We start from the raw sequence: 49,658 nt of genomic DNA on the forward strand, positions 1-49,658 counted from the left end.
ATATCCATTTTTTCGAATGTTCTTGGAGGTTTCTTGTCTCCGTTTCGTTTTATTCTATATCTCGTTCTTAAACGTGTAATGCCATAATCATCACTGATGTTTCCTCCAAAGACTAAGTAATCAAACATCACAGTATCTTGATACTGTTTCATATTAATACTTGGGAATTTATCAGGAATCACATTTAAGTAATAAGAAATACTGTCTCTGTTACTACCATAAATATTTTTTAAGCTAACACTGTAAGCGGTTGACATAGTAGCTTCATGAACGTATTTAAATACGTTCTTCTTAATACCATCTGCTTCTACAGTTTTATCTGATTCTTTAAAATAGATGGCAATAGAATCAGCTGTTTTAGTATCAAACAGCCAAGTGATCTTAGATCCTTCGGGAAGTAATAAATTACCAGTATTGGAAAGCGTCTCATTATTCTTACCCGTGTATCTAGGGTAATCGACCTGAACACTAAACTGAGATAAAGAAGGTCGTGTTAAAGTGGTAATATGATGTTCAGTTGAAAAATATCCAGCAGCCTTGAATCTGAACTTTACATCATGTTGAATTTTTTTGAAAGTGTGAGAAAACGTTTTATCAAGTGGATTGTATTGTAATTTGATAATAGAGCCTTTGTTTGTTTCCAAATAAACATCAGCTGGAATTACATCACCACTTAATTTAAGGTTTAGTTCGAAATCATCACCCTGAAAAGTTTTTAGATCACTATTTAATAATTCAAATCTAAAAGGAGCAACAGGTAAAAACTCTTTATCAAACTGTACAATCTTAGGTGTAGTATCCGTAATGATTTGAGGTTTGATAAGTAATATCCCAAAGAAAATGATCACAGCAGGTAATAGATACCAATATGAATATTTTAAATTCTCTTTGTAAGAAATTGCATGTGTAAAATTGATAGGATCAAACTGACGATTTCTTTTTTGTAAAGTAGCTTGGATTAAGCTATTGTCCTTTTCTTTTGCTTGAAGTTGTATAGAGTTGATCAGCTTATCTGATATTTCAGGAAAAAATGTTCCGATATTTTTCGCTGCTTCTTCGTCTGTTATTTGTTTTTTGAAACCTTTTAATTGAGCGATAGGTTGAATCACCCAAATGTAAAAAGTATAAGCAAAGGTTAAGATATACGTAAAGAAGAGAATAGCTCTCGCAGTTGTACCAAAATTATTGATATACTCTAATATGTTTATTAATAAAAAAAGACCTAAAACTGCAGCCATAGTAAGAATTATGCCTTTTAAAGCAGCGTTCTTATATAGTTTTTGTTTATAGGCTCTGATTTTATGATCAAACATGTAACAGGTTTTTTATAAATGGGTATGATGAAAAATCTATTGATAAAGTTTGAAATCAATAAGAATGGATTCTTCTAATTTACGATAAATGTATCAAACTTTCTTTTAGAAAATAAGACTGACCCTAAAGATAAGAATCAGTCTTATTTTCTATCTATTAATATAATCAATATTAATTACTTTTCTCAAAATAAACCGTACTGAAATCACGATATTGCATCGGATTATTAGGGAAATCTCTAATATGTCTTTGAATTAAGCGATATCCTTCATCGTACCATAGTACAATAAACGGAGCATCTTCCATTAATATCTTTTCAGCTTTTTTGAAATGACTCAATGTCGTTGCCTCATCATTGGATAACAATGCCTTTTCGTACTCCACATCAAATCTTGGGTTTTTATAACGTATTAAGTTTGGCCAAGATTTATCTTCTGGATTTTTAGGAAGGTTCTTACTGTAGTAGGCCCAAAGGTAGTTCTCTGGAGATGGGTAGTCAGCAATCCAAGCTAAACGAAGGAAGTCATAACGACCCATGATACTTTTTTCAGCGATTTGAGCAAATGGTGAAATTTTTAACTCTACTTCAATATTTAATTTATCTTTCAATTGTTTTTTCACCTCCAAAGCTACATTGCTGTATTGTTCCCCTTCTGTATTTAAATCAAGGGTAACTTGTGGGAAACCTTTACCTTCTGGGTAACCTGCTTTAGCAAGATAGTATTTTGCAGAATCGATGTTGTGCTTATACCCTTTAATGTCTTCGATATTATAATTTTCAAAAACAGGAGGAGTAATACCAAAGTAACCTTCCATATATCCTTCTCCGTTCAAGATCAATTCTAATATTCTCTGACGGTCAACCGCGAAACTAAATGCTTTACGAACATTGATGTCTTTAAATACTTTGCCCATGTTGTTCATGGCTAAGAATTGTGTCGACATTTCTGGAGTACGTTGCAAGTGATATTTAAAGTTTTGGTTAGACTCATCGGATTCTGCCAAAATATTAATAATATCTTCAGTTGGTACTCTGTACATCATATCAAGTTCTCCTTTTTTGAATTTTAAGAACTCAATCTTTTTATCTTTTACAAAAGAAACATCAATTGCTTTTAAGAAAGGAAGTTGATTACCGTGCTCATCCTTACCGTGATAATTGTCGTTTCTTGATAAGATAATTGAAATATCTTCATCAACACTAGCAATTTGATAAGGTCCTGTACCTACACATTTTGTTCTCATATCCTCTCCATAAGTCTCATAAGCTTCTTTAGGGAAAATGAATGAACCTGGACGAGCCAAGTTATATAAGAACATCGAGTTTGGTTTCACTAAAGTAATTTCGAAAGTAAGTTCGTCAATCACTTTAAAACCCGATACACCTGCAAGGCCTTCAGGAGAATTGGAAAAATTAGGATCAAGTTTAGTTGACTGATAATATTTCTCTGCTCCCTCTACAATCTTAGTAAATAAATGTGCGTATTGGTTATTTTTATTGTAGGTGGTAATCAGGTTAAAGCTATAAAATACATCTTGTGCTGTAAACTTTCTTCCTTTACCTCCCTCAAAACATTTATCATCGTGGAAATATACATTGTCCTTAAGCTTGAAAGTGTACACTAACTGATCATCAGACTTAGCATAGCTTTTTACAAGGCTAGGAACAACTTGTAATGATTTTTGATCGAATTTGAATAGACCCTCATAGATTTGAGAAGCTACTCTGTACGAATAGATATCAATAATGCTTAAAGGGAATAGGTTTTTAATGTATTCAGCCTCGTTGACTTTAAATACACCACCGTAGAATTTTCCTCCTTTCGCAGGAGTAAGTACCATTTGCGCATTATCTCTTTCATTGTTGCTATTTCCACAACCTGTGAACAAGTAGAGGAATAAAAAAGAGAGTGTAACAGCGGTAAGCTTTCTCATTTGCAATGAATTTTCTTTATTATTTTGTGCCTAATCGTGTTTGGCTAATTTTCAAAAAAAGTTACCCAATAAGTTTGCGTGAGCAATAAAAGTTCTGAAAAAATGATTGATTAACCTAAAGTTTAATCAAAAAATTTTATTGTAGTACAATTTCTACTGGACAATGATCTGAATGCACTGCCTCATTATGAAGTTGAGAAGAAATTAATGTATTTTCCATCTCTTTTTGTACCATAAAATAATCAATACGCCAACCTAAGTTTTTCTTTCTTGCTCCAGCTCTATAAGTCCACCAACTATATTTTCCTGGGGATTCATCAAATTTTCTGAAGGCATCTATAAATCCTCCTTCATTAATAAATTTCGATACCCATTCTCTTTCAGCAGGTTGGAAACCTGAAGTGTTTTTATTTCTTTCAGGATTATGAATATCAATAGCTTTGTGACAGATGTTGAAATCTCCGCAAACCACTAAATTCTTGTAGTTTTCTTTCAGTTTAGCGATGTATTCAAAATAATCATCTAGAAATTGATATTTGAACTTTTGCCTTTCCTCACCAGAGGTTCCCGAAGGAAAATATGTATTGATTAAAGTGAAATTTTCGAACTCACACAGTATTGTTCGACCTTCACAATCATATGTATCAATTTCCATACCTATTTTAGTGGAAATTGCCTCTACTTTTGATAAAATAGCGACACCGCTATAACCTTTCTTTTCAGCAGAATGCCAATAATGATATTTGAAACCTAAATCTTCAAATTCACTTAAATCGACTTGATCGGGTTGTGCTTTAGTTTCTTGAATACAAATGATATCTGGATTGCAAGAATTCACCCATCCCACTAAGTCCTTTTTTATTGCGGCTCTAATGCCGTTCACGTTGTATGATATTATCTTCATCTTAATCTAATAGATCAGTTTCTTCTTTGAAATATTGAAGGATATGCAGCTTCATCATTTTCTCTTGAGCTGCTAAATCCATACTTGGAATTTTCTTTTCTAATTTCCAGTGTGGCCAACCTTCTTTATCCAATCCTTCTAAACTATAAAATCCACTAAAGCTTAAAACTTTGCATGTGGCAATATGTATAAGGTCTTGTTTTTCTTCTTTTGAATAGGGTTTAGGACCTTTACCTAACTCTTGGACACCAATCATAAACAGAATACTGTTTAAGTCAGATGGTGCTTTACCTATTACTTGTGTTAGAACAATTTTTAAACGATTCCAATCATTTTCCAATTGTTCAAATTCTTCGTCCATCATTGTCAATAATAATAGATTAATGTTAACTTGATATCAAATTAAATACACGATTCATACTATCCCAAACAAATGACTATTCTTAAAGAAAAAATTTTCAATCTCTTTTATGCTGTTTTCCCAAAACAATGCTTACACTGTAACGAAGTTCTTGCATATGGAGAGGAGTATCTCTGCTTTAACTGCTACTGTAAAATCCCAATACATTTGGGATCATGGAATCATCCGGAGGAAAATATCATTACAAATCAACTTATTTCATTTATTGATTCCCTAAAGTATGCCGTCTCCTTTTTTTATTATGAAAGTGATGGAATACCAAAGTCATTAATTCACTCTTTAAAGTATAAGAATCAATCTAAAATAGGAGAATGGGTGGTCAATCATTTCCATTATCTGTTATCAAAAGAATTATTTGATGAAATAGATTGTATCGTTCCTGTGCCCTTACATCCAAAGAAAAAGAGAGAAAGAGGATATAACCAAGTAAGTACACTGTGTGATGCGTTATCAAATAAGAAACAGATAAAGGTAGATGAACAAATCATTCAGAGAGTAGTGTACACAAAGAGTCAAACTAAAAATACACAACAAGGAAGAATGGAAAACATGAAAGAGGTGTTTAAGGTTTATCAATCTGAAAATATTAAAAATAAAAATATTCTTATTGTTGATGATGTTTTAACCACTGGAGCAACGTTAATCGCTGTGGCAGAGGAAATAGAGAAGTATCAGCCAACTTCAATTAGTATTTTAACCCTGGCTGTTGTTGTGTGATTGATCCTTATTAACTTCTTATTTTTGAAGATTATTTGGTTTACAAAAATAAAACGTCTACTTTTGCACAGCATTTAGAAAAACAGTGCGGGGTGGAGCAGTTGGTAGCTCGTCGGGCTCATAACCCGAAGGTCATCAGTTCGAGTCTGGTCCCCGCTACCAAGTTAGGCTAACCTGATATATTAGGTTAGCCTTTTTCTTTGACTTACTTAAGATATATTATATTTTAATAGAAATTTCTGTAAATCAGATTTTTAGGAGTATCTTAACAAAGTTAACTGATGGGAACCTTAATAGTAAGGTTAACGTCAAACTAAATGTAAAATGTTCTTTAGAAATTCAAGGTAAATTAGAAATCCATGCTCAATAGAAGATTGTTACGCATTAAAACAATGCAAAGTATCTATGCTTTTAAGCAAAATAAATTGTCGAACAAAGAGTTGACTCTTGATTTGGTGAAAAACGAATTTAGAGATGAGTTCTTAGAATTAGGTCAAGAAGAGAAAGCTAGAATCGACGAGGAGCAGGCTAAGGTCATCGAATACCTTAACACTGTGATGGATGAGGATCAAGAAGATATGTCCACCGAAGGATTGGATGTAAAACTTTTAAAGATCGCTTCTAATGCCAAGAATCATTACAATAATCTTATTGCTTCAGATAAAAGACAGTTCCAAATCTCTATGGTAGAGGAAACAGAGGAATTGTTTACAAAATACCTTAAGCTACTTTCTTATCTGATTGATATTTCTGAATTATCAAATAAAGAGCTGCAAAGAAAATTAGAAAGCAATGCTCGTCAGATAGAATTTGATCAAAAATTTACAGATTGGTTTTACCACAACTCTGCTTTTACAGTTTTAAGAGAAGATAATACTTTAAACGATTTATTATCAGAACATAAACTAAGAAGAGGTGAGGATGATGAAAGAGTTTTAGAATGGTTACGTATCCTTAAAAGAGATGGTGAACTTCAAGATGCTATTGAAGAAATTGCTAAACAAGGGGACGATTTTGAAACGCAAAAGGAGATTTTACGTGTAATAGTAAGAGACTTCTTATTTAAAAATGAGATCATCGAATCTCAGTTTGAAGGAGAGGACTTAAACTGGTCGGAGAATAAACGAATTCTTCGTAGTATGGTTTTGAAAACTGTGAAGAACATCTCTACTGACTCAGGTACTGAAATTTTATCAATTTCTAAAAACTGGGACGAGGATAAAGAATTTTTCGAAGACCTTTACAAGTATACTTTAGAACAAGAAGAATCATTTAAGGAGATCATTGCTAAGAAATCCAAAAAATGGGCTATCGACAGAATCGCTAAAGTAGATAGTATTTTAATCAACATGGCGTTGGCAGAAATGCTAAACTTTAGAAACATACCTGTAAAAGTAACTATTAATGAATTTATTGAAATTTCTAAGCAATATAGTACGCCAAAAAGTTGGCAGTTTATTAATGGTATGTTAGATTCAATATCTGAAGAGCTTGAAGCAGAAGGAAAAATCAAAAAATCCGGCAAAGGCTTACTAGATAACAAATAATAAAACACATACATACATGGCAAAAAATAGTGGAAATACATTGCTTGGCTTCGTAGCTGGAGCTGCTGCTGGTGCTTTACTAGGCGTTTTATTTGCTCCTGATAAAGGAAAAAATACAAGAGAGCGTTTAACGTTTAAATTAGATAAATACCGCGAGGAATTAGAAGACCTTGTAGAAGATCTAATGGAAGAAAGAAAAGTAGCCGTTACTGCAGCAAAATCAGAAGGTCAAAAGGTAATTGACGACGCTATCAAGCATGCAGAAGAGTTAATGGGTGAAGTGGATGCTCTTAAAGAGAGAATCGCTACTCCAGAAGAATTAGAAGAAGAGGATAAAGATTAATTCTTTTCTTTAATAATACGTCAAGGGCAAAGAAGATTACTTCTTTGCCTTTTTCTTTTTTTGATATCGAATAATATTTATAGATTTACCATATATATGTATTTACATATCAAAATATAAACATTTAAGTCACCTAACTTTATCCATTATTAAAACTTAAGTGACTTTTTTCGTCATTTTACAACATATTTTTTATTATGAAAATATTAAAAACCTTATCGGTATTTATCATCTCAGCAGTATTATTTATCTCTTGTGGTGAGAAAAAAGAATCAAAGACTCAAACAGCAGAAAAAGGTTCTACTGCTCAAGCTTCTAACGAAAATGTAGGTCCTAAAGCTAAGTTCGCTTTTGAAGAAACAGAATTTGATTTTGGTGATATTAATGAAGGTGATGTAGTTACTCACGTTTTCAAATACAAAAACGTAGGAGACGCTCCATTACAAATTACAAACGTTCAGGTATCTTGTGGATGTACTGCTCCTAACTGGGATAAAGCACCATTAGCTCCAGGTGAGTCGTCTGAATTACAAGTAACGTTTAACTCAAGAGGTAAAAGAGGAAAACAAATCAAAAAGATTACTATCCTTGCCAATGTTGAGGATGGAATGGATGCTGTAGTGATTAAAACGAAAGTAGCCCCTAAAGATCAACCTCAAGCAATGTAATCTTAGGATGAAAATATTTAGGTGTTAATTCACAAAAAAAAACCTCTGTTAGGCCATAACCTAGCAGAGGTTTTATATTTTTGTACCTCAATTAATTAAAAAAGAAATGAGTATTTTAAATAACATCTTACTTCAAGTAGGTGGTGATGGAGCAGGAGTAATGAATATCGTATTTCTAGTAGGTATGATTGCCGTATTTTACTTCTTTATGTTAAGACCACAACAAAAGAAGCAAAAGGAACAACAGAAATTTTCTGATGCCCTTAAAAAGAATAAAAATGTGGTAACTGTTAGCGGAATGCACGGAAAAATTGTTGAAGTGAAAGCGAATGCAGTTGTCTTGGAAATTGATAGAGGAGTGAAAGTAACTTTCGAAAAATCTTCAATTTCAGCAGAGAACACTAACATTGTTTATGGTCAAAAAGAGAAAAAAGACTAGACTTTCTCTTAAATACCAATAGAAGACCGTTGAGTTATGATATTATTCTCAACGGTTTTTTTATTTTTGAAAAAGAATTCTAAAAAACGAAAATGCCGAATAGAAATTATCATATACCAAATTTCAAATTACTCATTAAATGGTTGAGAGAACAGTTCGATAAAAAAGCGAAGGACAGTTCTTTTGCCAAGGATATGAAAAAATGGGATTGGAGTGCTATGATCGTTTGTTTCTTAACGGCGTTTATTTTTTGGGTATTTCACTCGCTTAACGAGGACCATACTTCTACAATAGAAATTCCTGTAAACGTAAAAATTCAGGATGATAATGTGGTGGCTTTACAAGAACCACCAGACCATGTAAGTGTGAATGCCACAGGGAATGGCTGGACTTTATTAAGTAAATCGTTAGGTGTAGGTAACTCCAAGTTGAATATTAACCTGGAAGAACCTGTTGAAGTGAAGTATTTAGCAGGAAAAATTCTATTAAAAGAACTTTCTCAAGTTTTAAAGGGTTTAAAAGTTAACTACATAGTAGAAGATACTTTGGCTTTTAATTATGATACACTAACCAACAGAAAAGTAGCTGTTGAGATCGATACTAGTTCTTTTGTATTCCAAAATGGCTACAGAAGAGTTGGTCCAATTAAGGTATATCCTGATAGTGTTATTTTTAGAGGACCAAGTACAGAACTAAAACGTTTTCCAGATCATTTGATATTAAGATCTGAGGATACTGAACCTATTGCAGAAAACCTAAATGAATATATACCTGTTCGTGTTCCTGTTGAAAATGAAAACACCTTAGTATTTTCGCCTAATGATGAAGTAAAAGTATCCTTTGATGTGTATTATTTTATTTCGTCTACGGAGAAAACAAAATTATTTAGAGTTAACTTTCCAGGTGGAAAAAATTCCGATGACACATTTTTATTAGAACCCGAAGATGTGTATATTAGTTACGTTATCAGAGAGGATCTGATTAACAGTGTGGATACTATACCTGTAATTATTGATTACAAGGATATAGATTGGACTGACTCTACTGTTACACCAAAGGTGTTCATCGACAACGATTATTACGAAAACATCATACTATCACCAAATAAGTTGAAAGTACTCAAAAACAAAAATTAAAATTAATTATGCAAGTAGGCATCACAGGAGGAATTGGTGCTGGAAAAAGTTACATCTGTAGACTTTTTAAAGTCTTAGGCGTCCCTATTTATAATGCCGATAATTCCGCTAAAATGCTAATGGTGGAAGATTCTGAAATTATTGATCTTATTAAATCTAATTTTGGTGAAAAATCATACTTCCCCAACGGTATGTTAAATAGAAAATATCTGGCATCAGAAATTTTTTCAGACCAAGGTAAATTAAACCTCATGAATGAAATTGTACATCCAAGAGTTAAAAGTCATTATAATGATTGGGTGGAGATACAATTGAAGAAAAACAATTATATTATTAAAGAAGCTGCTTTAATGTTTACCAACGATCATTACAAAGAATTGGATAAAGTTATTGTAGTTAAAGCACCTTATGAGGATAGGATAAAGCGAGTTTTGGAAAGAGATAAAAGGCCAAAGCAACAGATTGAAGAAATTATTAAGAAGCAAAAACAAGAAGAAGAACTTTCCGTATTGGGGGATTATGAGATTACTAATGACGATTCGAAATTAATTATTCCTCAGGTCATTGAGCTTCACAGACAGTTTTGTGAAATGAATTCTCTAGTATCTAAAAGTTAATTAAACATCAATTTCTGTGAATAGGTAAAAAATAAAACCTATTCACAGTTAACTTCTACCTTTTTTTTAATAATTAGACTTTTTTTTAACCGAATTGATTAGTTTTGCGGGATAATCAAACAAACAAAGATTATCACTCATATGAAAAAGGTTGAATCAGCTTTAATTTCGGTTTTTTACAAAGACAATCTAGCGCCAATTGTAAAACTCCTTCAAGAGAATGGCGTAACTATCTATTCTACAGGTGGAACGCAGAGTTTTATAGAAGAACTAGGAGCCGAAGTAACGGCTGTTGAAGACTTGACGTCTTATCCTTCAATCCTTGGAGGTAGAGTAAAGACGCTTCATCCCAAAATTTTTGGTGGCATCCTTAACAGAGGAGACAACGAGCAAGATCAAGCGCAAATTGCAGAGTACGGTATCCCTAATATCGACTTGGTAATTGTTGACTTGTATCCTTTCGAAGAAACTGTTGCATCTGGTGCTGAACACCAAGCAATCGTTGAAAAAGTGGATATTGGAGGTATCTCTTTAATCCGTGCTGCTGCTAAAAATTACAAAGATACATTGATTGTGTCTTCAAGAGAGCAATACGACGAAGTAGCTTCTATTCTAAAAGAAAAGAATGGATCTACAGATCTTAAAGATCGTATGCGTTTTGCTGCAAAAGCATTTGATATTTCTTCTCATTATGATTCTAAAATCTTCGACTACTTCAACAGTGTAGTGGCTGAGGAAGAAGAAGAAATTCCTGCTTTCAAAGTATCTGAGCGTTCTTCTAAACCAATGCGTTATGGAGAAAACCCTCATCAAAATGGTAAATTCTACGGCGATCTTTCAGAAATGTTTGATCAATTACACGGTAAGGATGTTTCTTACAACAACCTTGTAGATGTAGATGCAGCTGTGAATCTAATCGATGAGTTCCCTGCAGCAGAAGGTGCAGCTTTCGCTATTCTTAAGCATACCAATGCTTGTGGTGTAGCTTTAGGTTCGGACATCAAAGATGCTTACGTTAAAGCATTAGCTTGTGATCCTGTTTCAGCATTTGGTGGCGTATTGATCGCTAACCAACCTATTACATTAGGTGCAGCTGAGGAAATCCACAAGTTATTCTGTGAGGTAGTTATCGCTCCAGGATTCGATGCAGATGCTTTAGAAGTATTAAAAGGTAAGAAAAACAGAATCTTGTTGAACAGAAAAGAGTTATCAACAGGAACTGTTCAATACAAATCTTTATTAAACGGGGTTCTTGTTCAAGATAAAGACTTGAAAACAGAAACTGCAGAAGATTTGAAAGTAGCTACAGAAAAAGCTCCATCAGATTCTCAAATCAACGCTTTATTGTTTGCGAACAAAATTTGCAAGCATACGAAATCTAACGCTATCGTTTTAGCGAAAGACGGACAATTGTTTGCAAGTGGTGTGGGGCAAACTTCAAGAGTGGATGCTTTAAACCAAGCAATTGCAAAAGCGAAGAGTTTTGGTTTTGATTTATCAGAAGCTGTAATGGCATCAGACGCTTTCTTCCCATTCCCTGACTGTGTGGAATTGGCACAAAAAGAAGGTATCGAAGCTGTCATCCAGCCAGGCGGATCGATCAAAGATCAAGAGTCGGTAGATTTTTGTAACTTAAATGGTGTGGCTATGGTAATGACAGGTGTACGTCATTTCAAACACTAGAATATAGATATTTTATATATTTGAAGCCGGTACCTTTGGGTATCGGCTTTTTTATTACTACTAACTCAAACTTTCCATAACTAATGATTATTTTAGAAAGAACCAATTCTGAAAATCCAGATTTTATATCTTTGGTAAAACTCCTTGATAAATTTCTAGCGATTACGGATGGTGAAGACCATGCTTTTTATGATCAATTCAATAAAATTGATAAGATCAAATATGTCGTAGTAGGTTATGAAGATCAAAAAGCGGTTAGTTGTGGTGCCATTAAAGCTTATAATGATAATACCATGGAAGTGAAGCGGATGTTTACACTATCAGAGGCAAGAGGAAAAGGCATTGCTACTAAAGTATTAAAAGAACTAGAACAATGGACGACTGAATTGGGTTATCAAAGATGTATTCTTGAAACAGGTATCAGACAGCATGAGGCAATTCGTTTGTATCAAAAAAACGAATACAAATTGATTCCTAACTATGGCCAATATGAAGGAGTAGAAGAAAGTAAATGTTTTGAGAAATTGATGATAACAGAAACAACATCACTTTAATTAAATCAACCAAAAATAAACACGAAATACTATGTGGAAAGAAGAAAACAATACTTTAAAGAGAACTTTCACTTTCAAAGACTTTTCGGAGGCTTTTGCTTTTATGACTAGAGTAGCATTTTTAGCAGAACAGCATCAGCATCACCCAAATTGGTCCAATGTATGGAATACAGTTGAGATTGCACTAACAACTCACGATGCTGGAAATGTGGTCACAGAAAAAGATAAGAAATTGGCGGAAGCGATAGATGCTCTACTATCGTAAATTAAATAAGCCCTCAATTTGAGCATAATCCATTAATACGACAGTCTTCTTGCCGTCAGGAGTATAATTTGGTGATGAACAAGAGAACAATTGTTCGATCATCGATTTCATTTCTGGAATTTCAAGAATCTGTCCACTTTTAATGGATGCTCTTTTTGCTAATGAACGTGCAATATTTTCATTGGCAGAAATTCTCAATTCTTCTTTATTGAATTTAAGTTGTTCAATAAGTTCCTCGATGATTTCCTGTTCGTCGTTATCCTGAATTAAAGTAGGTACACCCTTGATAAGCACTGTTTGATTATCGCCTAACTCAAAACCAAAACCTAAAGCAGAGATTTCTGCAATATATTCAGTAAAAATGGCAAAGTCAGATAGGTTTAAAACTACCTTTTTAGGGAAGAGTAATTGTTGAGAAACTCCAGTACTGTTTTCCATCTGGTTCAAGAATTTCTCATAAAGAATTCTCTCATGAGCCGCTTCTTGATCCATCAACATCAATCCAGATTTCACTTGATACATAATGTATTTGTGATGAATCTGAATAGGAATGATATTATCAGAAGGAAAGGAATCGTCTTTTGGAGTATTGGCAGCCGTTTCTGTTAGATCATTTGCTCTTGAACTAAAAGTAATGGTCGACTCACTTTCATCATTTTCAATAGAAGAAAAATCGTTTGATGATGGAGAATTGTCCATAGGTGCCCAAGAAGAGAAATCAGATGGGGCATCATCTTGAGCAGGATTATTCCAAGAGTTTATTCTTGAAGATACTTTAACGACATCATCTGAATTGTTCTCATTGTTTTCAAAAGGAACATTAATTGAAAAATCATCTAAACTACTTTCGTTAGATGAGGCATTCGTAAACTTACCATTTGAGGAAACATTCGGAATATCAGGAATATTTGAAGTTAACTGATCTTCAGAAGGAGGTGTCATTGATGATGGGATAGAGTTCGTCGCTCTGTCTTTGGCAAAGTTGACATCTATTCCAAAGTCAATCGAAGGAGTAATACCATAGCTTGCTAATGCTTGTTTTACAGCAGCACTAACAATTGCATAGGTTGTTCTTTCGTCGGTGAATTTTACCTCTGTTTTAGTAGGATGAACATTCACATCTACATCGGCAGGGTCGCATTCGATATATAAAAGATAAAAAGGATAGGTGTTGTCTGGAAGAATACCATCATAAGCAGTCATAATTGCATGATTCAAGGCAGAATGCTTGATGTATCGACCATTGACAAAAAAGAATTGCTCACCTCTTGTCTTTTTAGCACTTTCAGGTTTACCAATATATCCTTTTACCTTAATTACATCAAGGTCTTCCTGACAAGGATATAGTTGTTCTTGGTAAGAACGTCCAAACATTTGAACAATTCTCTTCGCCAAGTTTCCAGCTCTAAGATTGTACAATTCCTTATCGTCAGAAATCATGGTCATCGATATTTCAGGATTGGCTAGTGCCACTCTTTGAAATTCATCGATGATGTGCTTTAATTCTACAGGATTTGATTTTAGGAATTTTCTTCTAGCAGGAACGTTAAAGAAAAGGTTTTTAACAGAGAAGGTTGTTCCATTTTTTGTTTGGATAGGTTCTTGATTTTTGATCTCTGAACCTTCAATCTCTACAAGTGTACCTAATTCGTCTTCTTCTCTTTTTGTTTTTACGCTTACTTGAGCCACGGCTGCTATAGAAGCAAGTGCTTCACCTCTAAATCCAAATGTACTGATATTGAATAAATCATCAGATTGTTTGATTTTAGAAGTAGCATGACGTTCAAAACTCATTCGAACATCTGTTTCAGACATTCCGCATCCGTTGTCGATCACTTGAACCAAAGTTTTACCTGCATCTTTCACCTTAAGCACAATAGATTTACTTCCAGCGTCAATGGCATTTTCGACCAACTCTTTTACAACAGAGGCAGGTCGTTGCACCACTTCGCCGGCAGCGATTTGATTGGCTAATGATTCAGGTAATAAACGGATGACGTCTTGCATATAATCTATTTAAGAAAAACGATTTCTAGTTACAAAAATAAAGTCTTTTCGGAGGAAAAAAAATGCTTCGATTACTAATGAAGTGTAATCGAAGCATCTTTTATAAGTTTAACACCTCAGACAGGTAAAAAAAGCTTTTATCCTATCGAATTGTGCTCCAAAAAACTATTTCATAAGTTTCTTGTACTTCAATCTTTTTGGTGTGATATCGCCGACTTCTTCTCTTCTTTTTGCTTCATATTCTGAGAAGTTACCTTCAAAGTATCTTACAGTTGAATCACCTTCGAATACTAACAAGTGAGTAGCTAAGCGATCAAGGAACCAACGGTCGTGAGAAATAATTACTGCACAACCAGCAAAGTTTTCTAATGCTTCCTCTAAAGCCCTCATTGTATTTACGTCCAAGTCGTTGGTAGGCTCATCGAGAAGAAGAAGGTTAGATCCCGCTTTTAATGTCATAGCTAACTGAACACGGTTTCTCATACCACCAGAAAGATCGCCTACTTTTTTCGACTGATCGTTACCAGCAAAGTTGAATTTTGAAACGTATGATCTAGAGTTGACTTGTTTTCCGCCAATTTCCATCAATTCATTTCCTTCAGAAATGGTTTCCCAAACAGTTTTATTTGGATCCATCAAAGCGTGTTCCTGATCGATATAACCGATTTCTACAGTATCACCTACATCGAAAGTACCGTTTTGAGGTTGTAACTGTCCGGTAATCAATTTGAAAAGAGTCGTTTTACCAGCACCGTTAGGTCCAACAATACCAACTATACCTGCAGGAGGTAAAGTAAAGTTTAAGTTTTCGTATAAAACTTTATCACCAAAAGACATCGTTACATCTTTTGCTTCAATTACTTTATTACCTAAACGAGGTCCTGCTGGAATATAGATTTCCAACTCTTGTTCTTTCTCCTTCGCTTCTTCGTTTAGTAAGTTTTCGTATGAGTTCAAACGAGCTTTTTGTTTAGCATGTCTACCTTTTGGCGACATTCTAATCCAATCCAACTCTCGTTCTAATGTTTTCTGACGTTTTGTTTCTTTCTTATCCTCTTGCGCTAAACGTTTTTGTTTTTGGTCTAACCAAGATGAGTAATTACCTTTCCAAGGAATACCTTCTCCACGGTCCAACTCAAGAATCCAACCTGCAACATTATCCAAGAAATAACGGTCGTGGGTAACGGCAATTACAGTACCTGCATATTGTTGTAAATGTTGTTCTAACCAGAATACTGATTCCGCATCCAAGTGGTTGGTCGGTTCGTCAAGAAGAAGAACGTCTGGTGCTTGTAATAATAATCTACACAATGCTACTCTACGTTTCTCACCACCTGATAAAACACCTACTTTTTGGTCTTCAGGAGGACAACGAAGCGCGTCCATTGCTCTGTCTAATTTACTATCTAATTCCCAAGCATCAAGGTGATCCAATCTTTCTTGAACTTCTCCCTGACGCTCGATTAATTTATTCATTGCATCCGGATCTTCTAAGATCTCAGGTTCAGCAAATTTTAAATTGATTTCTTCAAATTCTTGTAATAGATCAACAGTCTCTTGTGCTCCTTCCTGAACAATTTCTTTGACTGTTTTTTCAGGGTCTAATTGTGGTTCTTGTTCCAGATAACCAATGCTATAACCGTCAGAAAAAACAACCTCACCACGATATTCTTTATCTACCCCTGCAATAATCTTTAGAAGGGAAGATTTACCAGAACCGTTTAAACCTAAAACACCAATTTTAGCTCCATAAAAGAAGGATAAGTAAATGTTTTTAAGTACTTGTTTATTTGGAGGGTACACTTTTGAGACGCCCGCCATCGAGAAGATAATGGTTTCGTTGTTGTTGCTCATATATAATTTAAAATGATATTTTGAACTTTAATTATGCTAATTACGTAAAACTAAATGAATGAAATGTTTAAATACTAATAAATTACATGTATTTAATCAATAAAAATTTGCAAAACAGAAAGTATCATAGCATTTTGCATTCGAATTCATAACTTTATTGAATAAAGACTAATAGACTATATCATTAGTGAAAATTGTTAACGTTCATTTAGTTGTTTACTAAGACAAAGTATTAATCATTAAAATATTAGAATCTATAGATTTTATTGTTGTACCAAATTATATAAGTATTAATAATCATTAACATAATATTAGGTTTGTAAGAGACTATCAGAACTATTGATCATTCATTTGTGTAAACGTTGATCATTTACTATTTAATACGGCAAGTCGTTGATGGCCCTATTATTTAAGATAATCCTTCACCAATTTAGTTTAATAATTAATCAACAGCTTTTATTATCATTTAATCAAACAAGCGAAATAGCGATGTCAGATTCCCAAATTATCGAGCACAAGGACATTACAGAGTACGGCTATGTACAAGATGGTAAAGTATTTTTAAGAGGATATTACCACTTCCAAGACAGAGAAATCGGTGTAGTAAGAGAAAGCGACGAAGAAAGTTTACAATACTTCGTTGACCGATTTAAGATGGTGACTGAAAAAGTTTTAGCGGTTCAAGAAGCTGTAAAAACAGCAGAGAACAAAGGTTCTTTCTTGATGAAACTTATTCACATGAGAACCTACCTAGCCTCATTCAATGGTCTTGGCGATTTCACAGAACTTTATGAAATTATCAATGTACTAGAAGATGAAATCAATGAGTACATTGCAGTCAACAGAGACAAAAACCTAGAAATTAAGAATGCTCTTTTAAAAGAAGCTGAAGAATGGAAAGGTAGTACAGATTGGAAAAACGCTTCTCTACGTTTCAAAGACATTAAAATGAACTGGATTAAGACTGGTTCTGCTCACAAAGAAATGGAAGAGCAATTGTCTGAGAAATTCAATGCTGCTATGGATGAGTTCTACCAAAATAGAACACAATTCTATGCTCACCAAAACGAATTACATGAACAAAGTATCGATCAATACGAAGCTTTATTAATTAAAGTAAGACGTATCAACCGTAATGGTGGTGGTCAAGAATTCGTAGATGACGTTAAGAAAATACAGGAAGATTGGAGAAACGTACCAATGGTGCCTAAAAAGAAAATGGGCTTCTTAGGTAGTGACTTCAAACGTGAAACTGCTAAGTTCTTTGGTACATTAAACGGTGACCAAGGAGGTTACGGACAACATCGCGGTGGCGGCGGATACGGTCAGCAACGTGGTGGATACGGTCAACAACGCGGTGGTGGCGGATACGGCCAACAACGTGGTGGATACGGTCAACAACGCGGTGGTGGCGGATACGGTCAGCAACGTGGTGGTGGCGGTGGTTACCAACAACGCGGCGGTGGCGGCGGTTACCAACAACGTGGCGGTGGCGGCGGTTACCAACAACGTGGTGGTGGCGGAGGCTACCAGCAACGTGGTGGATACGGTCAACAAGATCGCGGTGGCTACGGAGGTGGTCAACAACGTGGTGGTTACGGTCAACAAGATCGCGGTGGCTACGGAGGTGGTCAACAACGTGGTGGTTACGGTCAGCAAGATCGCGGTGGATACGGAGGTGGACATCAAGATCGCGGCGATCGTGGTGGATACCAACAACGTGGTAATTACCAACAACGCGAAAGCTACGGACAAGACCGTCCAGCTTATAGCACAAGAGACATGGCTCCACAAAAGACTCCAGGTCAGTCTAAAAAAGACTTACTAGATACTGCTGAGAAGTATTTATCAGACGGAGCACCATTCAATATTGCTAACATTAAGCAATTACAAAATGGATGGAAATCTTTAGGTAAAGAGCCTTCTCAAGAAGATAAAGAGATGAACTTAAGATTCCGTATCGTTTGTAACGAAATCTTCGAATCTCACTTCTTAGAGCGTACAGCTAAAAATGAAGAGCCAGATTTGTATAGCTTATCTGACTTCGAACAATTGAAAATCAAATTGGATATTCTAAGAGAATCAATCCGTAAGGATGAGCAAGATCTATTTGAGTTCAATGCGAAGTATTCTTCAATTCTTTCTTCAGCTGCAGCTGAGCAAAATTCTGAGAATTATGCCCTGTACCAAGAGAGAAACAACTATGTGAACAAGTTAAAGACAAAACAACGTATCCTTAAAAAATTAGAGGATAAATTGTTAGCTATGTAGTCTTTATAAAGCATATAAAAAGGTACTTTGAAATATTCAAAGTACCTTTTTTTTATTTTAATGAACTATATTATCTTTACAATCAGTTATTTAAATAAATAGACCTAATTTCTTTATCAAATTACATCGTGGAATTTATGGCATGATATTTTACTATTATTTTTTATACTTCACGATACCACTATCGAAATGAAAAACATAAATAGATTCAGAATTCTTTTTATAAGCCTTATTTTATCTTCTGCACTATCAGCACAAGCTCAGTTGGCGGACACCCTTAGTAATCCACACTCAATGATGGACATTCAGAATTATGAGATGATGTGGAAGAAATCACTTTGGTATAGAGTGAACTTGGGAACAAAAATTAATAATGGCTTTTTCGCAAGAAATCACGAAGTAACTCGTGTTATTATTGATGCGGTTAAGAACGATAGAATTGTTCCTTATTCTAGCGATTCTTTAGAAAATAGAATATCGAAAGAAGAGTTTCTTCAGCGTTTAATTATTCCTCAAACGGTTAACAGTGATGATGAGTACGAGGATGATGATGCTGCTTGGGGAGATGTAAATGGCATTACTATCAATAAAGATAATGGTCAAAAACCGGGTGATGAGTATGATCCGACAAGATTATGGGTGGTTGAATTAAAAGTGGACAGAATCTTTGATAAGCGTCGATCAAAAATGTACAATGATTTGGTGGCGGTCAACTTAATCATTCCTGCACAAGAGAATCCAAAGGGAATTGATATTGTATTGGGTTCGTTCTCGTTTAGAGAATTAAATGATAATGTTTTTCATACAAAAGCAGAAGATGGGAGCTTAGTAAAAGACCCTGATGCTATATGGTATAATGGAGTAAACCCAGCACAACATAGAAATTTAGGTGAAGCTTTCGCTTTAGAGTTATGGGACGGTCGTTTAATCAAATTCGAAAACCCTCAAGATAATTCGATTATCATGATGTATGGTAACGACATGAAGTCTTTATATCAATCACAAGAAGCAGTATATAAGTTAATGGAGTACGAAGCTTTATTGTGGGAGTATTAATAATATATCATTTTATTATGTTATGATATTTTGAATGAAATTTAAGAATAGGTCATGCCAAAAGGTATGACCTTTTTTTGTAATTTGTATTCTGAATTTAATTACCTGAACTAATTCTAATATTTTTATTAGGATATAGGTAAGTACATAAACCAACTAACATGAAAAAACTTAACTTTTTGATTTACTTATCTCTTTTGATAGGTATTTTTTCTTGTAATACAAATTCAAGCTCAAGCAATGGTGACGGCATAGCATATAAAAACTTTACCGAGAGCATTTCAACAAAGCAAAATATCACTTTTACATTTACCAAAAGTATCCTTGAAGATAAAACAGGTGAATGGCTAACTCAAGACCTCAATTATTTTACTATTACTCCAGAAGTAAAAGGACAATACAAGTGGACGGCTAAAAACACATTAGTTTTTTCACCTGAATTAGGGTTTGAACCAAGTACAAAATACAGTTTAAAGCTATCAGAAGAGGCATTAGCTAAAGAAGGAATTAATTTAAAGAATACAGAATTATCTTATTCTTTTGCAACAGAGGACCTAAAAGTGGTTGAGTCTTTAGGGGCATGGTCAAAGATCTCAGGTGGCAAACCAACTCCTACATTAATATTAAAATTCAATTATTTTCTTGATGGGAAGAGCCTTGCTGAAAAAATAACAGTGAAGGATAAAGACAAAAAGAAAATAAACACAGAATTAATCACTTCAGGTGAAACGAATGAGTTTACTTTTAAACTAACGAATGTTTCTCCTGCTTCTAAAAACCAGGCTCTTTCCATTGAAATTGGGAAAGGGGTGAATATCACTAAGAATAATAAAACCGATTATTCAATTCAAGCTAATGGATTTATTCCTCAGGTAAATGAATTGAAAATTAATTCTGTTTCTGCTCATGTAGAAGACGATGACTTAAGTATTATCATCAAATCGAATCAAGAACTTGAGATAAAAAACATTAAATCTCAGATTAGGATTACACCAAAAGTTAGCTATGAGGTAGAAAAACTAAATGATGGAATTAAACTAAAAGGTAATTTCAAATTGGGTTATGATTATACTGTTGAATTATATACTGGTATCAAAGGTATTTTTAATACTCCGTTAAAAGATAAAGTAAGAGAAACGGTTATTTTCGGAAACATCGATCCTTTAATCTCATTTGTAGATAAAAAGTCGGTGTATCTTTCTCCAAAAAGTGATAAGTCGGTAGATCTTAAAATTGTAAACGTACCGAAAGTAGACGTAGACGTCTATAAAGTATACAAAAACAACCTCTTTACTTATTTCGACGATAACAGTCTATACACTGAAAGTTCTTACTCTTATTATGGACCTAATTTTAGAAGGTTAGGTGATAAAATTTTCTCAAACCATGATGTGGAGGTAAGTAGCATGAAATCGAATGGTTATGTAAAAACACTATCTCTAGATTTCTTAGATGAAAGCAAGTTCAGCGGAGTGTATGTTGTAGAAGTTAGAAGTTCTAAAGAAAGATATCTTCTAGCACGTAAGATGATTTCAATATCAGATATTGGTTTGATAGCGAAAGAAGGAAAAAATTCAATGTTGGTATTGGCAAATTCAATTGCAGATGCTTCTCCAATGCCAAATACAGAAATCACACTAGTATCACAAAATAACCAAGAAGTTTATACGCTTACTACCGATAAGGATGGTGTTGCAAAGTTTACAGATTTAGATCAACATGCTAAGGGATTTGATATCAACATGATTTTTGCCAAGCAAGGCAATGATTTTAACTACATGAACTTCCAACAATCGAGAATTTCAACTTCTCGTTATGAAGTGGGTGGTAGACATTCTAATTCTTCAAATTTAATGGCATTTATATATGGTGATAGAAATCTGTACCGCCCTGGAGAAACGATTTATTATAAAACTATTGTAAGAACCGAAGATTGGGAAGTAGTACAACAACCAATTTTAGTCAATATATATCTACCTGATGGAAATCTATTAAAGACAGAAAGAGCACAGCTGAATAACGACGGTTCTTTTGAAGGAAATGTAAAATTGATGGATGCTTCCGTTACGGGTAATTATAGCATTGAGGTGACTACAGGAAACAACATCATCTTAGCTTCTAAGAGAATAAGTGTCGAGGAGTTTATGCCGGATAGAATCAAGGTAAATGCAGAATTGGATAAAGACACTTATGAAGTTTCTGAAAATATTAAAGCTTCCTCACAAGTATTGAATATGTTTGGTCCTCCTGCTGCAAATAGAAACTATGAGGTCGACCTTTCATTATCAAGATTGAATATGGTAGCAAAGGACTATACAGAATATAAATTCAATATTGATGGTAAGGTATCCTTAAATCTTGATAATCACCTGAGAAATGGATCAACAGATGAGCAGGGTAATTTAGAAGAATCTTTCCTTCTTCCGAAGTATTTAAAAAATAGCGGATTACTTACGGCTAAAGTATATACCACTGTTTTTGATGAAACTGGAAGACCGGTAAGACGATTGAATACTGCTAAAATTTCTACTCAACCCTATTATTTGGGTATTAAGTATGGTGATCATTATATCAAAACGAGAGCGAATAATGAAATATCTTTAATCGCTATTGATAAGAATCAGAAAAAGGTAAACAATGCAGAGGTTAAGGTAGAGTTGTACCGTTACGAGTGGCACTCTGCAATGGAAAGATCATACAATAACCGTTACCGTTATGTCTCTAGATATAAAGAGATTTTGGTAGATTCCAAGAAAATGAAATTAGGCAGTAATTCAGTTTATTCTTTCTTCCCTAAACACTCTGGAAAATATCAAGTGAGAGTATCACTTCCTGGGGCGAGTACATATACTAGTATGGATTACTATGCTTATGGATGGGGTGATGTATCAAGTACTGCGTTCGAAGTGGATAAGGAAGGAAGAGTGTTGATCGAACCTGAATATGATACTTATATCGTTGGAGATAAAGCGAAAGTTTTATTCAAAACGCCTTTCCAAGGAAAATTACTTGTCACTATCGAAAAAGATAATGTGATATCGCATCAAGTAATTGATACGAACAATAAGATGGCTTCTTTAGAGATTCCAATCAAAGATGAGCATCTACCAAATATCTTTATCACAGCTACTTTAATTAAGGGAGCTAAGGACAATGAACTTCCGTTAACAGTAGCACATGGTTTTACTTCAATTAAAGTAAAAGATGCAGATAGAGATCTTCAATTAAAGATCACTGCACCTGAGGTGAGTCGTTCTAGAACTTCTCAAACTATAGAAATACAAACTTCAAACAAAGAAGAAGATGTAGAAGTAACAGTAGCTGTGGTTGATGAAGGTATTCTTCAGATTAAGAATTATAAGACTCCAGATCCTTTTGGGTACTTCTATCAAAATAGAGCCTTAAATGTTCAGACGTACGACTTGTATCCTAAAGTGATGCAGTTCAGAAAACAAGCAAGCAGTTTTGGTTCCGATATGGCCAACTTGGGTGCCAGAGCCAACCCTATGGTCAATAATAGAGTGAATTTAGTTTCTTTCTGGTCGGGCACGCTAAAAACAGATAGAAATGGTAAAGTAAACTATACAGTAGATATCCCAGAATTCTCAGGAGAATTGAGAGTGATGGCAGTTGCATCAAAAGGTAATGCTTTTGGTAGTGCAGATAAACCGATGAAAGTGAGAGACCCATTAGTATTAAGTACTGCTTTACCAAGGTTCTTAAGTCCATCTGATGTTAACGATGCGACTATTATGTTGGCCAATACAACAGATAAGCCTATGACGGTTTCTACCAAGTTGAAGGTAGAAGGAGCAGTAAAAGTTGAAAAAGATAACCTTGGTAGTGTAACTATTCCGGCCAATTCTGAAAAGATGGTTCAGTTCAAATTAATGGCTGATCAGACGATAGGTGAAGGCAAAGTAGTCGTAATTGCTAAAGTGAATAATGAAGACTTTATATCATCGACAAACATTAATGTTAGAGCATCTGTTGGTTTATTGAAATCGGACGGTGATGGTGTGATAAAAGGAGGTCAATCTACTACTATTGATTTGAAGGAAGACTATATCGCTAAATCACTTAAAGGGAAATTATTAATTTCTAAATCACCTCTTGTTGGTTTCTCAAAAGACCTAAGCTATCTGATACGTTACCCTTATGGTTGTGTTGAACAAACGACATCAGCAGTTTTCCCTCAGTTGTATTTAGGAGAATTGGCTGACCGTTTCAATAAGACAAACAATAAAGGAACAGTAGATTATAATATCAATGAGGCCATTAAGAAGCTACAAAGTATGCAGATGTACTCTGGTGGACTTTCGTACTGGCAAGGCGGATCTTATGTAAGTGAGTATGGTTCTGTTTATGCCGCTCATTTCTTGTTAGAAGCTCAGAAACAAGGATACGATGTTGATGGTACTGTTTTAGGAAAGCTATTAGCCTATGTTCGAAAACTAGCTTCCAATAAAAAGAAGCATGGGTATTACTACTATAATAATGGCTCTAGAACAAGAACTGAGGTGTTTAATAAGACAAGTTTATATGCTCTTTATGTTATTGCAGAATCTGGACATGCAGATGTTTCTACAATGAATTATTTTAAAAAGCATAAGGCTAGTTTAGATAACTCATCATTATATCTTTTAGCCACTACTTTCTTAAGAGTAGGCGATCAGCAATCGTATAGATTATTATTACCAAAAGCATTTGAAAATAGAGATCAGGAGAAAGAGTTTGGAGGAAGTTTCTCATCTAGAATTCGGGATTTAGGTTTAGCCTTAAATTCATTGATAGAGACAGACCCGAAAAATGGTCAAGTAGGTGTTCTTACGAAAGAATTATCTGAGGCCATGAAATCGGAGACCTATATGTCGACTCAAGAAAGAGCATTTGGGTTAATGGCATTAGGCAAAGTCTTGAAAAAGGCTTCTCAACAATCTATTTCAGCTCAAGTGGTGAATAATGGTAAGACGGTAGGGAATACAGATGGAGAAGATCTTATCTTAACTTCTTCTGATGTTGTAGGCCAAGAAGTAAGCATTAAAACAACTGGTAGTGGAGAACTGTATTATTTCTGGGAAATAGAAGGTTTAAATACTACAGGTAGATATGTAGAAGAGGATAAAGGTTTAAAAGTGAGAAGAAAGTACTTTAACAGAAACGGTACACAAATTACTTCTTCTAATTTCAAGCAAAACGATCTAATCGTTATTGAAGTAACCTTACAATCGTCAAAACTTAGAGTGGAAAACGTGGTAGTGACAGATATGTTACCAGCAGGTTTTGAAATCGAAAATCCGCGTTTAGGTGATATTCCAGGTTTGAATTGGACACAAAAGAAAGCTGCGTATCCAGAACATGTCGATTTTAGAGACGATAGAGTTAACTTCTTCGTAACAGCAGATGTAAAAGAGAAGAAATTCTATTATGTTGTAAGAGCGGTAAGTAAAGGAACATTTAAACAGGGACCTGTAAGTGCAGACGCCATGTATAATGGAGCTTACCATTCTTATCATGGAGCAAAAACAATTAAAGTTGAATAGTACGCAAAGTATATATCAAATGATCTTTAAAAGTAGAGCAAAGCAATTTGCTCTACTTTTATTGCTATTCAGCAGTATTGCAGTAAATGCCCAAAACAATATCAAATTACAATGGGAGGTGAGTGATGCTTCCGAAAAATCTCCAATTAACAACAAACCAAATCTATTCTTTAGAGATACCACTCAGTTATATCAATTTGTTGATTCTACCTTAACAGCCACCAAAAATAAAGGATATTTATTCTGTACCATTGATACCCTCAAGCAAACAGAAGACACATTTACTTATACAATATATTTAGGCCCGCAATACGATCATATTTATATCAATACCCAAAAAGTTAGCGATCAGATATTAAAAAGTAGGTACTGGAAAGGGAATTCCAAGTTTAAAAAAGTATTGCCTAATGAGTTGGAAAGAGCCAAGTTTCAAGTAGTTGAATATTATGAAAACCAAGGCTATCCCTTTACAAAAGTATGGACCGATTCTCTTCATTTTAAAGGAAATGATCTCTATGCAAATTTAAATCTAGACCTTGGAGATCAAGTAGTATTTGATACTTTGATTGTAAAGAGAGAGAAACCACTCGGGGTACAGAAAAAGTTTTTCGAACGATATTTAGGTTTAAAAAAGGGAGAACCTTTCAGTCAGAAAAATGTTGAAAGGGCTGAATCTATTATCAAGCAGACCTCTTATCTAAAACTAAAAGATACGATTGATGTTGTCTTTGAATACGGCAGGGCAATGGTAGAAATTCCTTTAGAGAAACGAAGAGCAAGTAGAGCAGATGGTTTAATTGGCTTTGCACCTAATGAGTCGGATGATGGAGGAGTTTTGGTGACTGGTCAAGTATTATTAGACCTACAAAATCCTTTTGGTACTGGAAAACGATTTTTTATCGATTGGAAAAAGCCTGACCAACATTCTCAATGGTTTAAAGGAAGCTATGAACACCCTCGTTTTTTTAAAACTCAAATGGATGTAGGCTACAATATCAATTTACAAATTCAGGATTCTACATTTATTAGAGTCTCCAATGAGGTATTGTTGAAAAGAAGAGTTGGAGTAAACGGAGCCGTTAAATTAGGAGCAAGATGGGAGAGCAGTCGCTTATTAAGAGAGTTAGATGAACAAGCGGTTGATACACTAAATGATACGAAAAGTACCTTGTATTCTTTAGGGTATGATTGGGTAAATTTAGATGATTTACTTTTTCCAAGAAGAGGATGGAAGATTGGATTCAAAGGAAGTGCAGGACAGCGAACGATTATTTTTAATCCATCGTTTGATGAAAGCGTTTATGAAGGGATTTCTGAAAAATCTTTGATGTTTGATTGGCAATTTACAGCTGAGTCTTACTTCGGTATCACAAAATGGATTGATGGTTATTTAAAGTTGGACGCTGCACAAATGATTGCGGACAAGCTTTTTTTAAATGAATTGTATCGTTTAGGAGGTTTCAATTCGGTGAGAGGTTTTTTAGAAGGTGAATTGTTTGTGGATCGTTATGTTCTACTCACTTTTGAACCTAGAGTCAACATGGGTGGAAATTCTTACTTCTTTTTATTCTCTGATATTAGCATTACAGGGCAAAACGATGTTATTGATGTACCTGTAGGAATTGGAGCAGGAGCAAGTCTAGAAACTAAAACAGGCATATTTTCTATAGCATATGCATTAGGAAGAAATAATCAGATTCCATTTAGTACTCAATTAGCTAAAATACACTTTGGTTTTATAGGGGTATTTTAACAGATAAATTTTTAATAAAGATTAAAAGGAAAAAATCAATTTAACATTTACCTCGTATTTTAATCAGAATTAACACTGTGTACGCTTTCAAATATTAATTGATGTGAAAATAATGAAAATGTAACTATCTTATTATCAGTGTTTAAAATTACTTACTTACATTGTAGAATATATTTTTTAGACGGATTGTTCAAATCGTGTGTCAAGAAGTATAGGCAAAACATTTAATTCATTCAGTACAATAATCAAAGAACATATTCTCTATCTATGTATTTACTAACGGTATTCGAATATGATATAAAAGTGTCAATTTAATTAAGGTGTACTGATAAAACTTTTTAGTCCATTACAGGAATTTAAACACCTACTCCACATGTTAGAAGATGAATTATTAATCAAAGGATGTCGAAACGGTGACAAGCGTATTCAAAGAAAGCTATATGAACAATACAGTGGTGTATTGATGGCTGTATCTTATCGATATGCTAAAACCGAAGAAGATGCGAGGGACATTCTACAAGAGGCCTTTGTCAAGATATTTAAGAACATTGGTACGTTTAGGAACGAGTCATCCCTAAAACACTGGATGAGAAGAATTGTAGTCAATACGGCGATCAACTTCCAAAGATCAAAATTATATCTATATCCAATGATGGATGTAAACGATATGTATGATCTGAAAGAAGAAGCGATGGCATTACACGATTATAGTTTTCAGGAATTGCTGAAATTATTGCAAAAACTACCTGATGGCTGCAGAGTGATTTTCAACCTTTATGCAATTGAAGGGTATAAGCACAAGGAAATTGCAGAAATGACGGGTATCACAGAAGGTACTTCAAAGTCTCAATTTGCTAGGGCTCGAAAATTAATGAAAGCCATGATTGAAGAATCTCAAATTGAAAGATATAGCTATGCAAAAGAAAGAGGATAAAAGAGATGAATTTGATAAGGTATGGGCAGATGCTTTCAAGGATGAAGAGTTATCAATAACTCCACCTACAGATCTATGGGATGATTTGGAGGAGGAAGTTGATAAAATAAATGATAAGAAAAATCAGTTTAACATCTTTAGAGCGGCCGCTGCGATTATCACTTTCGGTTTACTATCAAGTTTCTTGGTAAAAAATGAAATGCCGATCCAATCGAATTACGATATAGGATCTATTTCTTATAGTACTACAGATAGAAATGTTTATCAAGCATCTATGCTTCCAACAGACTTTTTTATCTCATCTATAGATGAAAGTGCTGAAGCATTAGAATTACTAAGAGAAAAATACATTGCTCCTTCAAAAGAAATTATCAACACTAAAGTGAATCCTTTTTATACAGCAAAAAAAGAGGAAATGAAAGGTGTTATTAAATCAGCCGAAAAAGAAGTTTATTATTCAGAATTAGGTCAGATAAATAGTAATCCTAAAGATTATTCTGATGAAATATTAATGGCTCGTCAGTCACCTTCTGTCATCGAAAAGAAAAAGAAAAATAAGAAATACCTAAAAATTGAAGCGGGTAGAACGCAAATTGATCCTAATATGAGATACAATCATAAGGACATTGCTGGAAAATCTACAGCCCCTACAATTGCAGTAATAACGGGTATCAAAATGGATAATAATGTTTTCGTAGAATTAGGAGCGAGATACGCTCAATATTCTATCAATGCAGGTGTGAACGATCAAAACATATCAGTTGAGCAGAAGCAACTTTCTATTCCAGTAAATGTGGGGTATACCATCAATATGAATAAGAAATTAGATTTAGATGTTTTTGCTGGCGTTGCCGCTGACATTATTATCGATCAAAAAGTAGAAGGTGGTGGTGTTATCGAAAATGATTTGATGAGAAGTGCGGTTGGAAATACAGCAAATATTTCTGCCAATGTAGGTGCTTCTTTAAACTATAAGATAGCTCCAAAAGCTTCTATCTCTTTAGGAACTACTTATGGTAGTCAGTTATTGGAGAACAGTCAGTCGAATGAAATTACTTCTAGTAATAGCGTACTAACGTTTAATATGGGAGTAAAATACAATATCATATAGAACTCAGGTTATAAGACTTGAATTAATAAATTGAATTGAAACAGACAAACGCAAAAAGGCTACCATTACGGTAGCCTTTTTTATCGAGCAATTTAGTTTATCAATTAGAATTATCTTCATCGTTTGCCTTCATGGCAAACTCCATTATATTTTTTATCGTTTTAGAACGAGGCTTTAATTCGAGTTTATTCAACGTTTGTTTTACTTGCAAACTATCGTTCACAAATTTTTCGCAATTTGGATCAGACATAACTTTTTCAAGTTCATCGGCTGAGAAATGAATGTCTTGATCACTATTATAAATTAATAATACTGATTTGTTAAGACGCTCTTTGGTGAGTTGTTTTTTGTCTAATTGCATAATTAGCGTTTTCACTTTGTTGCTCCATCATCTTGCGAAGATTAATGAGGGCATAACGCATTCTACCTAAAGCAGTATTAATACTTACTCCTGTAGAGTCTGCGATTTCTTGGAAACTCATTTGCATATAATGACGCATAACTAATACCTCACGTTGTGAATCTGGCAAACGGTCAACCAATGCTTTTACATTAGCTTGTGTTTCTTTTAAGATCTTTTGGTCCTCGATAGAATTTTCAGAGAAATCTAAAGTATCAAAAACACTGCTGCCGTCTTCCATAACAATTGTAGGATATCTTTTCTGCTTACGGAAATGATCAATCGCCATATTGTGAGCAATACGAGAAATCCAAGGCATAAATTTTCCCTCTTCATTATACTTACCTGCACGGATCATTTTGATGGCTTTGATAAATGTATCCTGCAAAAGGTCTTCTGCAACAAACTCATCTTTTACAATAAGGAGTATACTAGTAAATAGCTTGTTCTTGTACTTATTTAATAGTTGCTCAAATGCTGCTTCGCTTCCATTTAGATATTGCGATATTAATTCTTGGTCTGAAAGAGTATAATTGTTCATGCCTCGCATTGTTATAACGTTGATAATATATTGCTTATTGTAAACGCATTGTGATAACTTTTGAAAAAATACAAATAGTTCGCGTCTTCAATTATTAGTAGTAAGCTTTATAAATTGCTTAATGTAAATGTTTGAAAATATTAATAATATTCAAATTTCTTTATCTAAGGAAAAGCACTGTTCATCGAAAAATTGTGTACATTCATCTAAGTGAACTGATTGAGGTGTTTGAAAATCAATCATAAACAAAGATTAGTGCAATTATTTATTTGAATAATCACATTGGTCAATCACTATGAAATCGAGTAGTAGAATTTTTGTAAAATTAGAATAGTACAATTTTTATATGATTTTATCGGATGATAATCAATACATGAGACTAGCACTTGAGCTGGCAAAAGAAGCCTTTAAAGAAGGTGAAATTCCTGTAGGAGCAGTGGTAGTTGCAGATGGAAAAGTGATTGGAAAAGGGTATAATCAGACAGAAAAACTAAATGATCCAACAGCCCACGCGGAAATGTTGGCGATTACTGCGGCAACAAATTATTTAGGAAGTAGACATTTACAAAATTGTACTTTGTATGTAACTATTGAGCCATGTGCTATGTGTGCAGGAGCCATCTTTTGGGCTCAAATTGGAAGAATTGTTTATGGTGCATCCGACGAAAAACGTGGATTTAATGCATATTCTTCTAAATTAGCCCATCCGAAAGCGAAATATACTACAGGTGTATTAGAAGAAGAGTGTCATCAGTTAATAATGGACTTTTTTAAACAGCTGAGATTAAAAAGAAAAAAATAATGGAAAAGGATCTGATTCTGGAAATAGAGAATAAATTAAAAGAAGAAAAATTTGATGGTCTAGAAGATCAATTGAATGCTTACCAAGGTGAACAAAAAGGTAGAGAACTTCTTGGGCTATGTTATTTAGGTCAATGGAAAAATGAAGAAGCGGAAGCTGTTTTTGAAGCTTTAAGGAAAGACTATCCGACGGAAGCGGATTACCATTATTATTATGGTGCTAGTTTAGGGCAACAAGCCAAAGGAGCAAACATCTTGAAACTGATGAGTATTGCTCCAAAATCTAAAGAAGCATTTGAGAAAACTTTAGAACTTGACCCACAACACGTTCCTGCACATTGGGGATTACTTCGTTATTATGGAAATGCTCCTGCTATGTTTGGAGGAGAACCTAAGTGTAAAGAATTAGCGGAATCTCTAAGCAAATTTAATGAGAAAGAAGCTCAAGATGCATTCAATTTTATTGATCAAAAGTTCAACTAATTTCAATGCTTTACGTATATTAACTATTAGCTAACTATTTCTTATTTAATTTAATGATCTGAAAAAATTAGGACCATTAAATAGTAGTAAGCAAACAACTATAACACCACAGCATGGAATTACTGAACGAATCTATCAAACTGATAAATTTACCTTATACTTTTTTATTGATATTATGTATTATCTATTGGCTAAATGTGATCATTGGGGCAATTACACCAGATTTTCTAGATGTGCAATTAGATTTAGATAATGATATCGATTTAGATGTAGACACGGATCTAGATACAGATGTTTCTTCTGTGGGTATTTTTCAGGGTGTATTACAGTTTCTTCATGTAGGGATAGTCCCTGTAATGTTGATTTTTACAGTTCTTTTTACTCTGATGTGGTTGTTTTCAATCTTATTTAATCATTATATTTTTGAACTTTCACCCCTTATGGCATTAGGCACTGCTATACCTAATATTGTGCTTTCTATATTTTTAACCAGGTATATTGCCTTCCCTTTTGCTTCTTTATTTAGAAAACTAAATGAGGAAGAAGATAGAGAAATAATTGGAAAAAGAGGCAAAGTACTTTTAGGAGCATCAGAAAGCCACAAAGGCCAAATTTCTATCTGGGTGGGAAGTGGAGAACAAAAAGTATATATCAAATCATCTGATGGGTTACCTATTGAAAAGGGCGAAGAAGCAATTGTTGTTGAGTACGACACCGATCAAAAATGTTATTTGGTACAAACGCTTTAGCAAGCAAACTTCAAAAGAAAATTATTAAACACTTAATCATAATTAAACTGTTCTTTGGAAATTTTTAGACTGAAAATTTTAGGATAATTTTTTTGAAATCAAGCAAACTCAAATGATCTATTCTAAACCGATAAGAACAACAACAACTTAATGTATTATTAAAAAATGGATACTCAAATCATTTTAACGGTTCTAGGTATTATAGCCCTAGTTATTTTTGGAATCTTTGGATTCATTGTATCATTCTATAAAAAAGTACCTCAAGGAGAAGCTTTGGTTAGAACGGGTATGAATGGATTAAGAGTAATTACTCAAGGTGGATTGGTTATTCCAGTAATCCACAAAGCAGAACGAATGGATGTTTCTCTTAAAAGTATCGAAATTAGTAGAGAGGGTAAACAAGGTTTGATTTGTCAAGATAACCTTAGAGCAGACATCAAAGTAGTTTTCTTTATCCGAGTGAATAACAATACTGAGGATATTGCTACAGTTGCTCAAACTATTGGTTGTGAAAGAGCATCTGATAAAGAACTACTTGAATCATTGTTCGAAGCAAAATTCTCAGAAGCATTAAAAACAATCGGTAAACGCTTCGACTTTATTGAATTGTACACTTCAAGAGAGAAAATGAAACAAGAAGTCATCGATATTATTGGTACTGACTTGAACGGTTATGTATTAGATGACTGTGCTATTGACTATTTAGAGCAAACAAGAATTGATCACCTAGATCCAGATAATATTCTAGATGCAGAAGGTATCAAAAAAATCATTGATTTAACGGCAACTCAAAAGATCCAAGCGAACTTGATCAAAAACGAAGAAGAGAAGAAGATCAAGAAGCAAGATGTTGAAAAAGAAGAAGCAGTTCTTGTTTTAGAAAAGCAAAGAGTGGAAGCCGAGGAACGTCAGATTAGAGAAATCGAAACGCTGAAAGCAAAAGAGAAAGCAACTACAGAAACAATCGTTCAGGAAGAAAGATTGAAATCTGAAAAGGCTCGTTTGACGACGGAAGAAGAAATCGAAATTCAAGAAAAGAATAAAGAGAGAGAAGTTCTAGTAGCAAAGAAAATCATTGAGAAGACTGAAGCACTAGAAAACGAAAAAATCGATAGAGAAAGATTGTTAGCAGAAACAGAGAAAAATAAAATTGTTGAGTTAGCACAAATCGATAAAGAAAAGACAGTAGAAGAGCAGAAACGTGATATCCAAGATGTCATCAAGGAAAGAGTGGCTGTTCAGAAGTCGGTAGTTGAAGAAGAAGAAAGAATCAAAGACACTCAGGCATTCTCTGAAGCACAAAGACAAAAGAAAGTGGCGATCACTTTAGCTGAGCAAAAAGCAGAGGAGAACTTGATGGCTGAATTAAAAGCAGCTGAAGCACAAAAAGAAGCGGCTAAATTATTGGCTGAACAAAAGAAAATTGAAGCGGCAGCAGATTTTGAAACATCAAATCAAAAAGCAGCGGCAATTAAGACGTTGGCAGAAGCAAAAGTAAAAGAACAAGCAACTTCTGGCTTTGCGGAAGTTCAGATTAAAGAAGCAGCGGCCGTGGCTCGTGAAAGAGAAGCGGAGGCTGAAGCAGCTTACATCGAAAGCACTTCGGAAGCACAAGCAAAAGCAAATGTTCAGTTAGGTGAAGCAGAAGCTGAAATCCTTCGTAAGAAAATGATCGCTGAAGCGGAAGGTATGGAGAAAAAATCTCATGCTATCGAATTAGAAGGTCTAGCTGAAGCGAAAGTATTGGAGCAAAAAGCACTTGTAGAAGCACAAAGAATTGAAGCGGAAGCAAAAGCATTAACGCATATGGATAATGCGAGCCGTGAGATGGAGCAATACAAATTGAAACTGAACCAAGAGAGAGACTTGAAATTAGCACAGTTCGAGGTACAAAAAGAATACGCTCAAACACAATCTTCTGTAATGGCTGAAGCTATGAAGAATAGTGATATTAAGATTGTTGGTGGTGAAACTCAAGTGTACGATAGAATCATCAAATCGATCTCTATGGGTGATGCTGTAGATAACTTCTTTGAATCAAGTGAAGTGGCCACTGAGGTGAAAGATAACTTGTTGGATTCTTCAGACGGAAAAAATGTGATTGCCAAAGTGAAAGGAATGATCGATCAATTTGGAATCAAAACAGAAGATATCAAAAACTTGAGCGTAGCAGGTTTGCTTTCTCATATGAAAATGATGTCGAAAGACGAAACATCTAAAACATGGTTGGACAGTGCATTAGTCACAGCAGAACAAACAGGTATTGCAGCACTTGCAGCCGGTAAGTTTTTAAAATAATGTCCAAACCCTTTTTATATGTTAGAGTCAGGAACTTATGAACTTCTACAGCAACGGCTCCATAAAAATGGAGCCGAGCTGAAAGAAAAGTTCGATCAGTTAAACGGTTTAAGAAAAGATCTTTTTGGTTCGATTGAGATAGAAATTATCGCTACTGAAAGATTGATGACCGAAAATAACTGTGCAGCAAGGGACATGATTCCAATTGGGCATACGTTTATTTTTGGATATAATGTGCAGTTAGGATTAAGGAATGAAATGAACCTCTCGGATGTGTTCAGTATTTATACCTATGATCCAGACGCACATACTTTTAAAAACGAATCACTTGATTTTATTGGTGATAAAACGTTTTTAAAAGACTTTAAAGAACTGTATCAGTACAATAGAGAAACGAAATTCTCTCAGTTTTTCAGGATAGGGAACAACATTTACATGTTATTCCTCACGAGTCAGTCCTCTAAAAGCTTTAAAGCGTTTAAGTGGGTTTTAACGAATGGAAAACTTCAGTATGCTGATGCACGAAGTGATCATGAAGTTGTTTTTCCTCCTCAACACGAGTTTAAATGGGTAAAAACAAGACGTAATGATTTCAGGGAAGGGAATCACCCTCATGTTTCTATTTTAGATAAAGTTTTTGTAGAAACTGTAGGTGGTGATCTAACCATTAAAATTGAAGATAATACAGAAGACGGTGAAGGTATTCTTGCTGAAGAAGTAGAAGAAAAAGATCAACGTCTTGAAGATGGAGAAATTCATTATGCCGATTTAGGTAATCTGATCTTATTGAAAATACTTCCTTACAGAGAAAAGGAGTGGAGGTATTTTGTCTATAATGAAAAGTTGAAAACGGCAATTAGAGTCAATGCTATTTCTAATTCTTGTGTGCTTTTGCCAGAAGAACAAGGTATCGTATTCTCTAATGGTTATTATCTTCAGAATGGAGAGCACAAGATATTTGAGTCTCAAGAAAAAGACTGGTTATTCAAGAAAAGGATTATCGCTCCGAATGGGGAAGATTATCTTTTTGTTTTTTATCAGAAAGAGACGGGCGAATATATTTTGCTTTCTTATAATGTGATTGAGCAAAGTATCCAACCTCCATTAAAATGTAATGGATATTCACTTTTCAGTAATGGTGAGTTAGTGTACTTTAAATCGGATGAAGAACCGAGAAAAGTGCATAACCTTCAAATCCTTCAAACACCTTTTATAGATACAGATGTTGTTCAAGAGGATATTGAAAGTGATAATTACTTAGCCAAAATTGGAAATAAAGAGATTGTTAAAGCGGTTGCTCTTCTAAAAAATATCTATGTATTAATTAATAAGCCCGATAACTATATGGGCTTATATACTGATATTCTCCAAGAGTGTAATACTACTTTAGACCTCTTTCCATGGCTTGAAAGAGAGGAAACAGATCAAATAAGCGAGGTCGTAAAGCAAATTGCTGATACTTCTTCTGCTGCCATTGAGGAATACGAGAAAGTAAGTCGTCAGAAAAACCATGCACTCGAACAACAATCAACGTTTGATGCTGCATGTCTGAAAATGCTAAGGGAAACCGAAAGGGGAACTTACAAAAACGTACGTGAATACGTTAAGGCACTTTCTAACCTCAGAGCACTTCGTGGACAAGCAGTTTCTTTAAAAGAGGTAAAATATATCGAATTACCTCCAATAGAGGAATGGGAAACGAAGCTCAAAGAACAAACTGAAAAGTTAGGAGAACGCTGTACAAGATTCTTGCTTCAGGACGATTCATTAACGGCCTTTATCAATAAAATAGAGGAAACGAAGACGGCTTTACCTGAAGTAGAAAAGACGGTAGATATCGATGCTTTATCTGAAGAACTCACTGATTTAGGAAAAGAATTAGAACTTCTCATTGAGACGGTTTCTAATTTAAAAATCAAAGATGCGACGCAGACGGCAGATATCATCAACAATATTTCTAATCTGTTCTCTTCTTTAAATAATGTGCAAGCACAGGTTCGAGAGAAGAAGAATCAATTAGGAAAAGTGGAGGCAGAGGCAGAGTTTACTGCTCAGTACCGTCTATTGGAACAGTCGGTGTCTTCTTTCCTAGATATTTGTGTCACTCCTCAAGATTGTGAAGACTACCTCAGTAAGCTTTCCGCTCAAATAGAAGAACTAGAAGGTAAGTTTTCTGATTTCGATGAGTTTGCCGATCAATTAGAATCAAAAAGAATTGAAGTTTCAGAAGCTTTCGAGAACAAGAAAATTCAATTAGAAGAGGTAAGGAATAGAAAGGTGATGCGTTTGAGGAATTCAGCCGAACGTATCCTTCAATCGATCTTATCGAAGTCGAAACAGATGGAGAAAGAAGATCAGTTGGTAGCTTATTTCTCCACTGATTTACTGATAGAAAAACTAAGAGATACCTCAAAAGAATTAGATGAGTTAGGAGAAACATCAAAAGCGGAAGAGATTCTTGGTGCTTTAAAGAATGCACAAAAAGAAGCTGTCCGTCAGTTAAGAGATAAGAATGAACTGAATGTTGATGGTCCTGGCTTTATTCGTTTTGGTAAGCATTCTTTTGCAGTAAGTACCCAAGATCTAAAAGCATCTATTGTCGAAAGAAATGGATCTCTTTATTATCATTTGATAGGTACTGACTTTTTTGAGTTGATCGATAGTGATGAACTTCAAAATACGCAAGAGGTTTGGCAAATGAGTGTTTCTTCTGAGTCAGATGCGGTATATAGAGCAGAGTATTTAGCGTATCAGATCATACATGAGGATTATAAGGGAGATACCACAGCACTTGCCGATATCAATGAGGAAGATCTTTTAGCTGAAGTTCAAAAAAGAATGGGTGCTTCTTTAAGTGAAGGTTACCTTAAGGGTATTCACGATTTGGATGCCGTAAAGATCATTCAATCCTTCGTAGCTTTAAAAAATGAACTTGGGACATTAAGTCATCCTTCCAAAAAGAGAGCAATTGCTCAATTGTTATGGATGAAAGAATTGCCAAGAGCAGAACAGCTTAAAGTAAAACAATGGTCGGAAGGTTTATCGATGTTTACTTCCATCTTCTCGGAAAAAGCATCTGCTGATAATATCCTTCAATACATTGTTCCTTATGCTGAGAAAACACTTTCTAAGCTACAGTTGAATGATACTTTTGATGCCACAGATATTGCCGATTGTCTATTTGATATTATCAATTTCCCTTATTTTGAAATAAGTGAAGAGGCCAATCATATTGCTAAAGAATTTGATCGATTGTTGATTGCTAAGAATCAAAAAGAGCAATTTGAAAATCAATTGAATCAATGGAAAGAAGAGTGGGAGAAAGTGGTTGCCTTCTTGGAGATAGGTGTCCAAACTCTCATTCAATCCAAAGCATTTGATAATGCTGGAGGCAATTATCAAGAGTATATTTATGAAGCCATTTTATTGATCGCTCCACAGTTTAAATCAGATAGAACATTACATTCTGTGAAACCGACCACTTCTTTGGAAGGTTTATTGGGAGATCACCGTATCATTAATAATGGTCAGTATGCCCTAGATTTCTATGGTTTTAATCAACGTCTGAAAGAACATATTACGGTAGATTTACCAAAATATCAGTTGTATGTTGATCAGAAAAAAGAATTACTTAAAGAGTTTGTCGATGATATTAAGTTAGGGTCGTTCAAGCCAAGGGTATTGTCTTCTTTCGTAAGAAACCGTTTGATTAACGATGTGTATTTACCGTTAATAGGAGAGAACCTCGCCAAACAAATTGGTGCGGCAGGGGATAAAAAAAGAACCGACTTGATGGGACTTCTTTTACTAATTTCTCCTCCGGGTTATGGTAAAACTACATTAATGGAATACATATCCAATCGTCTGGGTTTGATCTTTATGAAGATTAACGGACCATCGATTGGGCATCAAGTGCTCTCATTAGACCCAGAAGAAGCACCTAATGCGACGGCTCGTGAAGAGTTGGAAAAGTTAGGTATCGCTTTAGAAATGGGGAACAACGTGATGTTGTACTTGGATGATATTCAGCACTGTCATCCAGAATTTCTTCAGAAGTTTATCTCACTTTGTGATGGACAGAGAAAGATTGAAGGGGTGTATAAAGGAAATACCAAGACGTATGATTTCAGAGGCAAACGCTTCTGCGTAATCATGGCGGGTAACCCATATACAGAATCAGGTGATAAATTCCAGATTCCAGACATGTTGGCCAACCGTGCTGATACGTACAATCTTGGTGAGGTGATTGGTAGCACACAAACCGCTTTCGAACTAAGTTATATAGAAAATTGTATGACGTCCAATCAGTTCATTTCTCAATGGTCGAATTACCCTAAGAAAGATTTATATGCATTAGTGAGTGCAGTGAAGAACGATAATCTTCAAGACCTTGAATTAGAGGTTAACCTTTCTACCGATGAGAAAGAAGAAAGTATTAAGGTATTCCGACAATTGTTATTTGTTCAGAGTGTGATTCTAAAGGTGAATCAAACGTACGTTTCGTCTGCTGCTCAAGACGATGCTTACCGTGTAGAACCACCATTTAAATTACAAGGCTCATATCGTAACATGAATAAGTTGGCCGAAAAGTTATCGCCAATCATGAACGAAGAAGAGTTATTGGAATTAGTGGTATCACATTACGAAAACGAATCTCAGACACTAACAAGTGCTGCCGAGGAAAACTTACTGAAGTTTAAAGAACTGATTGAAATTCTAACCGATGAGGAATTGGAACGTTGGAACGAAATCAAGCAGACTTTCAGAAAGAAAAATACCTTGAATGTCTTGGGTGATCAGAAAGGAGAAAAACTAAATGAGAACTTATCAGAGATAACTGAAGCAATTCAGGATTTAAAGAAAGAGATCATTTATATAGTAAAATAATAGGTGATGTAAACGGATAAATCATTCGTAGAAATCAATATCAAAGAAAAAGCGATGCAGAAATGTGTCGCTTTTTTTACAATAATGATATCTTTACCCAAAACAGGAACAAATGAATTTTTTACTTCTCAACATATATTTACCGATAAAGCAGTTTATCGCAGGTTTTATTTTTGATTTTATTCAAAAGGAATACAAAGCAAACGGAAATACGTACAGTGTTCCGAAAGATCTTACGACCCGATTTTTTAGAGGCGCTTTTACTTTAGGTTGGTACGAAAAACAAGAAAGATTATTTATACCTCAATATTTACCACAAGACGCAAAAGTGCTTGAACTAGGTGGTTGTATTGGTGTGGTTTCATGTGTTATCAATAAGACTTTAGGCAATCCGGCAAATCATATTACGGTAGAAGCCAATCCTTTTTTAATTGAGCACCTTACAAAAAATAGAGATCAGAATAACTGTCAGTTTCAAATTGTCAATAAGATACTTTCTTCTGAGGATAAAGTAACGTTCAATATCAATAAGTCGATTGTTGAAAGTAGTGCCAATGTTCAGACGAGTCAGAAAGTAGAGATTGAAGGAGTGACTCCCGAACAATTACAAGAACAGTTTAACGTCACATTCGATACTTTGATAATGGATATTGAAGGTGGAGAGTTACCATTGCTTTCTAATTTCAAGGAGTTTATTGGAGGTTTAAAACGTGTTTATTTCGAGATACATCCTTTCAATAATATTCTGACTCAAGAACAAGCAGACGAATGTGAACAAATTCTGATTGATTTAGGGTTTACAAAAAAATTAGATGAAGATTATTTCCAGATTTGGGAAAAATAAAAACCACTTCCCAAAAGTTGAAAAGTGGTAGGAACCTGAGTTCGTCGAACTCAGGTTTGAAGGATAAAGAATACCAATAATTTAACCGCTGTAAGTAATGTTAGTGGGAAAGGTCTATTTTTTAGTGGCAATCTGAGCTGCTAAGATTGATTGTAAAAGATCACCTCCTTTACTGTTACCTTGACCTGAGAAATATTGCTCAGGCAATTTGATCTTACTAATGTTGGCCCATTTCACAGAGTCTTTTCTATACTCCCAATACGATTTTTGTTCAGGAGTAAGACCAGAGTTCACTAACTGTTTGTTGGCATAAGCTTTTGTTTCTGCTACTACCTTTTCAGTTTTCGCCTCTAATTGAGCTGTTTCATATTTAATTTTTGCCAACTTCTTGTTAGTTTCTTCTTGCTTCAATTGTGTTTCGATAGCAATCAAACTTGAAACTTGCTCTTTTTCTCTTTTTACTCTTTCCTCCGCTTTATCTCTTTCACCTTCTGCAAGGATACGAGATTGAGCAGCTTTGGCTGTTTCAATTCTTTGAATCTCCAATTGACGTTTCGCCGATTCATCTCTTTGCGTTTCTAAACGCTTTTTAAATGAAGACTCCATGTCGATGGATGGTAAGACTACTTGAGAAATCAAGATATGGTTATCAGAAATTTCGTTTGGAATACGTTTGAATTGACCTTTCGAATCCACGATTTTCTCTACCATGTATTTCTTTCTAATCTCTTTGATCTCACGATTACTTTTCTGAATTGAACTATCAAAAAGAGTATCCGCCATTTCGATTTTTCTTACTTCATAAGAACCAAATTTCAATTGTTCCTCAAAAGTCTGACGGAAAGATTGTGCATCACCAGAAATATAATCTTGTGCTGCGTACATATAAGCTGTATTGACAAGCTGTTCACGGATCGTTGGAATTAATGTCATAGACACTAAATTTTCTTGAGATCTGAATTTCACAGCAACATCAATAAAATCTTCTGGAGTAGTTGGCATCTGAACTCTAACCGAAGGATAACCTAAAGCTGTTACTTGGTCGATAAAACGAATTGGAACAGCTTTCATCGATGAATTATCATCATCTTCTACATCTTCTGTAGTGATATCGATGTATTTACTCCAAGGCTGAACTTTACCAAACCAAGTAAAGTGATAACCTTCTGACATAAATGCTGATTTCTGACCATTGGGATAAGTCACGAAGTACTGATATCCTGGTTCTGCCCACATAATGGCATTAGATGAAATCATAATAACTAATGCCGCGACAAATGATAGACCGCCCATTTTGGGTTTAAGTACTGGATAGTTTTTGGATAGTTGAGGTATAATACTCAACACACTATAAACAATACACAAAAAGACGATAATGTACAGTAAGAGAGACATAAAATATGATGGTTAATATTTGAAAATGTTAAAACTCATAATTATCATAACGAGTCTAATCGTCCCTCAGATCGTGTTTTGTTTACTTATTTAGAGATGTTTAACAATAAGTGTTAAAGTATTGATAGTTTGCAACCTTGATGTATGACATAAAAAAAAGACCTCGATTTCTCGAAGTCTTTCTTTATATATAAAAAACCTTTTTTTCGACTAGTTATTGTCGACTAAAACGTTTGTTGTAATCGAAATTCTTGTTGGCGATTTAGCATTTGATTGAATAGTGATCGGTTTGTTCTGAACACCTCTTTTTCCTCTAGAGTTGAACTTTACAATGATTTCACCTTCTTCACCAGCAGCGATTGGCTCTTTTGGCCATTTTGGTGCAGTACATCCACAAGTAGTAGAAACATTGATGATCACCAAAGGAGCATCTCCTGTGTTTGTAAACTTAAAAGTGTGTTCAACAACATCACCTTGGTGGATATCACCGAATTCGTAAGTGTTTTCAGCAAATGTGATTACCGGACCTTTAGCGTCTTGTGCTTGTACCGCTAAAGCAAATAATCCGATCAAAAAAGTAAATAAAACCTTTTTCATTATGTGTATAATTTTGAATCAAAAAATCTTTTCTCTCTATGAAGCAATTCGCTTTGTGATTGACAATTTAGGAATAAATCAAAAAAAGAGAATCTATTTCTGATAAGCCAATAATTGATTTAATATTTAATAAGCAAAAACCTTGTCATCTTTTATTTTTAATAAGAATAAATGCACTGAAATGTTTATCAAATAGAAATTATTATTCGAAATATCTGATTTTAAAACGTATTAAATCAAAATTGCTATCGGTTGAAATTTATTTTTTGATGTTTTTATTCTTAAATTGATGACAGACAAACATCCAAAGTGACAATTAACTATAATTACTAAACATGAAAAAAACTCATAAGTACGATATGGGTGTCATAGGCAACTGTGCGTTTATGGCCTATATTGATACAAAAGCTAGTGTGCGTTGGTTGTGTTGGCCAAGATTTGATAGCAGCTTTATTTTCGGTGATTTACTTGATGATGAAAAGGGTGGGGAGTTCTCTGTTAAACCTACTGCGAAAATCAAGGAAACCAAACAATATTACGTTACCAACACCAACATTCTTGTTACCGAGGTATATACTGAGGAAGGTGATTTTAAAGTGACTGACTTTGCACCTCGTTTCGAACAAGATGACCGTTATTATAAGCCTTTAATGATGATTCGTAAGATCGAACCATTACAAGGCACTCCATCGATTAAGGTTGTTTGTAATCCTACTGGGGAATATGGTGAATTTACACCAGAGAAATCTCAAGGGTCGAATCACATTCGCTACCTGGGCTATGACCAACATATGCGATTAACAACCAATATTCCACTTTCTTATGTAATGGAAGAAAATCCATTTGTATTGAGTGGTGCGGTTTACACTGTATTAACTTACGGTGCTCCATTAGAAGCAGCAATCGAAGCTACTTCGGAGGCTTTCTTTACAAAAACGAAAAGATACTGGAGAAACTGGGTGAAATCGACGTCAATTAGTTTCTTCCATCAAGAAAAATTAATCCGTTCATCGTTAATCCTTAAGATACATCAGTATGAAGATACTGGAGCTATTATCGCCTCAGGTACTACTTCATTACCAGAGTACCATAAGAGTACAAGAAACTGGGATTATAGATATTGTTGGATGAGGGATTCTTTCTATACTCTGAATGCCTTTAACAACATTGGTCACTTCGAAGAAGTAGAAGCCTACTTTAAATATATCGAGAATGTTACTCGACAAGAAGAAGATCGATATCAGCCATTATATACTATTACGGCACAAAAGCAGATTACAGAAATCGAAATGCCATTAAAAGGGTATTTGGGTGAAAATAAACCTGTAAGAATTGGTAATGATGCCTATACTCATATTCAAAATGATGTATATGGACAGGTATTAACCTCTTTATTACCACTATATGCCGATAAGCGATTCACCAATAAGTACCGTATGCATACAAAGAAATTGGTAGAGCATACTTTACAGAAGATCGCTGATACAATGGAGGAGAAAGATGCAGGTCTTTGGGAATTTAGAGATCGTCCAGGACATTACTGTTATACTTTCTTGTTCCACTGGGCAGGGGCATCTGCTGCCTATAAGATGGCACAATACTTCGACGATGTGAAGATGGCAGACAAAGCACTTAAAATCAAAGAGCGTGCTGCTGAAATGATCGAACGTTGTTATGATGAAGAAACAGGTGTATATATGCAAGCTGCAGGAGCGAAAGATATGGATGCTTCTTGTTTGCAATTGATCACCATGAACTATCTTGATCCAAATTCTGAAAGAGCAAGAAGACACTTGGCTGGAATGGAGAAAGAATTGATGGCAAAAGATGGATTATTCTATCGTTACCGTCACGTAGATGATTTTGGAGCTCCGGAAACTACTTTCCTTATTTGTGCTTATTGGTACATCGAAGCATTAGCTTGTGTGGGAAGAGTGAAAGAAGCAATTGAATACTTTGAAAAAGTAAGTAGCTATGCAAACCACGTTGGCTTGTTATCAGAAGATGTAGATTCGAATGATGGCAGTCAGTGGGGTAATTTCCCTCAAACATACAGTCACGTAGGTTTGATGAACGCCGCTTACAGAATTTCGAAGAAATTAGACCTTCCTAATTTCTTGTAATAAACTAGGGGGACTTAAAGTTAAGGGCAGTTGTAGCAATACAATTGCCTTTTTATTTTCCTATAATAATTGATTTAAAAATTACGACAACAGCCAAAACAGCTAAACCGATATATTCTAATACTTTCATGAGATAGGGTAATTATTTGTTATAAGTAGTGTTTGTACATAATAGACAAACAGATAGATGTGTTCGACAGAAAATCATTGACTTTTTTTCATCTTATTCATCCGGTTCTTATATCGAGGGGTTACACCTCCTCGTTTTGGGAGGTGAGTTGACTTAAGTTTTAATTCCTGGGCTTTTGATACATAACCCTAAAAAGTAACCCCTCCCTTAGTTTCTTAGTTCCTTACTTCCTTAGTTAAAACGAGCGTTAACTTAGGTAGCTTTCCCTCTAAGAACACTATCACCTCGTTATTCACAAGAGCTTTTTCATAAAAAAACTAGCTTCCTATTAGTTATTCCCTCTTACTTATTACCTAAAATTCTGTCGTATTGTCATTTTAACTCTCTGTTTTTTAGTTGATTAATGTCGTTTTGTCTGATCGTGTATCAAATAATTAGTGCAAAGAGGAAAAATTGTCTTAAAACTTACTTTTGAACGGTTATTGATCAATGGGTAGTTATAAAATTTAATTGAGTCTCTATAACTTAAATTAATATTCAAAGCATATGAATTTCGAAAAATATACCATCCGTTCTCAAGAGGTACTGCAAAAAGCACAAACTATTGCGAAGGGATATCAACAACAAATTATTGAAAAAGGTCACATTTTAAAAGCGGTTATCGAGCAAGAAGATAATATGATTACTTTCTTGACGAATAAGATAAAAGCGGATAAAGCGACCTTAAATCAACAATTAGACAGTATTGTTACTGCTTATCCAAAATCTTCTGGAGATAATCCATACTTGTCAAACGAAGCAGCAAAAGCTCTTCAAGATGCAGAAAGGTTTATGTCTGAAATGGGCGATGAGTTTGTAGCAGTAGAACATATAGTATTAGGTCTTTTACAAGGAAATGATAAAACTGCTCAATTATTAAAGCAAGCAGGTTTTACTACTGATTACTTGAAAAAGGCAATTACGGAGTTACGTAAAGGAAGTAAAGTAACTGATCAGAATGCCGAAGGTCAATATCAATCTTTAGAACGATATGCTATTGACTTAACACAATTGGCTAGAGACGGTAAGTTAGATCCTGTTATTGGTAGAGATGAGGAAATCCGTAGAGTTTTACAGATCCTTTCTCGTAGAACCAAAAACAACCCAATGCTTATTGGTGAGCCGGGTGTAGGTAAGACGGCTATTGCCGAAGGTTTAGCACAGCGTATTGTGGCAGGGGATATTCCAGAAAACTTGGAAGATATTTCTATTGCATCATTAGATATGGGCGCATTGGTCGCTGGAGCTAAATACAAAGGTGAGTTCGAGGAAAGACTAAAAGCGGTCATCAAAGAAGTACAAAGTGCTGAAGGTAAAATCATCTTATTTATTGATGAGATCCATACTTTAATCGGTGCAGGTGCTGGAGGTGATAGTGCAATGGATGCAGCGAACTTATTAAAGCCTGCATTAGCTAGAGGAGAGTTAAGATCGATTGGTGCGACAACACTAAAGGAATATCAAAAATATATTGAGAAAGATAAGGCTTTAGAAAGACGATTCCAGCCGGTCACTGTTGGTGAGCCGAATGTTGACGATGCTATTTCTATTTTGAGAGGTATCAAAGAAAAATACGAAGTTCACCACGGGGTAAGGATCAAAGACGATGCAATTATCGCTTCTGTTGAATTATCCAATAGATATATTTCTGATCGTTTTCTTCCAGATAAAGCCATCGACTTAATGGATGAGGCGGCATCGCGTATGCGTATTCAAATGAACTCTATGCCTGAGGAGGTAGACGAGATCAAACGTAAGGTGATGCAGTTGGAAATCGAGAGAGAGGCTATCCGTAGAGAAAATGATGTCGAAAAAGAAAATATTCTTACAGATCAAATCAGATTGCTTACAGGTAAACTGAATGAGTTGGAAGATGAGTGGAAAAGAGAAAAACAAACTCTTGATGCTGTAAAACAACTTAAAAGGGATATCGATAAATATAAAATTGAAGCGGATCAAGCAGAAAGAAGCGGTGATTATGGACGCGTAGCTGAAATCAGGTACGGGAAAATAGTAGAAGCTGAAAAACAGTTGGAAGAACTTCAATTGGAAGCAGAGAAAGAATCTGCGACAGGTAACGTAATGCTCCGTCAAGAAGTAACTTCTGATGATATCGCTGAGGTTGTTGCTCGTTGGACAGGTATTCCTGTTGCTAAAATGTTGAGAGGGGAAAGAGAAAAACTACTTCACCTTGAAGCAGAGTTAGGACGAAGAGTGGCTGGACAAGATGAGGCAATTACAGCTATTTCTGATGCAGTGCGTAGAAGTAGAGCAGGATTACAAGATCCAAGAAGACCTATTGGTTCTTTCTTATTCTTAGGTACGACCGGTGTGGGTAAGACCGAATTGGCCAAAGCATTGGCCGAATATCTATTTGATGATGAAAAGGCAATGGTCAGAATCGATATGTCGGAATACCAAGAAAGACATGCGGTAAGCCGTCTGATTGGAGCGCCTCCGGGTTACGTTGGATATGACGAAGGTGGTCAGTTAACCGAGGAAGTAAGAAGAAGACCTTATTCTGTGATCTTGTTAGATGAAATTGAGAAAGCACATCCTGATGTTTTCAATATTTTACTTCAGGTATTGGATGATGGTCGACTTACTGACAACAAAGGTCGAGTAGCCGATTTTAAGAACACAATTGTGATTATGACTTCAAATATGGGAGCACATTTCATGATGGATAGAATTAGCGACTTGGAAAAAGCATCCGCAACTATCGAAAAAGAAGAAATTCTTGATGATAGCAAGGAGAAAGCACTTCAATTGCTAAAACAAACGGTTCGACCAGAGTTCTTGAATAGGATCGACGAGATCTTAATGTTCCAACCTTTGACAAGAGAGAACATGAAGAAAATTGCTGCAATTCAGTTTAAGGATATACAACAAAGAATTAGAAGCAATGGCGTAGAAATAGAAATTACTCCAGAAGCGTTACAACAAGTAGCCAATTTAGGTTATGAACCAGAATTTGGGGCAAGACCTTTAAAGAGAGTAATTCAAAGATATATTCTTAATGATTTATCAAAATCTATCTTGGGTGGAGATGTTGAGAAAGACAGTGTTGTTTTGATTGACGTTGAACCTGACTCGGGTAAACTGATCTTTAAGAATAGATAATCGGATAATTATCAAAAAAAAAGCGATGTATTCATTTAGAGTACATCGCTTTCTTTTACTTTAATACTACAGATCGAACTTCTCGAACATTATCAATAATGTTTTTCTTAGCAGTTGTTGCTTCACGAAGGTTAGTATAAACACCTTCAATGCTTCCCAAATTCACGTGAATCACATTCTTTGGATACTTTTGTTGAACTTCCTTTTGGAAGTCAGCTAGTAACTTGAATTTCTCTTTTGAGAATTTAGTAATGTCAATTTCGACGATAGAAGAGAGAATTTCTGTGTCGCCTTCCAAGCAATCTTTTCTTACAGCTTTAAAAAAGACGTAACGTGTTGTTGCTTTAACAGTAGTACTCGTACTTACTTTAGACTTTGAAGTAGGTCCATTGTTGTCATTTGCGATTGTTTTCCCCATGCTTAACAATAGTAATGCGAAACACAGGGTAAAAAAAGATTTGAATAGTCGCATGAAAAAAATATAATAGTAGTAAATGAAATATTTGGTTCTAAGGGGGATACCTTATCTACAATTATAGCTATTTAAATTTATTATGTAAAATTTCTAAGTGTATATTTTACTATTTTTTCGCAGGAAATAACTTATTATTTATCAGTTAGTTGCATAAGTTGCAGTGTTATGAACATAAGGTGTCTTCTTTTTTTACAATAAATTCATCTTCATTCTAAACAAAATTCATAACTTGAACTATAATTAATTATAATTCAAGGATTAAGCTTTTTATATGAGGATTCTCGGTCTTCTTTTTTCTTTATTTTTTATCACTCACCTAACTGTTGCTCAATTATCCTCTCCAAGTAGATATTTAGGATATGAGTTGGGTAGCAATTTCACTTATCATCATCAAGTAATTAATTATTTGAATGAAGCACATACTGCTTATCCCAAAAAGACTTTGATTCATAACTATGGTACCACATCAGAAGGTCGACCACTTACCTTATTAGTCATATCATCAGAGAAAAACATCGCAAGACTGGACAAACTGAAATCAGACAATATCATTAGGGCAGGGTTATCAGATGGAAAAACATCTACAGATGTACCATTCGTTTGGTTAGGGTATAATGTACATGGAAATGAGGCATCAGGTACAGAGGTGGCCTTAAAAGTAATTCATCACCTTTTAGAAGGAGATGAGGTAAAGTTAAATGATGCACTGGAAAACCTAGTAGTTATTATAGACCCTTGTTTAAACCCTGATGGAAGAGAAAGATATGTGAATGATTTTCGAATGAAGAAAGGAAAATTCAATAATTCTTCTGTAAGTCATTGGACACATAAAGAGCGTTGGCCAACGGGTAGGTATAATCATTATTTATTTGATTTAAATAGAGATTGGGCTTGGCAAACACAAAGAGAGTCTAGGTTAAGGTATGAGGTGTATAAAGAATATATGCCCCATGTGTATGTTGATTTTCATGAAATGATGCCTCAGTATTCTTACTTTTTCGGACCGCCAGCAGAACCTATTCATCAGTCGATTACTCCTTGGCAAAGAAAATATCAGCGAATTGCATCAGATAATTATGAGACATTGTTTAAAGAAAATCAATGGGACTATTTCACAGAAGAGATTTTTGATCTTCTGTACCCATCTTATGGTGATAGTTGGACTTCATTTAATGGAGCGATAGGTTTTACTTTTGAACAAGGAGGACATGGTGTCGCTGGGTTGGAATTTAAGAGTTCGAATATTATTCAGCCTATCACATTAAAAGGAAGGATCGAAAAGCATTTTGAAACTTCAATGATTTCGATTTATACGGCAAGTGAGAATAAAAAAGAATTGCTTCATCAGTTCGAGCATTTTTTTGATCATGCCCCTAATAATGGTTACCAACATTTTATTATCAAGGACTCATTTAGAAAGAAGAAAAATATAGATAGGTTATTAGAGTTAATGGATCGTCATCAGATAGCTTATTCTTATGCAACTGATGATTTCAATGTAACCGCCTATGATTACTTTTCAAATTCTGAATTAAAATCGAAGGTAAATAAAGGAGATATCATTTTAAATGTACATCAACCTAAAGGAAGAGCGTTGCAAGTTTTGATGGAGCCCTTTACGGAAAGGACCGATTCTTTAACTTATGATTTAACTGCATGGGCATTACCTTTTGCTTATGGCGTAGAGGCTTTGGCTGTAAA

General features: G+C 34.7%; 36 protein-coding genes and 1 tRNA gene (2 of these 37 running past the window's edge). 26 read left to right on the forward strand and 11 right to left on the reverse strand.

The window, feature by feature from the left end:
- From KMW28_RS00415 to KMW28_RS00430, 4 genes are all read right to left on the reverse strand, one after another.
- Positions 1-1,313: the 5' portion of a DUF4175 family protein gene (locus KMW28_RS00415; protein ID WP_169665832.1), read on the reverse strand. The gene continues 2,062 nt to the left of window position 1, outside the view; only the first 1,313 of its 3,375 coding nucleotides appear in the window; its start codon is at positions 1,311-1,313; its stop codon lies off the left edge, out of view.
- A 172-nt stretch (positions 1,314-1,485) separates the two neighbouring features.
- Positions 1,486-3,249 (reverse strand): ABC transporter substrate-binding protein, encoded by a 1,764-nt coding sequence (locus KMW28_RS00420; RefSeq protein ID WP_066211111.1) that lies wholly within the window; start codon positions 3,247-3,249, stop codon positions 1,486-1,488.
- Positions 3,250-3,385: 136 nt separating this feature from the next.
- Complete coding sequence (locus tag KMW28_RS00425; RefSeq protein WP_169665834.1) at positions 3,386-4,153, reverse strand: exodeoxyribonuclease III; 768 nt, start codon at positions 4,151-4,153, stop codon at positions 3,386-3,388.
- Position 4,154: 1 nt separating this feature from the next.
- On the reverse strand, positions 4,155-4,514 hold the full coding sequence (locus KMW28_RS00430) for a hypothetical protein (RefSeq protein WP_066213366.1): 360 nt from the start codon (positions 4,512-4,514) through the stop codon (positions 4,155-4,157).
- A gap of 72 nt (positions 4,515-4,586) precedes the next feature.
- Here KMW28_RS00430 and KMW28_RS00435 point away from each other — a divergent pair, with 72 nt between their 5' ends.
- The 11 genes from KMW28_RS00435 to KMW28_RS00485 all read left to right on the forward strand — a co-directional run bounded on the left by KMW28_RS00435 (position 4,587) and on the right by KMW28_RS00485 (position 12,543).
- Entirely contained in the window at positions 4,587-5,291 is a 705-nt protein-coding gene (locus tag KMW28_RS00435; protein ID WP_169665835.1) for a ComF family protein, read from the forward strand.
- An 86-nt stretch (positions 5,292-5,377) separates the two neighbouring features.
- Positions 5,378-5,453, forward strand: a tRNA-Met gene (locus tag KMW28_RS00440).
- A 197-nt stretch (positions 5,454-5,650) separates the two neighbouring features.
- Positions 5,651-6,838: a transcription antitermination factor NusB gene (gene nusB / locus KMW28_RS00445; protein ID WP_084005916.1), complete on the forward strand. Its 1,188-nt coding sequence runs from the start codon at positions 5,651-5,653 to the stop codon at positions 6,836-6,838.
- Between the two features lie 16 nt (positions 6,839-6,854).
- Positions 6,855-7,181, forward strand: a complete 327-nt coding sequence (locus KMW28_RS00450; protein WP_066211103.1) for a YtxH domain-containing protein — start codon at positions 6,855-6,857, stop codon at positions 7,179-7,181.
- 197 nt (positions 7,182-7,378) lie between these two features.
- Positions 7,379-7,849: a DUF1573 domain-containing protein gene (locus KMW28_RS00455; RefSeq protein WP_169665836.1), complete on the forward strand. Its 471-nt coding sequence runs from the start codon at positions 7,379-7,381 to the stop codon at positions 7,847-7,849.
- 106 nt (positions 7,850-7,955) lie between these two features.
- Positions 7,956-8,288, forward strand: a complete 333-nt coding sequence (gene yajC / locus KMW28_RS00460; RefSeq protein WP_066211096.1) for a preprotein translocase subunit YajC — start codon at positions 7,956-7,958, stop codon at positions 8,286-8,288.
- A 92-nt stretch (positions 8,289-8,380) separates the two neighbouring features.
- The gene (locus KMW28_RS00465; RefSeq protein WP_066211094.1) at positions 8,381-9,424 is read left to right on the forward strand and encodes a YbbR-like domain-containing protein; all 1,044 of its coding nucleotides are present in this window, start codon (positions 8,381-8,383) and stop codon (positions 9,422-9,424) included.
- An 8-nt stretch (positions 9,425-9,432) separates the two neighbouring features.
- Positions 9,433-10,041, forward strand: a complete 609-nt coding sequence (coaE, locus tag KMW28_RS00470) for a dephospho-CoA kinase (RefSeq protein ID WP_066211092.1) — start codon at positions 9,433-9,435, stop codon at positions 10,039-10,041.
- Positions 10,042-10,182: 141 nt separating this feature from the next.
- Positions 10,183-11,724 carry a bifunctional phosphoribosylaminoimidazolecarboxamide formyltransferase/IMP cyclohydrolase gene (gene purH / locus KMW28_RS00475; RefSeq protein ID WP_169665837.1) on the forward strand — a complete coding sequence of 514 codons (1,542 nt, stop codon included), beginning with the start codon at positions 10,183-10,185 and terminating at the stop codon, positions 11,722-11,724.
- An 83-nt stretch (positions 11,725-11,807) separates the two neighbouring features.
- A complete protein-coding gene (locus KMW28_RS00480; RefSeq protein WP_169665838.1) occupies positions 11,808-12,278 on the forward strand; it encodes a GNAT family N-acetyltransferase in 471 nt (156 codons plus the stop codon).
- A gap of 31 nt (positions 12,279-12,309) precedes the next feature.
- Positions 12,310-12,543: a 4a-hydroxytetrahydrobiopterin dehydratase gene (locus KMW28_RS00485; RefSeq protein WP_169665839.1), complete on the forward strand. Its 234-nt coding sequence runs from the start codon at positions 12,310-12,312 to the stop codon at positions 12,541-12,543.
- Here the strand turns inward: KMW28_RS00485 and mutL are convergent.
- Positions 12,535-14,550 carry a DNA mismatch repair endonuclease MutL gene (mutL, locus tag KMW28_RS00490; RefSeq protein ID WP_169665840.1) on the reverse strand — a complete coding sequence of 672 codons (2,016 nt, stop codon included), beginning with the start codon at positions 14,548-14,550 and terminating at the stop codon, positions 12,535-12,537. The two genes, KMW28_RS00485 and mutL, sit on opposite strands and share 9 nt — an antisense overlap.
- A gap of 165 nt (positions 14,551-14,715) precedes the next feature.
- Positions 14,716-16,404, reverse strand: coding sequence for an energy-dependent translational throttle protein EttA (ettA, locus tag KMW28_RS00495; RefSeq protein WP_169665841.1), 1,689 nt, complete (start codon positions 16,402-16,404; stop codon positions 14,716-14,718).
- A 489-nt stretch (positions 16,405-16,893) separates the two neighbouring features.
- On the opposite strand from ettA, the gene KMW28_RS00500 reads away from it, so the two are divergent.
- From KMW28_RS00500 to KMW28_RS00525, 6 genes are all read left to right on the forward strand, one after another.
- Positions 16,894-18,675: a DUF349 domain-containing protein gene (locus KMW28_RS00500; RefSeq protein ID WP_169665843.1), complete on the forward strand. Its 1,782-nt coding sequence runs from the start codon at positions 16,894-16,896 to the stop codon at positions 18,673-18,675.
- Between the two features lie 189 nt (positions 18,676-18,864).
- Positions 18,865-19,731 (forward strand): type IX secretion system ring subunit PorN/GldN, encoded by an 867-nt coding sequence (porN, locus tag KMW28_RS00505; protein WP_066211077.1) that lies wholly within the window; start codon positions 18,865-18,867, stop codon positions 19,729-19,731.
- 161 nt (positions 19,732-19,892) lie between these two features.
- Positions 19,893-25,274 carry an alpha-2-macroglobulin family protein gene (locus KMW28_RS00510; RefSeq protein ID WP_169665845.1) on the forward strand — a complete coding sequence of 1,794 codons (5,382 nt, stop codon included), beginning with the start codon at positions 19,893-19,895 and terminating at the stop codon, positions 25,272-25,274.
- Positions 25,246-27,027: a BamA/TamA family outer membrane protein gene (locus KMW28_RS00515; protein ID WP_169665847.1), complete on the forward strand. Its 1,782-nt coding sequence runs from the start codon at positions 25,246-25,248 to the stop codon at positions 27,025-27,027. The genes KMW28_RS00510 and KMW28_RS00515 overlap by 29 nt, the downstream gene beginning before the upstream one ends.
- A gap of 373 nt (positions 27,028-27,400) precedes the next feature.
- Positions 27,401-27,961, forward strand: a complete 561-nt coding sequence (locus KMW28_RS00520) for an RNA polymerase sigma factor (protein ID WP_169665849.1) — start codon at positions 27,401-27,403, stop codon at positions 27,959-27,961.
- Positions 27,942-29,072, forward strand: coding sequence for an outer membrane beta-barrel protein (locus KMW28_RS00525; RefSeq protein ID WP_169665851.1), 1,131 nt, complete (start codon positions 27,942-27,944; stop codon positions 29,070-29,072). Before KMW28_RS00520 ends, KMW28_RS00525 begins: the two co-directional genes overlap by 20 nt.
- A 100-nt stretch (positions 29,073-29,172) precedes the next feature.
- Here the strand turns inward: KMW28_RS00525 and KMW28_RS00530 are convergent, their stop codons facing one another.
- Positions 29,173-29,433: a hypothetical protein gene (locus KMW28_RS00530; protein WP_066211067.1), complete on the reverse strand. Its 261-nt coding sequence runs from the start codon at positions 29,431-29,433 to the stop codon at positions 29,173-29,175.
- On the reverse strand, positions 29,393-30,013 hold the full coding sequence (locus KMW28_RS00535) for an RNA polymerase sigma factor (RefSeq protein WP_066213363.1): 621 nt from the start codon (positions 30,011-30,013) through the stop codon (positions 29,393-29,395). Before KMW28_RS00535 ends, KMW28_RS00530 begins: the two co-directional genes overlap by 41 nt.
- A 346-nt stretch (positions 30,014-30,359) precedes the next feature.
- On the opposite strand from KMW28_RS00535, the gene KMW28_RS00540 reads away from it, so the two are divergent.
- The 6 genes from KMW28_RS00540 (at position 30,360) to KMW28_RS00565 (ending at position 40,075) form a co-directional block, all read left to right on the forward strand.
- Positions 30,360-30,815, forward strand: coding sequence for a nucleoside deaminase (locus KMW28_RS00540; protein ID WP_169665853.1), 456 nt, complete (start codon positions 30,360-30,362; stop codon positions 30,813-30,815).
- Entirely contained in the window at positions 30,815-31,297 is a 483-nt protein-coding gene (locus tag KMW28_RS00545; RefSeq protein WP_169665855.1) for a tetratricopeptide repeat protein, read from the forward strand. Before KMW28_RS00540 ends, KMW28_RS00545 begins: the two co-directional genes overlap by 1 nt.
- Positions 31,298-31,410: 113 nt before the next feature.
- Positions 31,411-32,046, forward strand: coding sequence for an OB-fold-containig protein (locus KMW28_RS00550; RefSeq protein ID WP_169665857.1), 636 nt, complete (start codon positions 31,411-31,413; stop codon positions 32,044-32,046).
- Between the two features lie 165 nt (positions 32,047-32,211).
- Positions 32,212-34,344 (forward strand): flotillin family protein, encoded by a 2,133-nt coding sequence (locus tag KMW28_RS00555; RefSeq protein ID WP_169665859.1) that lies wholly within the window; start codon positions 32,212-32,214, stop codon positions 34,342-34,344.
- A gap of 18 nt (positions 34,345-34,362) precedes the next feature.
- Positions 34,363-39,231, forward strand: coding sequence for a DNA repair ATPase (locus KMW28_RS00560; RefSeq protein ID WP_169665860.1), 4,869 nt, complete (start codon positions 34,363-34,365; stop codon positions 39,229-39,231).
- Between the two features lie 112 nt (positions 39,232-39,343).
- On the forward strand, positions 39,344-40,075 hold the full coding sequence (locus tag KMW28_RS00565; protein WP_169665862.1) for an FkbM family methyltransferase: 732 nt from the start codon (positions 39,344-39,346) through the stop codon (positions 40,073-40,075).
- A gap of 114 nt (positions 40,076-40,189) precedes the next feature.
- Here KMW28_RS00565 and KMW28_RS00570 read toward each other — a convergent pair whose 3' ends face one another.
- Both KMW28_RS00570 and KMW28_RS00575 read right to left on the reverse strand, forming a co-directional pair.
- Positions 40,190-41,470: a YggT family protein gene (locus tag KMW28_RS00570; RefSeq protein ID WP_169665864.1), complete on the reverse strand. Its 1,281-nt coding sequence runs from the start codon at positions 41,468-41,470 to the stop codon at positions 40,190-40,192.
- 210 nt (positions 41,471-41,680) lie between these two features.
- On the reverse strand, positions 41,681-42,067 hold the full coding sequence (locus KMW28_RS00575; RefSeq protein ID WP_169665866.1) for a DUF1573 domain-containing protein: 387 nt from the start codon (positions 42,065-42,067) through the stop codon (positions 41,681-41,683).
- Positions 42,068-42,402: 335 nt separating this feature from the next.
- On the opposite strand from KMW28_RS00575, the gene KMW28_RS00580 reads away from it, so the two are divergent.
- A complete protein-coding gene (locus KMW28_RS00580) occupies positions 42,403-44,190 on the forward strand; it encodes a glycoside hydrolase family 15 protein (RefSeq protein ID WP_066211048.1) in 1,788 nt (595 codons plus the stop codon).
- A 676-nt stretch (positions 44,191-44,866) separates the two neighbouring features.
- Entirely contained in the window at positions 44,867-47,482 is a 2,616-nt protein-coding gene (gene clpB, locus KMW28_RS00585; RefSeq protein ID WP_169665868.1) for an ATP-dependent chaperone ClpB, read from the forward strand.
- A 55-nt stretch (positions 47,483-47,537) separates the two neighbouring features.
- Here clpB and KMW28_RS00590 read toward each other — a convergent pair whose 3' ends face one another.
- The gene (locus tag KMW28_RS00590; protein WP_169665870.1) at positions 47,538-47,900 is read right to left on the reverse strand and encodes a hypothetical protein; all 363 of its coding nucleotides are present in this window, start codon (positions 47,898-47,900) and stop codon (positions 47,538-47,540) included.
- 328 nt (positions 47,901-48,228) lie between these two features.
- Here KMW28_RS00590 and KMW28_RS00595 point away from each other — a divergent pair, with 328 nt between their 5' ends.
- Positions 48,229-49,658, forward strand: partial view of a M14 family zinc carboxypeptidase gene (locus KMW28_RS00595; RefSeq protein ID WP_169665872.1) — the 5' portion only. Its footprint extends 1,000 nt past the window's final position; only the first 1,430 of its 2,430 coding nucleotides appear in the window; the start codon lies at positions 48,229-48,231; its stop codon lies beyond the right edge, outside the window.

This window comes from Flammeovirga yaeyamensis (assembly GCF_018736045.1).
GTDB classification, from domain to species: Bacteria; Bacteroidota; Bacteroidia; order Cytophagales; family Flammeovirgaceae; genus Flammeovirga; species Flammeovirga yaeyamensis.

Bases quoted from the DNA above. Each gene is read 5' to 3' on its own strand.
- KMW28_RS00420 (WP_066211111.1), bottom strand. From the start codon at position 3,249: ATGAGAAAGCTTACCGCTGTTACACTCTCTTTTTTATTCCTCTACTTG.
- KMW28_RS00425 (WP_169665834.1), bottom strand. From the start codon at position 4,153: ATGAAGATAATATCATACAACGTGAACGGCATTAGAGCCGCAATAAAA.
- KMW28_RS00430 (WP_066213366.1), bottom strand. From the start codon at position 4,514: ATGGACGAAGAATTTGAACAATTGGAAAATGATTGGAATCGTTTAAAA.
- KMW28_RS00435 (WP_169665835.1), top strand. From the start codon at position 4,587: ATGACTATTCTTAAAGAAAAAATTTTCAATCTCTTTTATGCTGTTTTC.
- nusB (WP_084005916.1), top strand. From the start codon at position 5,651: ATGCTCAATAGAAGATTGTTACGCATTAAAACAATGCAAAGTATCTAT.
- KMW28_RS00450 (WP_066211103.1), top strand. From the start codon at position 6,855: ATGGCAAAAAATAGTGGAAATACATTGCTTGGCTTCGTAGCTGGAGCT.
- KMW28_RS00455 (WP_169665836.1), top strand. From the start codon at position 7,379: ATGAAAATATTAAAAACCTTATCGGTATTTATCATCTCAGCAGTATTA.
- yajC (WP_066211096.1), top strand. From the start codon at position 7,956: ATGAGTATTTTAAATAACATCTTACTTCAAGTAGGTGGTGATGGAGCA.
- KMW28_RS00465 (WP_066211094.1), top strand. From the start codon at position 8,381: ATGCCGAATAGAAATTATCATATACCAAATTTCAAATTACTCATTAAA.
- coaE (WP_066211092.1), top strand. From the start codon at position 9,433: ATGCAAGTAGGCATCACAGGAGGAATTGGTGCTGGAAAAAGTTACATC.
- purH (WP_169665837.1), top strand. From the start codon at position 10,183: ATGAAAAAGGTTGAATCAGCTTTAATTTCGGTTTTTTACAAAGACAAT.
- KMW28_RS00480 (WP_169665838.1), top strand. From the start codon at position 11,808: ATGATTATTTTAGAAAGAACCAATTCTGAAAATCCAGATTTTATATCT.
- KMW28_RS00485 (WP_169665839.1), top strand. From the start codon at position 12,310: ATGTGGAAAGAAGAAAACAATACTTTAAAGAGAACTTTCACTTTCAAA.
- mutL (WP_169665840.1), bottom strand. From the start codon at position 14,550: ATGCAAGACGTCATCCGTTTATTACCTGAATCATTAGCCAATCAAATC.
- ettA (WP_169665841.1), bottom strand. From the start codon at position 16,404: ATGAGCAACAACAACGAAACCATTATCTTCTCGATGGCGGGCGTCTCA.
- KMW28_RS00500 (WP_169665843.1), top strand. From the start codon at position 16,894: ATGTCAGATTCCCAAATTATCGAGCACAAGGACATTACAGAGTACGGC.
- porN (WP_066211077.1), top strand. From the start codon at position 18,865: ATGAAAAACATAAATAGATTCAGAATTCTTTTTATAAGCCTTATTTTA.
- KMW28_RS00510 (WP_169665845.1), top strand. From the start codon at position 19,893: ATGAAAAAACTTAACTTTTTGATTTACTTATCTCTTTTGATAGGTATT.
- KMW28_RS00515 (WP_169665847.1), top strand. From the start codon at position 25,246: ATGGAGCAAAAACAATTAAAGTTGAATAGTACGCAAAGTATATATCAA.
- KMW28_RS00520 (WP_169665849.1), top strand. From the start codon at position 27,401: ATGTTAGAAGATGAATTATTAATCAAAGGATGTCGAAACGGTGACAAG.
- KMW28_RS00525 (WP_169665851.1), top strand. From the start codon at position 27,942: ATGCAAAAGAAAGAGGATAAAAGAGATGAATTTGATAAGGTATGGGCA.
- KMW28_RS00530 (WP_066211067.1), bottom strand. From the start codon at position 29,433: ATGCAATTAGACAAAAAACAACTCACCAAAGAGCGTCTTAACAAATCA.
- KMW28_RS00535 (WP_066213363.1), bottom strand. From the start codon at position 30,013: ATGAACAATTATACTCTTTCAGACCAAGAATTAATATCGCAATATCTA.
- KMW28_RS00540 (WP_169665853.1), top strand. From the start codon at position 30,360: ATGATTTTATCGGATGATAATCAATACATGAGACTAGCACTTGAGCTG.
- KMW28_RS00545 (WP_169665855.1), top strand. From the start codon at position 30,815: ATGGAAAAGGATCTGATTCTGGAAATAGAGAATAAATTAAAAGAAGAA.
- KMW28_RS00550 (WP_169665857.1), top strand. From the start codon at position 31,411: ATGGAATTACTGAACGAATCTATCAAACTGATAAATTTACCTTATACT.
- KMW28_RS00555 (WP_169665859.1), top strand. From the start codon at position 32,212: ATGGATACTCAAATCATTTTAACGGTTCTAGGTATTATAGCCCTAGTT.
- KMW28_RS00560 (WP_169665860.1), top strand. From the start codon at position 34,363: ATGTTAGAGTCAGGAACTTATGAACTTCTACAGCAACGGCTCCATAAA.
- KMW28_RS00565 (WP_169665862.1), top strand. From the start codon at position 39,344: ATGAATTTTTTACTTCTCAACATATATTTACCGATAAAGCAGTTTATC.
- KMW28_RS00570 (WP_169665864.1), bottom strand. From the start codon at position 41,470: ATGTCTCTCTTACTGTACATTATCGTCTTTTTGTGTATTGTTTATAGT.
- KMW28_RS00575 (WP_169665866.1), bottom strand. From the start codon at position 42,067: ATGAAAAAGGTTTTATTTACTTTTTTGATCGGATTATTTGCTTTAGCG.
- KMW28_RS00580 (WP_066211048.1), top strand. From the start codon at position 42,403: ATGAAAAAAACTCATAAGTACGATATGGGTGTCATAGGCAACTGTGCG.
- clpB (WP_169665868.1), top strand. From the start codon at position 44,867: ATGAATTTCGAAAAATATACCATCCGTTCTCAAGAGGTACTGCAAAAA.
- KMW28_RS00590 (WP_169665870.1), bottom strand. From the start codon at position 47,900: ATGGGGAAAACAATCGCAAATGACAACAATGGACCTACTTCAAAGTCT.